The 55,396-nt window shown below is 71.7% G+C and carries 54 protein-coding genes and 1 tRNA gene (2 of these 55 running past the window's edge); 25 read left to right on the plus strand and 30 right to left on the minus strand.

What is annotated here, in order from left to right; genetic code table 11:
• Together ACIRR8_RS00750 and ACIRR8_RS00755 are read left to right on the plus strand one after the other, a co-directional pair.
• A protein-coding gene (locus tag ACIRR8_RS00750; RefSeq protein ID WP_404057492.1) for an ABC transporter ATP-binding protein crosses the window boundary here: on the plus strand, positions 1-489 show its final stretch. It extends 1,215 nt beyond the left edge of the window; the window shows 489 of its 1,704 coding nt (coding positions 1,216-1,704); the start codon falls outside the window, past its left edge; the stop codon is at positions 487-489.
• Complete coding sequence (locus tag ACIRR8_RS00755) at positions 489-1,319, plus strand: ECF transporter S component (RefSeq protein WP_404057494.1); 831 nt, start codon at positions 489-491, stop codon at positions 1,317-1,319. The genes ACIRR8_RS00750 and ACIRR8_RS00755 overlap by 1 nt, the downstream gene beginning before the upstream one ends.
• Before the next feature lie 39 nt (positions 1,320-1,358).
• Here the strand turns inward: ACIRR8_RS00755 and ACIRR8_RS00760 are convergent, their stop codons facing one another.
• Positions 1,359-2,537 carry a steroid 3-ketoacyl-CoA thiolase gene (locus tag ACIRR8_RS00760; RefSeq protein WP_404057496.1) on the minus strand — a complete coding sequence of 393 codons (1,179 nt, stop codon included), beginning with the start codon at positions 2,535-2,537 and terminating at the stop codon, positions 1,359-1,361.
• A gap of 316 nt (positions 2,538-2,853) precedes the next feature.
• Between ACIRR8_RS00760 and ACIRR8_RS00765 the strand changes: the two genes are divergently transcribed.
• Entirely contained in the window at positions 2,854-4,113 is a 1,260-nt protein-coding gene (locus tag ACIRR8_RS00765; RefSeq protein WP_404057498.1) for a cytochrome P450, read from the plus strand.
• On the opposite strand, the gene ACIRR8_RS00770 is transcribed toward ACIRR8_RS00765, so the two are convergent.
• Positions 4,083-6,173, minus strand: coding sequence for a bifunctional glycosyltransferase 87/phosphatase PAP2 family protein (locus ACIRR8_RS00770; RefSeq protein WP_404057500.1), 2,091 nt, complete (start codon positions 6,171-6,173; stop codon positions 4,083-4,085). The genes ACIRR8_RS00765 and ACIRR8_RS00770 overlap by 31 nt on opposite strands.
• 131 nt (positions 6,174-6,304) lie before the next feature.
• Positions 6,305-7,444: a serpin family protein gene (locus tag ACIRR8_RS00775; RefSeq protein ID WP_404057502.1), complete on the minus strand. Its 1,140-nt coding sequence runs from the start codon at positions 7,442-7,444 to the stop codon at positions 6,305-6,307.
• A 61-nt stretch (positions 7,445-7,505) separates the two neighbouring features.
• Between ACIRR8_RS00775 and ACIRR8_RS00780 the strand changes: the two genes are divergently transcribed.
• Complete coding sequence (locus ACIRR8_RS00780; RefSeq protein WP_404057504.1) at positions 7,506-7,994, plus strand: GNAT family N-acetyltransferase; 489 nt, start codon at positions 7,506-7,508, stop codon at positions 7,992-7,994.
• 59 nt (positions 7,995-8,053) lie between these two features.
• On the opposite strand, the gene ACIRR8_RS00785 is transcribed toward ACIRR8_RS00780, so the two are convergent.
• Positions 8,054-10,144, minus strand: coding sequence for a DHA2 family efflux MFS transporter permease subunit (locus tag ACIRR8_RS00785; RefSeq protein WP_404057506.1), 2,091 nt, complete (start codon positions 10,142-10,144; stop codon positions 8,054-8,056).
• Positions 10,145-10,328: 184 nt separating this feature from the next.
• Between ACIRR8_RS00785 and ACIRR8_RS00790 the strand changes: the two genes are divergently transcribed.
• Positions 10,329-11,453 (plus strand): peptidoglycan-binding domain-containing protein, encoded by a 1,125-nt coding sequence (locus tag ACIRR8_RS00790; RefSeq protein ID WP_404057508.1) that lies wholly within the window; start codon positions 10,329-10,331, stop codon positions 11,451-11,453.
• A gap of 166 nt (positions 11,454-11,619) precedes the next feature.
• Positions 11,620-12,282 (plus strand): HAD-IA family hydrolase, encoded by a 663-nt coding sequence (locus ACIRR8_RS00795; protein WP_404057510.1) that lies wholly within the window; start codon positions 11,620-11,622, stop codon positions 12,280-12,282.
• A 20-nt stretch (positions 12,283-12,302) separates the two neighbouring features.
• Here ACIRR8_RS00795 and ACIRR8_RS00800 read toward each other — a convergent pair whose 3' ends face one another.
• Complete coding sequence (locus ACIRR8_RS00800; RefSeq protein WP_404057512.1) at positions 12,303-13,037, minus strand: ABC transporter permease; 735 nt, start codon at positions 13,035-13,037, stop codon at positions 12,303-12,305.
• A 301-nt stretch (positions 13,038-13,338) separates the two neighbouring features.
• Here ACIRR8_RS00800 and ACIRR8_RS00805 point away from each other — a divergent pair, with 301 nt between their 5' ends.
• The 3 genes from ACIRR8_RS00805 (at position 13,339) to ACIRR8_RS00815 (ending at position 16,351) form a co-directional block, all read left to right on the plus strand.
• The gene (locus ACIRR8_RS00805) at positions 13,339-13,983 is read left to right on the plus strand and encodes an HNH endonuclease family protein (RefSeq protein WP_404057514.1); all 645 of its coding nucleotides are present in this window, start codon (positions 13,339-13,341) and stop codon (positions 13,981-13,983) included.
• Positions 13,984-14,110: 127 nt separating this feature from the next.
• Positions 14,111-15,790, plus strand: coding sequence for an alkaline phosphatase D family protein (locus tag ACIRR8_RS00810; RefSeq protein WP_404057516.1), 1,680 nt, complete (start codon positions 14,111-14,113; stop codon positions 15,788-15,790).
• A 114-nt stretch (positions 15,791-15,904) separates the two neighbouring features.
• Positions 15,905-16,351, plus strand: a complete 447-nt coding sequence (locus ACIRR8_RS00815) for a DoxX family protein (protein ID WP_404057518.1) — start codon at positions 15,905-15,907, stop codon at positions 16,349-16,351.
• A 304-nt stretch (positions 16,352-16,655) separates the two neighbouring features.
• On the opposite strand, the gene ACIRR8_RS00820 is transcribed toward ACIRR8_RS00815, so the two are convergent.
• Positions 16,656-17,255: a superoxide dismutase family protein gene (locus tag ACIRR8_RS00820; RefSeq protein ID WP_404058665.1), complete on the minus strand. Its 600-nt coding sequence runs from the start codon at positions 17,253-17,255 to the stop codon at positions 16,656-16,658.
• Between the two features lie 327 nt (positions 17,256-17,582).
• Here ACIRR8_RS00820 and ACIRR8_RS00825 point away from each other — a divergent pair, with 327 nt between their 5' ends.
• Entirely contained in the window at positions 17,583-18,362 is a 780-nt protein-coding gene (locus ACIRR8_RS00825) for a DedA family protein (protein ID WP_404057520.1), read from the plus strand.
• 16 nt (positions 18,363-18,378) lie between these two features.
• Here the strand turns inward: ACIRR8_RS00825 and ACIRR8_RS00830 are convergent, their stop codons facing one another.
• From ACIRR8_RS00830 to ACIRR8_RS00845, 4 genes are all read right to left on the minus strand, one after another.
• Entirely contained in the window at positions 18,379-18,618 is a 240-nt protein-coding gene (locus ACIRR8_RS00830) for a DUF2277 domain-containing protein (RefSeq protein WP_404057522.1), read from the minus strand.
• A 51-nt stretch (positions 18,619-18,669) separates the two neighbouring features.
• Positions 18,670-20,034, minus strand: coding sequence for a DUF1254 domain-containing protein (locus tag ACIRR8_RS00835; RefSeq protein ID WP_404057524.1), 1,365 nt, complete (start codon positions 20,032-20,034; stop codon positions 18,670-18,672).
• A gap of 1 nt (position 20,035) precedes the next feature.
• Positions 20,036-20,485 (minus strand): hypothetical protein, encoded by a 450-nt coding sequence (locus ACIRR8_RS00840; protein WP_404057526.1) that lies wholly within the window; start codon positions 20,483-20,485, stop codon positions 20,036-20,038.
• Between the two features lie 206 nt (positions 20,486-20,691).
• Positions 20,692-20,925, minus strand: a complete 234-nt coding sequence (locus ACIRR8_RS00845) for a hypothetical protein (RefSeq protein ID WP_404057528.1) — start codon at positions 20,923-20,925, stop codon at positions 20,692-20,694.
• Positions 20,926-21,048: 123 nt separating this feature from the next.
• Between ACIRR8_RS00845 and ACIRR8_RS00850 the strand changes: the two genes are divergently transcribed.
• Positions 21,049-21,630 (plus strand): SMI1/KNR4 family protein, encoded by a 582-nt coding sequence (locus tag ACIRR8_RS00850; protein WP_404057530.1) that lies wholly within the window; start codon positions 21,049-21,051, stop codon positions 21,628-21,630.
• A gap of 34 nt (positions 21,631-21,664) precedes the next feature.
• Here the strand turns inward: ACIRR8_RS00850 and ACIRR8_RS00855 are convergent, their stop codons facing one another.
• The 3 genes from ACIRR8_RS00855 to ACIRR8_RS00865 all read right to left on the minus strand — a co-directional run bounded on the left by ACIRR8_RS00855 (position 21,665) and on the right by ACIRR8_RS00865 (position 23,044).
• Positions 21,665-22,306 carry a GNAT family N-acetyltransferase gene (locus ACIRR8_RS00855; protein WP_404057532.1) on the minus strand — a complete coding sequence of 214 codons (642 nt, stop codon included), beginning with the start codon at positions 22,304-22,306 and terminating at the stop codon, positions 21,665-21,667.
• Between the two features lie 102 nt (positions 22,307-22,408).
• Positions 22,409-22,807, minus strand: a complete 399-nt coding sequence (locus ACIRR8_RS00860) for a TraR/DksA family transcriptional regulator (RefSeq protein ID WP_404057534.1) — start codon at positions 22,805-22,807, stop codon at positions 22,409-22,411.
• A 165-nt stretch (positions 22,808-22,972) separates the two neighbouring features.
• Positions 22,973-23,044, minus strand: a tRNA-Val gene (locus ACIRR8_RS00865).
• Positions 23,045-23,276: 232 nt separating this feature from the next.
• On the opposite strand from ACIRR8_RS00865, the gene ACIRR8_RS00870 reads away from it, so the two are divergent.
• The 3 genes from ACIRR8_RS00870 to ACIRR8_RS00880 all read left to right on the plus strand — a co-directional run bounded on the left by ACIRR8_RS00870 (position 23,277) and on the right by ACIRR8_RS00880 (position 25,984).
• A complete protein-coding gene (locus tag ACIRR8_RS00870; RefSeq protein ID WP_404057536.1) occupies positions 23,277-24,077 on the plus strand; it encodes a DUF4097 family beta strand repeat-containing protein in 801 nt (266 codons plus the stop codon).
• Between the two features lie 84 nt (positions 24,078-24,161).
• Positions 24,162-25,658 carry a hypothetical protein gene (locus ACIRR8_RS00875; RefSeq protein WP_404057538.1) on the plus strand — a complete coding sequence of 499 codons (1,497 nt, stop codon included), beginning with the start codon at positions 24,162-24,164 and terminating at the stop codon, positions 25,656-25,658.
• A 107-nt stretch (positions 25,659-25,765) separates the two neighbouring features.
• Positions 25,766-25,984 carry a zinc ribbon domain-containing protein gene (locus ACIRR8_RS00880; protein WP_029394866.1) on the plus strand — a complete coding sequence of 73 codons (219 nt, stop codon included), beginning with the start codon at positions 25,766-25,768 and terminating at the stop codon, positions 25,982-25,984.
• 63 nt (positions 25,985-26,047) lie between these two features.
• On the opposite strand, the gene ACIRR8_RS00885 is transcribed toward ACIRR8_RS00880, so the two are convergent.
• Genes ACIRR8_RS00885 through ACIRR8_RS00900 form a run of 4 tightly spaced genes read right to left on the minus strand, consistent with a single transcriptional unit; the run spans position 26,048 to position 31,304 of the window.
• Complete coding sequence (locus ACIRR8_RS00885; RefSeq protein ID WP_404057541.1) at positions 26,048-26,707, minus strand: O-methyltransferase; 660 nt, start codon at positions 26,705-26,707, stop codon at positions 26,048-26,050.
• 55 nt (positions 26,708-26,762) lie between these two features.
• Entirely contained in the window at positions 26,763-27,596 is an 834-nt protein-coding gene (locus tag ACIRR8_RS00890; RefSeq protein ID WP_404057543.1) for an HAD family hydrolase, read from the minus strand.
• Positions 27,593-30,109 carry a phosphoribosyltransferase gene (locus ACIRR8_RS00895; protein WP_404057545.1) on the minus strand — a complete coding sequence of 839 codons (2,517 nt, stop codon included), beginning with the start codon at positions 30,107-30,109 and terminating at the stop codon, positions 27,593-27,595. The genes ACIRR8_RS00890 and ACIRR8_RS00895 overlap by 4 nt, the downstream gene beginning before the upstream one ends.
• A 22-nt stretch (positions 30,110-30,131) precedes the next feature.
• Positions 30,132-31,304 carry an HpcH/HpaI aldolase/citrate lyase family protein gene (locus ACIRR8_RS00900; RefSeq protein ID WP_404057548.1) on the minus strand — a complete coding sequence of 391 codons (1,173 nt, stop codon included), beginning with the start codon at positions 31,302-31,304 and terminating at the stop codon, positions 30,132-30,134.
• Positions 31,305-31,550: 246 nt separating this feature from the next.
• On the opposite strand from ACIRR8_RS00900, the gene ACIRR8_RS00905 reads away from it, so the two are divergent.
• On the plus strand, positions 31,551-32,465 hold the full coding sequence (locus tag ACIRR8_RS00905; RefSeq protein WP_404057550.1) for a TerD family protein: 915 nt from the start codon (positions 31,551-31,553) through the stop codon (positions 32,463-32,465).
• Between the two features lie 68 nt (positions 32,466-32,533).
• On the opposite strand, the gene ACIRR8_RS00910 is transcribed toward ACIRR8_RS00905, so the two are convergent.
• The 6 genes from ACIRR8_RS00910 to ACIRR8_RS00935 form a co-directional block, all read right to left on the minus strand.
• Positions 32,534-33,268 (minus strand): Tellurium resistance, encoded by a 735-nt coding sequence (locus ACIRR8_RS00910; RefSeq protein ID WP_404057552.1) that lies wholly within the window; start codon positions 33,266-33,268, stop codon positions 32,534-32,536.
• Between the two features lie 168 nt (positions 33,269-33,436).
• On the minus strand, positions 33,437-34,597 hold the full coding sequence (locus ACIRR8_RS00915) for a DUF475 domain-containing protein (RefSeq protein ID WP_404057554.1): 1,161 nt from the start codon (positions 34,595-34,597) through the stop codon (positions 33,437-33,439).
• A gap of 70 nt (positions 34,598-34,667) precedes the next feature.
• Positions 34,668-35,243: a TerD family protein gene (locus ACIRR8_RS00920; RefSeq protein WP_404057556.1), complete on the minus strand. Its 576-nt coding sequence runs from the start codon at positions 35,241-35,243 to the stop codon at positions 34,668-34,670.
• 167 nt (positions 35,244-35,410) lie between these two features.
• Positions 35,411-35,986 carry a TerD family protein gene (locus ACIRR8_RS00925; protein ID WP_018511706.1) on the minus strand — a complete coding sequence of 192 codons (576 nt, stop codon included), beginning with the start codon at positions 35,984-35,986 and terminating at the stop codon, positions 35,411-35,413.
• A gap of 138 nt (positions 35,987-36,124) precedes the next feature.
• Positions 36,125-36,583 carry a peroxiredoxin gene (locus ACIRR8_RS00930; protein WP_404057558.1) on the minus strand — a complete coding sequence of 153 codons (459 nt, stop codon included), beginning with the start codon at positions 36,581-36,583 and terminating at the stop codon, positions 36,125-36,127.
• A gap of 181 nt (positions 36,584-36,764) precedes the next feature.
• A complete protein-coding gene (locus ACIRR8_RS00935; RefSeq protein WP_404057560.1) occupies positions 36,765-37,202 on the minus strand; it encodes a DUF3052 domain-containing protein in 438 nt (145 codons plus the stop codon).
• Positions 37,203-37,708: 506 nt separating this feature from the next.
• On the opposite strand from ACIRR8_RS00935, the gene aceE reads away from it, so the two are divergent.
• Positions 37,709-40,441, plus strand: a complete 2,733-nt coding sequence (aceE, locus tag ACIRR8_RS00940; RefSeq protein ID WP_404057562.1) for a pyruvate dehydrogenase (acetyl-transferring), homodimeric type — start codon at positions 37,709-37,711, stop codon at positions 40,439-40,441.
• Positions 40,442-40,516: 75 nt separating this feature from the next.
• Here aceE and ACIRR8_RS00945 read toward each other — a convergent pair whose 3' ends face one another.
• Both ACIRR8_RS00945 and ACIRR8_RS00950 read right to left on the minus strand, forming a co-directional pair.
• Positions 40,517-40,936, minus strand: a complete 420-nt coding sequence (locus tag ACIRR8_RS00945) for a peptidase inhibitor family I36 protein (protein WP_404057564.1) — start codon at positions 40,934-40,936, stop codon at positions 40,517-40,519.
• A 183-nt stretch (positions 40,937-41,119) separates the two neighbouring features.
• On the minus strand, positions 41,120-42,739 hold the full coding sequence (locus tag ACIRR8_RS00950; RefSeq protein WP_404057566.1) for an MFS transporter: 1,620 nt from the start codon (positions 42,737-42,739) through the stop codon (positions 41,120-41,122).
• A gap of 115 nt (positions 42,740-42,854) precedes the next feature.
• Between ACIRR8_RS00950 and ACIRR8_RS00955 the strand changes: the two genes are divergently transcribed.
• From ACIRR8_RS00955 to ACIRR8_RS00985, 7 genes are all read left to right on the plus strand, one after another.
• On the plus strand, positions 42,855-43,511 hold the full coding sequence (locus ACIRR8_RS00955) for a TetR family transcriptional regulator (protein ID WP_404057568.1): 657 nt from the start codon (positions 42,855-42,857) through the stop codon (positions 43,509-43,511).
• 161 nt (positions 43,512-43,672) lie between these two features.
• Positions 43,673-44,890, plus strand: coding sequence for an alpha/beta hydrolase (locus tag ACIRR8_RS00960; RefSeq protein WP_404057570.1), 1,218 nt, complete (start codon positions 43,673-43,675; stop codon positions 44,888-44,890).
• Between the two features lie 77 nt (positions 44,891-44,967).
• Positions 44,968-45,936 carry a DUF4429 domain-containing protein gene (locus ACIRR8_RS00965; protein ID WP_404057572.1) on the plus strand — a complete coding sequence of 323 codons (969 nt, stop codon included), beginning with the start codon at positions 44,968-44,970 and terminating at the stop codon, positions 45,934-45,936.
• A gap of 92 nt (positions 45,937-46,028) precedes the next feature.
• A complete protein-coding gene (locus ACIRR8_RS00970; protein ID WP_404057574.1) occupies positions 46,029-47,423 on the plus strand; it encodes a sensor histidine kinase in 1,395 nt (464 codons plus the stop codon).
• A complete protein-coding gene (locus ACIRR8_RS00975; RefSeq protein ID WP_404057576.1) occupies positions 47,420-48,109 on the plus strand; it encodes a response regulator in 690 nt (229 codons plus the stop codon). Before ACIRR8_RS00970 ends, ACIRR8_RS00975 begins: the two co-directional genes overlap by 4 nt.
• Before the next feature lie 135 nt (positions 48,110-48,244).
• Positions 48,245-49,306, plus strand: a complete 1,062-nt coding sequence (locus ACIRR8_RS00980) for an alpha/beta hydrolase (protein ID WP_404057578.1) — start codon at positions 48,245-48,247, stop codon at positions 49,304-49,306.
• The gene (locus tag ACIRR8_RS00985; RefSeq protein WP_404057580.1) at positions 49,303-50,535 is read left to right on the plus strand and encodes an acyltransferase; all 1,233 of its coding nucleotides are present in this window, start codon (positions 49,303-49,305) and stop codon (positions 50,533-50,535) included. Before ACIRR8_RS00980 ends, ACIRR8_RS00985 begins: the two co-directional genes overlap by 4 nt.
• 127 nt (positions 50,536-50,662) lie before the next feature.
• On the opposite strand, the gene ACIRR8_RS00990 is transcribed toward ACIRR8_RS00985, so the two are convergent.
• From ACIRR8_RS00990 to ACIRR8_RS01000, 3 genes are read right to left on the minus strand one after another with little or no spacing between them, the layout of a single operon-like run.
• A complete protein-coding gene (locus tag ACIRR8_RS00990) occupies positions 50,663-51,688 on the minus strand; it encodes an aldo/keto reductase (RefSeq protein WP_404057582.1) in 1,026 nt (341 codons plus the stop codon).
• A complete protein-coding gene (locus ACIRR8_RS00995) occupies positions 51,688-52,197 on the minus strand; it encodes a MerR family transcriptional regulator (RefSeq protein WP_404057584.1) in 510 nt (169 codons plus the stop codon). The genes ACIRR8_RS00990 and ACIRR8_RS00995 overlap by 1 nt, the downstream gene beginning before the upstream one ends.
• A 51-nt stretch (positions 52,198-52,248) precedes the next feature.
• Complete coding sequence (locus tag ACIRR8_RS01000; RefSeq protein WP_404058667.1) at positions 52,249-52,794, minus strand: hypothetical protein; 546 nt, start codon at positions 52,792-52,794, stop codon at positions 52,249-52,251.
• A gap of 147 nt (positions 52,795-52,941) precedes the next feature.
• Here ACIRR8_RS01000 and ACIRR8_RS01005 point away from each other — a divergent pair, with 147 nt between their 5' ends.
• The gene (locus ACIRR8_RS01005) at positions 52,942-53,757 is read left to right on the plus strand and encodes a serine hydrolase domain-containing protein (protein ID WP_404057586.1); all 816 of its coding nucleotides are present in this window, start codon (positions 52,942-52,944) and stop codon (positions 53,755-53,757) included.
• 144 nt (positions 53,758-53,901) lie between these two features.
• On the opposite strand, the gene ACIRR8_RS01010 is transcribed toward ACIRR8_RS01005, so the two are convergent.
• Together ACIRR8_RS01010 and ACIRR8_RS01015 are read right to left on the minus strand one after the other, a co-directional pair.
• Complete coding sequence (locus ACIRR8_RS01010) at positions 53,902-54,120, minus strand: GlyGly-CTERM sorting domain-containing protein (protein ID WP_404057588.1); 219 nt, start codon at positions 54,118-54,120, stop codon at positions 53,902-53,904.
• An 84-nt stretch (positions 54,121-54,204) separates the two neighbouring features.
• Positions 54,205-54,861 carry a pirin family protein gene (locus tag ACIRR8_RS01015; RefSeq protein ID WP_404057591.1) on the minus strand — a complete coding sequence of 219 codons (657 nt, stop codon included), beginning with the start codon at positions 54,859-54,861 and terminating at the stop codon, positions 54,205-54,207.
• Between the two features lie 119 nt (positions 54,862-54,980).
• Between ACIRR8_RS01015 and ACIRR8_RS01020 the strand changes: the two genes are divergently transcribed.
• Positions 54,981-55,396, plus strand: partial view of a helix-turn-helix domain-containing protein gene (locus ACIRR8_RS01020; protein WP_356169500.1) — the 5' portion only. 784 nt of this gene lie beyond the right edge of the window; only the first 416 of its 1,200 coding nucleotides appear in the window; it begins with the start codon at positions 54,981-54,983; its stop codon lies off the right edge, out of view.

A 55,396-nucleotide genomic window follows, 5' to 3' on the forward strand; every position in this document is an offset into this window, starting at 1 on the left:
GCGGACACGGTGGCCGCCGAGTGCGCCGCCGCCGACCGGGACGCGGGCGCGGGCGCGGGCACCTGCCGGGCGCTGGTCACCGAACTGCTCCCGGGCGTCGAGGACGGCACACACCCCCGTGACCTCTCCGAGGGCCAGCGGCTCGCGCTGGCCCTCGCCCTGGTGCTGACGGCCCGGCCGCCGCTGTTGCTGCTGGACGAGCCGACCCGGGGCCTGGACTACGCGGCGAAGGGCCGGCTCGTCGGCGTCCTGCGGTCGCTGGCGGCCGAGGGCCACGCGATCGTCCTGGCCACGCACGATGTGGAGCTGGCGGCGGAGCTGGCCCACCGGGTGGTGATCCTCGCCGACGGAGAGGTCGTCGCGGACGGCCCGACCGGGCGCGTGGTCGTCTCCTCCCCCGCCTTCGCCCCGCAGACCGCGAAGATCCTCGCTCCGCAGGAGTGGCTGACCGTCTCGCAGGTGCGCCACGCGCTGGAGGCGGGCGCGTGATGAGTGTTGCGGAGGAGGTACGGGTGCGGGCTCCCCGGCCCGTGCGGCTCGGGCCGAAGTCGGTCGCCGCGTTGGTGCTGGTGAGCGCGGTCGGCGTGGTCGCCTTCGGGTGGCCGCTGCTCGCCGGTGCCGGGTCCGGACTGGCGCACGCGCAGGACGCGCCGTGGCTGTTCGCCGCGCTGCTGCCGCTGCTGGTCGCGGTGGTGGTGGCGACGATCTCGGAGTCCGGCATGGACGCCAAGGCCGTCGCGATGCTCGGCGTGCTGGCGGCGGTCGGGGCCGCGCTGCGCCCGCTCGGAGCGGGCACTGCGGGCCTGGAGCCGATGTTCTTCCTGATGGTGCTGAGCGGACGGGTGCTGGGTCCGGGCTTCGGGTTCGTGCTCGGCTCGGTGACCATGTTCGCGTCCGCCCTGCTCACGGGTGGGGTGGGGCCGTGGATGCCGTTCCAGATGCTGTCGATGGGCTGGTTCACGATGGGCGCGGGGCTGCTGCCCGGGGCGGACCGGCTGCGTGGGCGGGCCGAGCTGGCGATGCTCGCGGTCTACGGGTCCGTGGCGGCGTTCGCGTACGGCACGATCATGAATCTGTACGGGTGGACGATCATCCCGGGACTCGGCTCGGGCATCTCGTTCGTCGCGGGCGACCCGCTCCACGAGAACCTGGTGCGCTTCCTCGCCTACTGCGCGGCGACCTCGCTGGGGTGGGACCTGGGGCGCGCGGTGCTCACCGTGGTCCTGACGCTGACCATCGGCCCGACGCTGCTGAAGGCGCTGCGGCGGGCGACCCGGCGGGCGGCGTTCGACGCGCGGGTGGGGTTCGAGAAGCCGTAGGGGTGGACGGCCCCCTGGGCTTCAGGTCGCGCTCCGCAGCTACAGCCGCTGGATGATCGTCCCCGTGGCCAGCGCGCCGCCCGCGCACATCGTGATCAGCGCGAACTCCTTGTCGCGCCGTTCCAGTTCGTGCAGGGCCGTGGCGATCAGGCGGGCGCCGGTCGCGCCGACCGGGTGGCCGAGCGCGATGGCGCCGCCGTTGACGTTGACCTTCTCCAGGCCGTCGAGATCCGCCTCGAACTCCTGGGCCCAGCTCAGCACCACCGACGCGAACGCCTCGTTGATCTCGACGAGGTCGATGTCCTTGAGCGACATGCCCGCCTTGCCGAGCACCGCCCGGGTGGCGTCGATCGGACCGTCCAGGTGGAAGTGCGGGTCGGAGCCGACGAGCGCCTGCGCCACGATCCGGGCCCGGGGCTTGAGCTTCAGGGCCCGGGCCATCCGCTTGGAGGACCAGAGGATGGCTGCGGCCCCGTCGGATATCTGCGAGGAGTTGCCGGCGGTGTGGATCGCGCTCGGCATGACCGTCTTCAGGCCGGCGAGCGCGTCCATCGAGGTGTCGCGCAGCCCCTCGTCCCGGTCGACGAGCCGCCACATGCCCTGGCCGGCCGCCTGCTCCTCCTCGGTGGTCGGGACCTGGACGGCGTACGTCTCGCGCTTGAAGCGCTCCTCGGCCCACGCCTCGGCCGCGCGCTGCTGCGAGCGGAGGCCGAGCGCGTCGACCCGCGCACGGGTGAGGCCGCGTTTGCGGGCGATGCGCTCGGCGGCCTCGAACTGGTTGGGCAGGTCGACGTTCCACTCGTCGGGCCAGGGCTTGCCCGGACCGTGTTTGGAGCCGCTGCCCAGCGGCACTCGCGACATCGCCTCCACGCCGCAGCTGATACCGACGTCGATGACCCCGGCGGCCACCATGTTGGCGACCATGTGCGCCGCCTGCTGCGAGGAGCCGCACTGGCAGTCCACGGTGGTCGCGGCGGTCTCGTACGGCAGTCCCACGGCCAGCCAGGCGTTGCGGGCCGGGTTCATGGACTGCTCACCAGCGTGGGTGACGGTGCCGCCGACGATCTGTTCGACGCAGTCGGCCTGGATGCCGGTGCGGCCGAGAAGTTCACGGTAGGTCTCGCCCAGCAGGTAGGCGGGGTGCAGATTGGCGAGCGCGCCTCCACGCTTGCCGATCGGGGTGCGTACGGCTTCGACGATGACGGGTTCCGCGGCCATGAGCTCGTCCTCTCCTCGCGCTTCCGTCGGGGGCGTCCCGGCGCCCACGGAAGGAACTAGTACGCGTTCTAGTTCTGCAAGCAGTCTCGTGACGGCGGCCTGGCTGCGCAAGGGGCGCGCACCGGCCGCGTACCCCCCTTTCGCGCGCCCCCGCACCAGGCCGGCGACTGCGGACGGCGGCCGCGGGGAACGGATCCGGCCAGGACCCTTGCGACTTGTAGAACTCGTTACTACCTTGCGGGCAGATTCTGATGGAGCGTCAGACTGCGCTGATCGTCCGACGGTTCACCGCCGGATCCGGAGTGGAGAGGTGCCCATGCGCTGCCCCCATCTGCCCGAAGGGTTCGACTTCACCGATCCCGACCTCCTCCAATCCCGCGTCCCGCACCCGGAGTTCGCGCTGATGCGGCAGACCGCGCCGGTCTGGTGGTGCACGCAGCCGGCCAACATCTCCGGCTTCGGCGACGAGGGGTACTGGGTCGTCACCCGGCACGCGGACGTCAAGTACGTTTCCACGCATCCCGAGTTGTTCTCCTCGAACACCAACACCGCGGTCATCCGCTTCAACGAGACCATCAGCCGCGACCAGATCGAGGTCCAGAAACTCATCATGCTCAACATGGACCCGCCGGAACACACCCGGGTCCGCCAGATCGTCCAGCGCGGCTTCACCCCGCGAGCCGTGCGCTCGCTGGAGCAGGCGCTGCGCGCACGCGCCCGGTCGATCGTGGAGACCGCCCACGCGGCGGCGGCCGGAGCCGACGGGTCGTTCGACTTCGTCACGAACATCGCGGTGGAGCTGCCGCTCCAGGCGATCGCCGAACTCATCGGCGTACCGCAGGAGGACCGGTCCAAGATCTTCGACTGGTCCAACAAGATGGCCGCGTACGACGATCCGGAGTACGCGATCACCGAGGAGGTCGGCGCCGAGGCCGCGATGGAGATCGTGGCGTACTCGATGAACCTGGCGGCGGCCCGCAAGGAGTGCCCGGCGCAGGACATCGTGAGCCAGCTGGTCGCGGCGGAGGGCGAAGGGAACCTGTCCTCCGACGAGTTCGGGTTCTTCGTGATCCTGCTCGCGGTGGCCGGCAACGAGACCACCCGCAACGCGATCAGCCACGGCATGCACGCCTTCCTCACCCACCCCGAGCAGTGGGAGCTGTACAAGAGGGAGCGCCCGAAGACGACCGCCGAGGAGATCGTGCGCTGGGCGACGCCGGTGGTCTCCTTCCAGCGGACCGCCACGCAGGATCTGGAGCTCGGCGGCCAACGCATCCGGGAGGGCGAGCGGGTCGGGCTGTTCTACTCCTCGGCCAACAACGACCCCGAGGTCTTCGACTCCCCGGAAACGTTCGACATCACCCGCGACCCCAACCCGCACCTGGGCTTCGGTGGCGGTGGCCCGCACTTCTGCCTCGGCAAGTCGCTGGCCGTGATGGAGATCGACCTGATCTTCAACGCCATCGCGGACGTGCTGCCCGATCTGCGGCTGCTGGAGGATCCGCGGCGGCTGCGGTCGGCCTGGCTCAACGGGATCAAGCAGCTTCAGGTGCGTACGTCCACCGCCGGTTCCTGACTCCGGCCGCCGGCCTCGGCGCTCCCGGTTCCGGGAGCGGGCTCCGTCGTCGGCGGCTCCTCCTCGGTCGCCAACTTCCGTGGGCCCGCCAGCAGATACGTCAGCCCGAAACCCGCGAAGACGACCAGCGCCCCGCCGGCCGCGTCCAGCACCCAGTGGTTGGCGGTCGCCACGATCGCGGCGATGGTGAAGAGCGGGTGGAGCAGACCGAGCGCCTTCATCCACACCTTCGGGGCCAGAATCGCGATGACCACGCCGCACCACAGCGACCAGCCGAAGTGCAGCGACGGCATCGCCGCGTACTGGTTGGTGAGGGTGGTCAGCGTGCCGTAGTCGGGCTTCGCGAAGTCCTGGACGCCGTGGATGGTGTCGATGAAGCCGAGGCCCGGCATGAGGCGCGGCGGGGCCAGCGGGTAGAGCCAGAAGCCGACGAGCGCCAGCAGCGTGGCGAAGCCGATGGAGGAGCGGGCCCAGCGGTAGTCGGTGGGGCGGCGCGCGTACAGCACGCCGAGGATGGCCAGCGGGATGATGAAGTGGAAGGTCGAGTAGTAGTAGTCGAAGAACTCCCGCAGCCAGGTGATCTCCACGACCGTGTGGTTGACCCAGAGCTCGATGTCGATGTGCAGCCACTGCTCGATGGCGTGGATCTGCCGGCCGTGCTCCTCGGCGACCGGACGGCCGGCGGTGGCGGCGAGGCGGACCTGTGCGTACGCGGAGTAGACGACGCGGATGAGCAGGAGCTCCAGCAGCAGGTTCGGGCGGTGGAGCGCCCGGCGCCAGAACGGCAGGAGCGGAACGCGTCTCCACCGCGCGGCGACCGGCTTCGCGTGGTCGGTGGGGACGGGCCGCTGCCAGTACGGCGAGGTGCGCGGCAGGAACGGCGCGGCGCAGGCCGCGGCGAGCGCCACCAGGAGCAGGCCGTTGTCCCGTACGAAGGTGAGCGGGCCGACGTTCGGGAGGAGCATCTTGCCGGGGAGCGTGAGGACGAGCACCACGACGGCGGGCCAGACCAGCCGGTCGGAGGCACGCTTGCCGACCCGGCCGACGACGGCGAGGAGCACCCAGAGGAGCTGGTGCTGCCAGGCGGTCGGCGAGACGGCCACGACCACGCATCCGGTCACGGCGACGGCGAGGAGCAGTTGGCCGTCCTGCGCGTAGCGGACCGCGCGGCGCACGCCGACGACGGTGACCGCGGCCGCGAGCACGAGGAACAGCGCGATCTCGGCCGGTCCCTCGAAGCCGAGCCGGAGCAGCACGCCGTGCAGCGACTGGTTGGCCAGGCTGTCCGGCCACTCACCGAGGCCGGTGCCCGCGACGTGGTGCACCCAGTACGTCCACGAGTCCTCCGGCACCGCGGCCCAGGCGGCGGCCGTGCAGAAGGCGAAGGTGGCGAGCGAGACGGCAGCGGCCCGCCGCTTCCCGGTCAGCCAGAGGAGGGCGGCGAAGAGGAGGAGCGTCGGCTGCAGGGCGGCGGCGAGGCCGACGAGGACGCCTCGCAGCCGGTGGTCCCGGACGGCGAAACAGGCCAGCAGGACCAGGAGGACCGGCAGGATGCTGGTCTGGCCGAGGTGGAGGGTGTTGCGGACCGGCAGCGACAGCATGAGCAGGGTGATCGCGACGGGCACGGCGAGCAGCGCGGTACGCCGGCCGACCGGTGCGGGCAGAGCACGCGCGGCGACGACGCCGAGGGCGGCCACCAGGAGCAGGGTGCCGAAGGTCCAGGCGATGCCGAGGGCCGCCTCGGCCGACGCGGTGAGCGGCTTCAGCACCAGACCGGCGAACGGCGTGCCGGTGAACCGGCCGCTGTCGTACAGCGAGCCCGTCACCCGCAGGACACCGTTCTCGCCGATCCAGGTCTCCAGATCGGTGAGCCGTTCGCCGGGGGGCTGCCGCAGCACCACCGCCATCTGCCGTACCGCCAGCACGGCGACGACCAGCCAGAGCACGGCCCGGGTCAGCCCGGTCCTCGTCCCCGTACTCGTCACCGCGTCCGCCGCCGCGCCACCGCGCACACTGTGTTCCGCGTTCGCCACGCTGCGCCGCCCCTCCCGCCGTTCCATGCCCCGCCCCTTCGACTCGGGGCAGCGCCGGATGAAGCCTCGCATTGCCCTACGAGGTAGACACAATCAACCCCCTCTTTGCCTGACTGTCATCATCCTTCGGTCCGGAGAATCTCTGTGCGGAAAGACGATCAGGTGTGCGCCGGGCCGGACGGTGTGTCCGCCTGCCAGGCGGCGAAGAGCGGCACGTCGGTACCGGCGGGCAGCACGACGATGCCGAACGGGCGGTCGAAGGCGAGGCGCAGGAGCCGCTGCGGCGGCGGGGCCGCGCTGCCGGCCCGCATCGCGACCACGGTCACCGCCGCGGCCTCCACACCTTCCTCTGCGACCTTCAGCACGGCCTCCTGGACCACGTCGGAGAGGGTGAGCGGCTGAGGCGAGAGACCGGAGAAGTCGGCCGCGTCGGAGGTGGCCAGCCGGACGCCGAGCGCGGGCAGCTGTGCGGTGACGGCGATGCGGGTACGGAGGGTGAGGCGCGGCAACGCGATGGCCACCAGGTCCGCCTCCGGCCGGACCCCGGTGCTCCGGTCCGCCCAGCCGGCCGGCAGCACCTGGCCGGCGCCCGCGCCCGGCTCGCCGAGGACGAACCTGACCCGGGCTCCACCGCCGGAAGCGTCCGAGGTGCAGCGCAGTTCGACGACGTACGTGCCGTCCACCGTCCACACGTCGGCGAGCGGCACGCCCTTCGTCATGGTCGGCACCGGGCGGGTCCTGCCGGACGCGTCGGTGAACGGCAGGTCCCGGGTCAGCCGGCCCTCGAACGGCTTCTCCCAGCGGGCCTTCAGCGCCAGGACGTTGACCAGGGCGAGCAGGGTCTCGTCGGTGATCTGCAGGGGCAGCCGCTCGATCAGCTCGCCGGTGGCCTCCCGTACCCAGGCGTCGGCGGCGGCCGGGTCCATCGCGTCGTCGAACCGGACGTCCGGCAGCGCCTCGCGGTACGCCTCCCGTACCGGCACCCGGCTCCACACCCGGGTCGCCACCTCCAGCGCACCGGTCAGCGCCAGCTCGCGGGCCGCCGCCGTCACGGCGGGTGCCGCCTCCCGGTCCGCCGTACCGAGCAGCGCCCGCAGCTCCCGGGCGGTCTCTCCGCGCGCTCCGGCGGCCACGGCGGCGAGCGCCAGCCACAGCCCGGCGGGCGAGCAGACGAAGCTGTCACCGTTCGCCGGCTTCCCGGTGGCGAGCGCGTCCCGTATCCAGCGGTCGGCGAGATGGCGGACGGCCCGGGCCCGCGTCGTGGCGTCGGCGTCGGCGTCGGCGGTCGGTCGGTTCACTGGTGCCCCCTGCACATAAATCACGTCGTCCTTCGGCCGTGCGGGAGCAAGAATGCCCCACATGACCTGGACCGTGACCGCCGAACGCTTCGACTCCGCCGACGCCACCGCGCTGCGCCGCGACTACTACGACGAGGTGGCGAGCCGCTACTGGCAGCGGCCCGCCACCGACGCGGAGATGGCCGAGGGACTGGCCGACGACGGCGCGGACCTGCTGCTGCCGCCGACCGGTCAGTTCGTCGTGGGGCGCCACGAGGGCGAGGCGGCGAGCTGCGCGGGGCTGGTGCTGACGGAGGAGGCCGTGCCGGGTTCAGCGGAGCTGACGCGGGTGTACGTACGCCCGTCGTTCCGGTCGACGGGTGGCGGCGGGCTGCTGCTGGCCGCGATCGAGGAGGAGGCGCGGGCGCTCGGCGTACGGCTGCTCCGGCTGGACACCCGTCTCGACCTGGTCGAGGCGCGCGGCCTGTACGCGAAGCACGGCTACGCGGAGGTGCCGGCCTTCCACCGGCGCAACCCGTACGCGGAGGTCTGGTTCGCCAAGGAGCTGTGAGGTCCGCAGGAGCGGTGAGGGCCCTGTCCTCGCGGGCGCCGGCACGGGCCGGTGGCCGGTCAGGGCCCGTGGTCGTCCCGGCGGTCCCGGTGGTCGATGTCGTGGTGCCGGTCCGCCGCGTGGTCGCGCGGCGGTGCCGGCATGTGCGGGCGCTCCTTGCTCGATCCGCTGACCTCCGCCGTCAGCTCGGCCACCAGCTTGACCAGGTCGGTGGGCCGGTCCGGCCCCCACCAGTCGCCCAGCAGCTCCGCGAGGGACTCCTCCCGGGCCTGCGAGAGCCGCACCACGGCCTCGGCACCCGCGTCGGTGAGGATCATCTGGAGCCCCTCACGGCGGGCCAGTCCACGCCCCTCCACCTGCCGGGCCGCCTCGGTGATCACCCGGAGCGGTACGGGCGCCACCTCCGCGAGCCGCGCGGGCTCGACCGTGCCGTGCCGCTTGATCCGCAGCAGCAGCCAGCTGGCGGCGGGCAGCAGGTCGTACCCGGCGCGCGCGGTGATCTTCTCGTAGATCTCCCGGCGCCCCTCCCGGGTCGCGAGCACCGAGAGTGCGCGGGCGCACTCGTCGTACGAGGAGCGCTCCACCGGGTTGGAGGCGAGGGTCTGGCTGGTGTCGGGAGCGGTCACCGAGCCCCGGAGCTTGTCCTCCCGCAGGAACCAGGCCAGCACGAAGGCGATGAGGACGACGGGTGCCGCGTACAGGAAGACGTCCGTGATGGACGTGGAGTACGCCTCCAGGATCGTGGGGCGCAGGTCGGCCGGGAGCATCTGGATGGCCCGGGGGTCGGCCGCCAGCCGTTCGGCGTCGGCGCCCGGCGGCACGGACCGGCCCGCGAGGGCGCTGTCGAGCTGGCCGGTGAGCCGGTTGGTGAAGAGGGTGCCGAAGATGGCCACGCCGAACGAGGCGCCGATGGAGCGGAAGAAGGTCGCGCCGGAGGTGGCGACGCCGAGGTCCTGGTAGGAGACGGCGTTCTGCACGACGAGGACGAGCACCTGCATGACCAGGCCCAGCCCGGCGCCGAAGACGAAGAAGCAGAGGCTCATGTCCCAGGTCGAGCTGTCCGGGGTGAGGCGGTGCAGGAGCAGGAGGCCGGCGGCGGTGAGGGCGGTGCCCGCGAGCGGGAACACCTTCCAGCGGCCGGTACGGCTGACGATCTGGCCGGAGGCGGTCGAGGTGAGCAGCAGGCCGAGGACCATCGGCAGCATGTGCACACCGGACATGGTCGGCGTGATGCCGTGGACCACCTGGAGGAAGGTGGGCAGGTAGGTCATCGCGCCGAACATCGCGAAACCGATGACGAAGCTGATGACGGCGACGAGGCTGAAGGTCCTGATCCGGAAGAGCTTCAGCGGCAGCACCGGTTCCGCCGCCCGTCGCTCCACGGCGACGAACGCGATCAGCAGTACCACGGCGAGCACGGCCAGCACGATGATCTGGGCCGATGCCCAGGCCCAGGTGGTGCCGCCGAGGGACGCCACGAGGATCAGGCAGGTGGCGACGGAGGCGATGAGGAAGGTGCCGAGGTAGTCGATAGTGTGCTTCTCGCGGCGGACCGGGATGTGCAGCACGGCCGCGATGACGAGCAGCGCGACCACGCCGATCGGCAGGTTGACGTAGAAGACCCAGCGCCAGCTGAGGTGCTGGGTGAAGAACCCGCCGAGCAGCGGTCCGAGCACGCTCGTCGCCCCGAAGACGGCACCGAAGAGGCCCTGGTACTTGCCGCGTTCGCGCGGGGTGACGAGGTCTCCGACGATCGCCATCGAGAGCACCATGAGCCCGCCGCCGCCGAGCCCTTGGAGGGCGCGGAAGCCGATGAGCTGGGGCATGTTCTGGGCCATGCCGCAGAGGGCGGAGCCGATCAGGAAGATGACGATCGCGGTCTGGAAGAGCTTCTTGCGGCCGTACTGGTCGCCGAGCTTGCCCCAGAGCGGGGTCGCGGCGGTCGCCGCCAGCAGATAGGCGGTGACCACCCAGGAGAGGTGGTCCAGGCCGCCGAGTTCGCTGACGATCGTGGGCAGCGCGGTGGAGACGATGGTCTGATCGAGTGCCGCGAGCAGCATGCCGAGGAGCAGCGCACCGATCGCCACCAGCACGGTCCGGCGGGACTGTCCCTCGCCGGGGACCACGGGCGGGCTCAGCTGCTGGGCCATGGGCGTCTCCTCGATCCGCTGCGATCCACTGCACTCCGCTGATCCACTACACCCCCATCCTGGCCGTTCCGCCCTGTTATGGCCTGTCGGGCACCGCCCGTGGCCCGTCGTGGGCCGGTGGGGCATTGGGGTTCGCCGGGGCGGGCTGCATAATCGCAGGCAGTTCAAGGGGAGGGGACCCACGATGACCGGACACGCGTGCCCGGAGTGCGGCAGACGGACGGCAGGCGAGCCCGGCACGGAGCACCGGGTGCCCTGCCGGTGCGGTACGGACACGGGCGCGCCACCGCTCACCGGGGAAGAGCTGCGCGCCGCCCGTTCGGCGGAGATGGCGGCGGCGGAGGACTTCGACCCGCTGCGGATCAGGCCGTACGTGACGCTGGGAGAGGGCACGGGGCCGGAGGGCGGGGACGCCTCGGCGGGGCTGGCGCGGGTCGCTTCGGGTGATGCCGCGACGACCATGCCGCTGCATCTGGGCGGCGGGGTGGATTCCCGTACGAGGGCGGGTGCGGGACCGGGAGCCGGCCCGGACTTCCGTACGGGGGTGGGTGCGGGCTCCGCCTTCGGTACGGGCTCCGGTGCCGGACCGGCCTTCGGTACGGGACCCGCCTTCGGCACGACCTCGGGCGTCCGCACCACCGCACCCCTGGAAACCCCCGACCCTGTGCAGCCGCGCCGCGGGCGCCCCTTCGCGGCCCTCGCCGTAGGCGCGGCCGTGGCGGCGGTGGTAGGAACGGCGGCCTTCGCCGGCGGGCTCTTCGACCGGGACGAGGGCCGGAGCGAAGCGCTGCCGGAGGCGACCACGAGCGCCCCGGACACCGCGGACGAACCCGCCGCCTCCGTCGCCCCGGCCCCGTCCCCTTCCGCCTCGGCCGCTCCGTCCCGTACGGCATCGCCCTCGGCCACCCCGTCGGCCTCCGCCTCCGCGTCCCCCTCCGCCTCGCCCGCCGCCTCGGAGAGCGCCGAGCCGAGCGCGACCGCCTCCGCTCCGGCGACGCCCTCGCCCGACGCGCCGTCCACCTCTGCGACCCGTGAGGTGGCTCCGCCGACCGACGCGCCGCCGGCCGAGGTGGCCCCTTCCTCGCTGCGGCGCGGCGACCAGGGCCCCCAGGTGGCCGTGTTGCAGAACCGGCTCCAGGAGGTGTGGCTCTACCACGGCGACGCGGACGGGAACTTCAACGACCGGGTGGAGCACGCCGTACTGATCTACCAGTCGTACAAGGCGATCGCAGGCGATCCGGCCGGTGTGTACGGGCCGAACACCCGGAGCGCGCTGGAGGCGGAGACGAGCGGGCGCGGGCGCGGCTGAGCGGCGACGCGGGGTTTGCCGGGCCTGGCGGACCGGCGGGATTGGCTTTCCGGCCCAGGTTTTTGTATGTTCGTGGAACAAAGTAGCTCCCGCCCGCACTCCCTGACCGGCGGGCGGGGCTGCTCTTGTACCGCACGACCAACCCCCCGCGCTCTGGAGCCAGCCGATGTCGGCCACCGTCCTCACCGCAAGCGCCCTCCTGCTGGACATGGACGGCACCCTCGTGAACTCCGACGCGGTCGTCGAGCGCTGCTGGCGCCGGTGGGCGGTCAAGCACGGACTGGACCCCGAGGCCGCCCTCAAGGTGGTCCACGGCCGCCAGGGGTACGCCACGATGGCCGTCCTGCTCCCGGACCGCCCGGTCGAGGAGAACTACGCGGACAACCGCGTGATGCTCGCCGAGGAGACCGCCGATGTCGACGGCGTGGTCCCGATCGGTGGCGCCGCCGCGTTCATGGCCGCGATCGCCGGCCTCCCGCACGCCCTGGTGACCTCGGCCGACAGCGCGCTCGCGACGGCCCGGATGGGCGCGGCCGCACTGCCGATGCCCGCCGTCCGGGTCACCGCCGAGCAGGTCGGCGCCAGCAAGCCGGACCCGGAGGGCTTCCTCAAGGGCGCGGCGGAGCTGGGGTTCGGCGCGGCGGACTGCATCGTGTTCGAGGACTCCGAGGCGGGCATCGCGGCGGGCCGCGCGGCCGGCATGCGGGTCGTGGGCGTCGGCCCGCGCGCCGCGGCCCTGGCGCCGGACGCGCACGTCGAGGATCTGACGCAGATCCGGGTGGAGGCGGCCGGCGACGGCACGATCCGCCTGCACATCAGCGCCGCCTGAGCACCGACGGGCACCGGCGCTCACCCCCGGTGCAGCCACCCGCGCGCGACCAGCTCCAGCACCACCGCGACGGCCACCACCTGCACCGCCATCAACGCCACCAGGACGAAGAGCTGCACGGCGCCCGCGTCCACCGGTGAGGCGCCGCCCAGCAGCATGCCCACGAACGCCCCCGGCAACGTGACGAGCCCCACCGTCCGCGTCTGGTCGAGACCCGGCAGCAGCGCGTCCGACGCGGCGGGCCGGACGATCTCCAGCCGCGCGTCCCGGTCGAGCAGCCCGAGCGCCAGGCCCGCCTCCACCTCCCCGTGGCGGGTGGTGAGTTCGTCCAGCGCACGCCGCCCGCCGAGCACGGTCGCGGTGAGCGCCCCTCCGATGAGGATGCCCGCCACCGGGATGAGCGCCAGGCCCCGGACCGGCACCAGCCCCGTGGCCAGCAGCAGCCCGACCACCGGCAGCGCCCCCGCCCCGATCGGCACGGCCGCCCACCACCAGGTGCGGTTGCGGGTGATGCGGCGCCCCGCCGTCCAGGCGGCCACGGCGAACATCAGCACCAGGAACCCGAGCAGCGGTCCCAGCCGCTGGGCCACCCAGCCGATCAGCAGGGAGACCACGGCGAGTTGGGCCGCGGCCCGCACTCCGGCCACCAGGATCTCGCGCGACCGCCCCAGCCGGGCCCACGCGGAGGCAGCGGCGGCGAGCACCAACAGGACGACGAGGACGACCCCGAGGGCCGGCGTGACCGGTAGCAGCACGAGCCAACGATAGAACCGCCGGGCGCTCCTCCCGCCGTCCACGGAACGGCCCCGCCCCGCACAGCACCTCCCCACACGGCCCCGCACCGCTCCGCACCCAGGAACACCTCCGGCCGCGCAACTCCCTTCACGCACCGGTCGGTCGGTTCACTCCCACACGCCCCGTCACACCTCTTGATGTGACGTGCACATGTCGTCACCCTGTTACCTGACGCCCACCCCCAGGAAACCTGGCGCCGCCACGCTGGCCGGGCTCCACATGCCGCCCGCCCCAGCACCCCCCGCCCCAAAGGGAGTTCGCATGTTCGGTATCTACGCGCGTCGCTCGGCCGTCGCCGCCGCCACCGCCACCCTCGCCGCCACCTCCGTCCTGCTCACCGCCCCGACCGCTCAGGCCGCCCTCCCCACCCCGGTCAGCGCGGCGACCGCGCGCACCTACCTCGGCCAGCTCACCGTCAGCGCCGAGGGCTCCTCCAGCGGCTACAGCCGCGACAAGTTCCCGCACTGGATCACCCAGTCGGGCGCCTGCAACACCCGCGAGGTCGTCCTCAAGCGCGACGGCACCAACGTCCAGCAGGACGCCTCCTGTGCCGCCGTCAGCGGCAGTTGGTACTCGCAGTACGACGGCGCCACCTGGAGCGCCGCCTCCGACGTGGACATCGACCACATGGTCCCGCTCGCCGAGGCCTGGCGCTCCGGCGCGAGCAGCTGGTCCAACGCCCAGCGCCAGTCCTTCGCCAACGACCTGACGCGCCCGCAGCTCATCGCGGTCACCGACAACGTCAACCAGGCCAAGGGCGACAAGGACCCGGCCAAGTGGATGCCGCCGCGCGCCGCGTACAAGTGCACCTACGTCCGCGCGTGGGTCCACGTCAAGAAGCACTACAACCTGAGCGTGGACTCCGCCGAGAAGTCGGCCCTGCAGACGGCCCTGAACGGCTGCTGATCCCAGGCCACCCCCGGCCATCCTCCGACCGCCCCCAGGCCACCCCGGCCCCCGAACCCGTGCGCCCTCCTCCGTCGTTCTGTACGTTACGGAGCCCATCGGGACGCGGGCGCGAGGAGGGCACGACATGGCCGGACTACGGCTGGGGCCGCTGCTGCGGTACGTCGACTGGGAGTCCGGTTCCACCGCGACCGTCTGGGCCGAGGCGAGCCGTCCGTGCACAGTGGAGGTCCGGTGCGCGGACGGCGCCTCGGGGTCGTCCCCGACCTTCGCGGTGGCCGGACACCACTACGCGCTGGTGGTCGTGGAGGGGCTGACGCCCGGCACGACGACGGCGTACGAGGTGCTGATCGACGACCGGCGCGTGTGGCCGCCCGAGGACGCACGCCTGCCACCGAGCACCATCACCACACCACCGGTGGGCGCGGGCGCGCCCCGAGGACCCGGTGTACGGATCTCGTTCGGCTCGTGCCGCTGGGCCGCGGCCCCGGGCGGCGGAGACGATCCGGTGGGCCCGGACGCGCTGGTCACCCTGGCCGCCCGTCTCGCCGCGGACCCCGCCGCGGAGCGGCCCGACGTCCTGCTCCTGCTCGGCGACCAGGTGTACGCGGACGAGACGTCGGCGGCGACGCGGCGGCGGCTGGCGACGCGCCGCGACCTGCGCGAGCCGCCGGGCACGGAGGTCGCGGACTACGAGGAGTACACCTGCCTGTACGACGAATCATGGCGCGACCCCGAGGTGCGCTGGCTGCTCTCCACGGTGCCGAGCTGCATGATGTTCGACGATCACGACGTCATCGACGACTGGAACACCAGCGCCGCCTGGCAGCAGGACATGCGCGCCACGCCCTGGTGGCACGAGCGGATCGTGAGCGGGCTGATGTCGTACTGGGTCTACCAGCACCTCGGCAACCTCTCCCCCGCCGAACTGGCGGCCGATCCGGTGTACGCCACCGTGACGGCCCTGCCCGACGGCACCGAGACGCTCCGGCGCTTCGCGGCGGAGACCGACGCCGATCCGGCCCGGACCCGCTGGAGCTACCGACGCATTTTCGGCCGAGTACACCTGCTGATGGTGGACACCCGGGCGGCCCGCGTCCTGGACGAGGGGCACCGGGCGATGCTGGACGAGGGTGAGGCCCACTGGCTGCGCGAGCGCGTGCTGGAGGACCCCTCCGCGTACGACCATCTCCTGATCGGCAGTTCGCTGCCGTGGCTGCTGCCGCCGCTCGTCCACGACGTGGAGACCTGGGACGCGGCCCTGTGCGCGGGTGCTCGCGGTGGCCGCTGGGCGCGGTTCGGCGAGAAGCTGCGCCGGGCGGCCGATCTGGAGCACTGGGCCGCGTTCCCCGAATCCTTCGGCCGGTTCACGGAGTTGCTGCGCCGCGCCGGGAGCGGTCCGGACGCGCCGGCGACGGTATGTGTGCTGTCCGGGGACGTGCACCACGCCTACGTCGCCGAACCGCACTGGCCCGCCACCACGCCCGGCGGCGCCCCGGAATCCCGCGTTCTCCAGCTGACGTGCTCACCCGTGCACAACTCGGTCCCCCGGTCGATCCGGCTGGGCTTCCGCTTCGGCTGGAGCGGGGTGGGCCGGCGCATCGGCCGCCTGCTGACCCGCCACGCGCGTACGGAACCGTCGCCGGTCACCTGGAGCAGGGCGGGCGGCCCGTGGTTCGGCAACCAGCTGATGACGTTGACCCTGAATGGCCGGAACTCTGCGCTGACATTGGTCCAGGCCAAGTCGAGCGGCGGCGACAACCAGCTCGTGAGTGTTCTTGAGCGTTCACTCACCCAGGAGACCTAGTCGATTTTCAGCCACCCGACAGAATGTTGAACTTGCAAGTACTGGTGAGGTTTCCCTAACCTGAGGCGCTCAGTCGGTTCACGCCCCCACCCAGACCGAGGAGCCCATCCCCCCATGACCCTTCATCTGAACAGGGCCCAGCCTTACGCGCTCGGCCTCTTCCGCTTCGTCGTCGGCCTGATCTTCGCCCTCCACGGCGCCTCCAGCCTCTTCGGCGTGCTCGGCGGCCGCGACGTGACGGCCGGCACCTGGCCGGGCTGGTACGCCGCCCTGATCCAGCTGGTCTGCGGCACGCTGGTCGCGCTCGGCCTCGGCACCCGTATCGCCGCCTTCATCGCCTCCGGCTCGATGGCCTACGCGTACTTCACGGTCCACCAGCCCGAGGCGCTCGCCCCGGTGGGCAACGGCGGTGAGGCGTCGGCCCTCTTCTGCTGGGCGTTCCTGCTGCTGGTCTTCACCGGCCCGGGCGCCCTCGCCCTGGACCGCCTCTTCGGCTCGCGCGCCGAGCACGCCCCGGCCGAGGACTCCCGCCGCGAGCCCGCCACGCCGGTCTCGGTCTGAGGCCCGCAGACCCGGCCGCGGACGGTACGGTGCCCCGCTCCCCGCGACGCGACGGTCGCGTGGGGGCAGGGCACAGCCCTACAGCAGTGGCCTAGGGTCTGTCGTCAAACTGCCGCCTGCCGCGCGACGCCTGGCACGCACGCTCGCGGCGTTGCCGAAATGGCCAAGTAGCTCCTTCCCCAAGCTCTCAACCGCGTTCGAGCAGGGGAGACCCCATCCGAGACCATTCCGGCGCCTTGCGATCGCACGCACCATACGCCGCGCGGCCGCCCTTCGGGCGACGACGGCAGTTTGACGACAGACCCTAGGACGAGAACGGCACCGTGAAGCAGGCCACCCGCTTGCCCGCGCCGCCCTGCGCGTCGTGCACGATCACCGACCGCGCCCCGCCGTCCCGGAACCCCCACTCGTGCCGGGCCTCCGCCTCCCCGACGCCGTTCCGGTCGGTGCGGAAGTCCAGCCATACCTCGTTGACCGGGTCCGCGGTGGCGGAGGCGCGGTGCTGGTAGTGCGGCCCCGCCGAGGCGGGATCGGCCGCACAGGGCGAGGTGTGGACGTGCATCCCGTACGCACGGTTCGGGACGAGGCCGCGCAGCCGGGTGCCGACGCGGTGGCTGGTCCGGTCGGCGTACTGCGTGATCTCGATCCGCGCGGCAGCCGGTACGAGGGCGGTGTCGTACGTCAGCGCGTCGGACGGGACGAAGGAGCCGGGCGGCGAGAACACCCCGTCGGCCCGCATCCAGAACACGCCGCTCCGCGAGGCACCGCCGACCGGTCCCGCCTCCTCGGCACCACCGGTGGCGGCGGTGGTGTGGGCCGCGTGGCCTCCGCCGTCCGGCCCGTCCGCCGCGCCGTGGGCGATGGAGACGCCGCCGCCGAGCATCACCAGGGCCGCCGCGCCCACCAGGAGCCTCCGCCGGACAGTCCCGGGCGGCCGCACCGACGACACCTCTCCCGCCCCTGCCACGTCTACCGTTCCCGCCGTCGCCGTCGTCCCCGCTGCCCCTGCTGTCCTGTCCACCTGTGGCTCCTCGCTCGTGCCGGTCGCTTCGGCCTGCCTAACGCCGGTACCACCGGCGAGGTGTACACGACCCGCACAACATCACCCGACCCTGAGCCATCTGCGCGGAACCTCCACGCGTACGCTGTACAGCTGAACCTGCCGCCCATGCCGCTCCCCTGCGACGTCGCGGCGTTGACACGATCGGGGAGTCGACGGGTGCTAGAGAGTGTGGCCGCACTGACCAGCAGCCCATGGATCTACGTGGTGGTCGCGGCCTCGGTGCTCCTGGACGTCTTCCTCCCTCTGCTGCCCAGCGGTGTCATCGTGATCACCGTCGCCACCGCGGCCGCCGCGGGCTCGACCGGCGTCAACGGATCGGGCGACGCCACCGGTGAGGTGCCCTCGCTCGTCGTCCTCATCCTCTGCGCGGCCACCGCCTCGGTCCTCGGCGACCTCGTCGCGTACCGCCTCGCCTGGCGCGGCGGCGACCGGCTGGACCGGGCGATCGCACGCTCGCGCCGCCTCACCAAGGCGCAGGAACGTCTCGGCGCGGCACTGAGCCGGGGCGGCGGGGCGCTGGTGATCATCGCCCGGTTCGCCCCCGCGGGCCGCTCGGTGGTCTCGCTCGGGGCGGGCGCGGCCCACCGCCGGAAGCGGGACTTCCTCCCCTGGTCCGCCGTGGCGGGCCTGGTCTGGGCGGGCTACAGCGTGGGCCTCGGCTACTTCGGGGGCCGGTGGCTCGGCTCGACCTGGTTCGGGACGGCTGTCTCGGTGCTGGCCCTGTTCATGGCGGGCGCCCTGGCGGCGTTCGTGGTGAAGCGCCCGAAGGCGGCGCGGGAGGCGGGGGCGGCTTCGGCGGGGGCTCTCCAGGCATCCTCCGTACCGGCGGACGCATCCGGATCCGGCACCTCGGTCACCACCTCCCAGGCCACCCCGGCCCCCGGCACCATTCCCGGCCCGCCGAACGGACCCGCCCCGGTCACGTCACCGGCGCCGGTCTCGCCCTGAGCCGTCGGTCAGGGCCTCAGCTCTCGGCGGTGCCGCGGGCGGCGGCCGAGCCCCGTATCTCCAGGCCGTCCAGCAGCTTCATCGTGGCCTCGGTGATCTCGTCGACGGCACGGTCGAACACCTCCCGGTTGTGCGCGGCGGGCGCGCGGAAGCCGGACACCTTGCGTACGTACTGAAGGGCGGCGGCCCGCATGTCCTCCTCGGTGGCCTCTTCGGGGAGGGCGGGCGGGCGAAGGGTCTTGATGCTGCGGCACATGACTCCAGTGTGGACCGCACCACTGACAACGGCTCGCGTCGCTGCCGGCTCCTACCCTTCGACCCGCTCGATGACGGGGATCGCGTACGTCCCGTCGAGGACTTCGGCACCCGGTGTGTACAGCCGCAGCATGGGCCGGAAGTCTCCGGCGGGCGCGGGGAGCCAGTTCGCCGCGTGGGCGGGGTCGGCGGGCCGGTCGTGGGAGAGGTGGAGGGTGAGCGAGCCGTCGCCGGCGTGGACGAGGCCGGGCGTACGGTCCCCGATCGAGTAGCGGCGGGCCGGGTTGTCGACAAGGCGGTAATCCGGCGTGCTGTACATCGTCACCGACCAGAACGACTCGACGGGCGGCGGCTCCGGGAAGCGCAGGAGGTAGGAGTACGCCCCGTTCAGCTGCCGGCCCTCGCTGTCCTGGAAGGTCTGGGCGTACACCGCCTCGTACCCGTGGTTCCCCCACAGCCCGATCCGGGCGGCGACCGCGCGGGCCAGGTAGGAGGCCTCGCGGTCGGCGATCCGCCACTGCGGCGAGTCGACCGTGCCGACGCCGAAGTGGTCCAGGTTGTAGTCGAAGAGGTGCGGGTCCAGCTCCCAGCTCCCCGGCCTCCGGCCCGCGCCGCCGCCCGTCCCGGCGCGGCTGACCCCCTCGACCCGGGCTCGCCCCCGCTCCAGCCCCCTGGCCAGCGCGTCGACGAGGTCCGGGGCGGCGGCGACGTACGGCGAAGGTCCCTCCTCCAGCAGCCCGAGCGGCTGGAAGCGGTCCTGGTACGCCTGGTCGGCCGCGGACGGCGGGAAGTCGGCCATCCACACCCGCAGCTCCTCCAGGAACCGCAGCTCCTCCGGTACGCCGGGCTCCGGCACGGGCAGGCCGGTGCGGTGGGGCCTGCCGTCGAGCGGGGTGAGGGTGAGCCGCTCCTGGAGCGCTCGGACGCGCGGCAGGTCGCCGGGTCTGTCGCAGGCGTAGCGTCCGACGACGGTCACCACGGAGGTGGGCGCGTCGATGACCCCGCGCAGGCCGGCGGGGACGCTGCCGGCCCAGCCGGGCGGCACGGTCAGCCACTCGCCCTCGCCGGTACCGGTGGCACGCCGGCCGACGTACGCGAAGGGGTTCGTCCAGGCATCGACGAACTGGAGCACGTAGTACGCGCCGCCGGTGCCGGGGACGTGGAGGCGCAGCGGCCCGCCGGAGAGGTCGAGCTGGGCGATGGAGTAGACGGTGTCGTTGTTGACGGAGACGAACTCCGTACGGTGGTCGGCGAGGTGCTCGGAGTGGGCGAACCGGTTGAAGGGTTCGGCCGCCATCCCGCCGAACCCTTCACGGAGCGATCTCCCGACCATGGAGAGGTCGTACACCAGGGGGTATCCGTAGACGTACGCCTCGGCGGCGAGGTCCACGAGCTCCGTCCCGGTGCGGTCGGCCACGTCAGTACACCGGCTTGGAGCGGTCGGTGCACAGGGCCCAGATGATGAAGACGTCGATGGCGATGGTGACGACGGCCCAGACCGGCGTGTACGGGAGCCACATGAAGTTGGCGATCAGGTTCAGCGAGACGAGCACGATGCCCACGACCCGGGCCCAGGACGCGCCTTTGAGGATGCCCCAGCCGACGAAGATCAGGAGCACGCCGAGAATCAGGTGGATCCAGCCCCACGCGGTGACGTTGAACTTGAAGACGTAGTCGTTGACGACCGTGTACACGTCGTTGGTGGCGATCCCCGCGATGCCCTTGATCACTCCGAGGACACCGTCGACGAGGAGCAGGAACCCGGCGAACAGCGTTCCGCCGCCCGCCCACGGGTTGCCGGAGCCGTCGCCGGGTGCGGTGGAGCGGGAGGTGCTGCTGCCGGGCGTCGGTGCGCTGGGCTGGGACATGAGAACTCCTCGGCCTGGGCAGGCACGCCGGGCGCCTGCGGTCTTGACCTGCGCTGATGGTGCGTGCAGATCAGCTCCGACGTTCCCTGCGCCCGCCCCGGCAAGCCACTTGGACGCACCCGTTCGAGTGAAAGCCCTCTCGCGCTCACCGGGTGCGCAGGCCCTCTCGCGCTCAACGGGTGGGACGGCCACTCGCACTCAACGGGTTACGAGTTCGTGGCCGGGCTCCAGGTGTCGAGGTCGCCGCCGCGCCATTCGATCAGCCCCGGCCGGTCCAGCTCGACGGCCTCGTCCGGCCCCGGCGCGAACCCGGCGGCCCGCAGCAACGCGGCCACCTCACCCCGCCCGTGCGCCAGCCCCACGATCTGCCCGTGCACGGTGACCCGCCGCGCTCCGGTCGCGGAGGGCGGGTAGACGATCACAGGCGGGTGCGCGGCCATGTCTCCACGGTGCCTTGGCGCTCGCGGGAACGCATCCCGGGAGGAGACGGCGGCGGCGGACGAGGGCTGCGCCCCGCTCCGAAAATCATCCGGCCGCGCGCCCTGAACGCGAGAGGATGAGCCATGGACCCGCGCATTCCCCGCCTGCGCCACAAGCTGGACACCATCCCGCTCCAGCCACTGCGCAGCCGCTCCTTCGGGGAGGAACACCACATGTTCCGCCCGGGCCCGAAGCTGCCGGGAGGGCGCGTCACCGCGATCGAGGCCGAGCGCGGCATCGTCCTCCCCGATGCGTTCCGGCAGTTCGTCATGCATGTAAGCGGCTCGGGCGCGGCACCCTTCTACGGCCTCTTCCCGCTCGAACGGTGTCGCCTTCTGGTCATGGAACCGATCGGGGAGCCCGGAACGCCCTGCGGATTCGAACAGGCGGACCGGCCGCCGGGCCAGGGTGATCTCTTCCTGCACATCATCGAAATGGGCTGCGCCGACGTCTGCGTCCTCGCCCTGACCGGCCCGCTGACCGGCCGTGTCCTCACCGGCAACAGCGACGGGCACTGGGGCCCCGACGTCTCCCCCGCCACCGACTTCCTCGACTGGTACGAGAGCTGGCTCGACATCATGAGCGCCGGACGCACCGACAGAACACTCGAACTCACCGCGCCCGGCTCCGCCACCGTCCCTGGCGCTCAGGGAGAGGACCGGTAGCCCACCGAACCCGTCAGCCGCCCGCAGCCCGCCCTCACCGGCCGAGCAGCAACGCCTCCGACCCCACCGGCCGGAACCCGGCGGCCTGGAACGCCCTGATGCTGCGCGCGTTGCCCGCGGCCTGCTGCGACCAGAGCGGTTCGCCCTTGGGCACGAGGTGACGGGCGGCGGTGGCCAGGGCCCGCCCGAGACCCCGGTGCCGGGCCTCCTCGTCCAGCTCGACGGCCACTTCCCAGCGCCCCGCCACCCCGCGCCCGAGGACCAGCACCCCACCGTCGACCGCCCACATCCGCACGCCGTCACGCCGCCTGCGGGCGCTCACCACCCGGGGGTGAACGGGATCGGTGATCTCCCGCAGGTCCAGCGGAGGATCGCCGGGGAGAGCGGGCGCGACCGTGAGGAGGTCGATCGTGTCGGTGGTCCGGCCCGTCCGCTCCAGGAACGCGCACAGGAAGCGCGGATGCATCGTGGCGGCCAGCGCATCGCAGTCCAGGGACGCCAGGGTCGCGCGGACCCATGCGGGATCCTCGTCGGTGAAGACCACCGAGTGCGCGGTGAAGGCGATCACGCCGCTGTCCCGCCCATTCGGCGCCTCCACCACGGTGGTCCCCCCGTCAGCCGCCGGAAACCGACCGCGCGCGGCCCCGTCCAGGATCTCCGCGAGTGTCTGCCCCATGCCTGTTCCTCTCCCCGTTCCGCCCCCGTACGACCGCGCCCACGGGGCGGCCACCCATCATGGAGCACCCGGCGGATGGGCCGTAGGACCCCGCCGGCACGCTCAGCGGCGACGCTCCGCACTCCCACCCGCACAACCGACACAGGTCGTGGCCGCAGGCCGCACCTCCAGCCGGGCGGCCGGAATCCGCTCACCGCACACCTCGCAGCGCCCGTAGTCGCCGCTCGCCAGCCGTTCCACGGCCAGGTCCAGCTCAGCCAGGTGCTCCCGCGCCTGCGCCAGCAGAGCGGCGACGTGGGCCCGCTCGAAGGCGGTGCTCGAACCCTCGGGGTCATGCTCGTCGTCGACGGCCACCAGGGCGTTCGCCTCGACGATGGCCTCGAAGTCACGGCTCAGCGCCGCCATCCGCTCGCTCGTATCGGCGTGTTCGGCCAGGAGTCGCTGCCGTACGACTTCGCGCTCGGGCGGGACGGACGGGCCATCACGCGTGTCCTCGGTCATCCCCTCCACAACGCCGGACGGGGAGCGCCCATTCCCCCGCTGACCGGCGGCTTCCGGGCACCTGAGACCCGCGGGACCGGGACGGGCATACGGAGGGTTTGCGGACGGCTGGCGAACGGCCAGGGCCCCGACCGTGACGGTCGGGGCCCTGGCCGTTCGCAACGGTGGGCGCGGACGGTTTCGAACCGCCGACATCTGCTTTGTAAGAGCAGCGCTCTACCCCTGAGCTACGCACCCGTGGATGAGGCAACAGCGTACATGGACCGGACCTCCTGCTCATAAACCGGATCGGGAACCGATCGGGGCGGCCCGAACCCCGAGCGCCGGCCCCGAACGGGGGTTAACCCCACCTCGGAGACGGTAGCCGTCCGGATGCCCCTGACCCCGCCCCGGTACATACGGTTTGCAGTACACCGGCGGCGACGACCGGTGGCACCGTCCGGCCGTATCTCCTGGGGGACCGATCATCGTGGACATCCGTACCAGCTCACCGACCCGCACGCGCCGCAGGGCCCCCGGCCGGCTGCTCGCCGTGGGGAGCGGGGCCGCTCTGCTCGCGCTCGGTCTCACCGGGTGCGGGAGCACCGACATCGATGACGCACCCGTGGAGCGCACGTCGTTCGCATTGCAGGGGAAGACGCTGACCATCGACGCCGAGGACTCGACCGTGACCCTGGTGCCGGCCGATGTGGACGAGGTCGAGGTCGAGCGGCAGGTCGACGGGTGGGTCGTGCTGGGGAGTGGGCCCGATCCCGTCTGGAAGATGGAGAACGACACCCTGACGCTCCGGGTGAAGTGCGACGCCATGATCAACAACTGTGCCGCGCGCCACGAGGTGAAGGTGCCCCGTGGGGTGACGGTGAAGGCCGACGCGGACAACGGCCGTATCACCGCGGCCGGGTTCGACGCCCCGTTGCGGCTCTCCGCCGACAACGGCGACATCGTCGTCCGGGACTCCGGCGGGCCGCTCGACCTCAAGAGCGACAACGGGTCGGTCCTCGCCGAGCGGATAGGCACCAAGTCCGTGGTCGCCCGCGCGGACAACGGCGAGATCCGGCTGGGCTTCAGCAGCGTGCCCGACCTGGTGGACACCGTCAGCGACAACGGGAGCATCGTCATCGATCTGCCGCGGGGCGGACAGAAGTACGCCGTGGACGCGAACGCCGACAACGGTGAGGTCAGCGTCAAGGTGCCGCGCAGCGAGAGCAGCGCCCATGTGGTGAAGGCCCGCAGCGCCAACGGGGAGGTGAAGGTTCGAACGGCGGACTAGAACCGCGAACTATCGGGCCCGTGTGTTCGTCCTTACCTGGTGGGAGAATGTATCGGCAGGGGCGGAACAGCACGGGAGAGGGATGTGACGGCGACACACACGCGGCCAGAGGCAGGAGCGGGTGGGAGTTCCGCCGTCGAGAGCGTCCCCGGTGCCCGGAACGGAGCCGGGAGCGGAGCCGGTGCCCGGAACGGAGCCGGATCCCAGGGCGAGGTCCATGCGCGGCGGGCGCCGGGAAGGCGGGCAGGCTCGGCACTCCAGGGGCTCCGGGATGTTCTGGTCCTCGCGCTGCTGCCTGTGCCCGTGCTCGTCGCCACGCTGCCCGCCGCCTTCGCCGGGGGCGGCACCCGGCGGTGGTTCGGCGGGCGCGGGGAGAGCCAGCGTGCCGAGGCCCAGGCGGCACGGGACGCGGCGGCCGAGGCCTTCTACGAGCTGGACACCGCCCAGCGTGACCTCAAGATCTCCATCGAGACGATCAACGCCGTCGACAACTCCCCACGCGGCCGTAAGGCGGCGGAGGACTTCGCCGCGCTGGGACGGCGCATCGACGACGTCAGCCACGCCTACATCACCGCCGTCGACGCCCACGACCTGGACCGGGACGATCTGGAGCCCTCCGCCGCCGCCAGCGCCCGTACCGAGCTGACCCGGGCCAAGGACGATCTCGTACGGGTCAAGGGCGAGCTGGACCGGTTCGGGCAGGGGCTCGGGACGCTGCTGGGCAGTGCGGAGACCCAGCTCGCCCGGCTCGCCCCCGCCGTGGAGCGGGCCCGGCAGGCGCTGCTCGGGGCGAGCAATGCGCTCGATGCCGTACGGGCGGCGGGGCTGCGCGCCGATGAGCTCGCGGCCCGGCTCGCCGCCCTCGCCCCGGAGCTGACCAAGCTGAACCAGGGAGCGGGGAAGCACGGGGTCGCCGAGACGCTCCAGCGGGCCGATGTGGTGCTGCGCGACGCGGAGGCGCTGCGGGTGGAGGCGGAGCGGCTGCCGGAACGGGCCGCCGAGATCGACCGGCGGCTGGTGTCACTGCGGACCCGCGCCCAGGCCCTGACGACGCGGGCGGGCTCGGTGGAGCCGGTCCTGAGCGAGCTGCGGCGGCGGTTCTCGGCCGCCTGCTGGCAGGATCTCCAGCCGGTGCCGGAACAGGCCGCCGTGAACGTGCGGCAGGCCGAGGAGAAGCTCGCGGAGGCGGCGAAGGCGCGGGACGAGCAGCGCTGGGCGGATGCCACGTCCCGGCTCTCCACGGTCCGCGCCCTGCTCAACGCGGTCGACGAGGCGGTCTCCGCGGCCGGGGACCGGCTGCGGCGGCTGGACGCCGTGGCGAAGGACCCGCAGCAGGAGATCGAGCGGACCCGTTTCGCCGTCCGGGACGCGCAACGCCTCGCCATGGCCGGCCGGCACACCCCCGATCCCCGGCACGCGCGGCCGCTCGACGACTCGGTGGCACGGCTGGACCGGGCCATCGCCGCTCTTGAGGGCCGCCACCCCGACTACTGGCACTTCCTGACCGAGACCGAGGCCGTGCGCCAGACCGCGGCCCGGGTCGTCTCCGACATCCGCGAGGAGCGCGGCGGCGGGGCCTGAGCCCGCGCTGTTCCAGGTGGCCGGAGCTGCGTGGTTCCAGGTGGCCGGAGCCGCATGGGTTCCAGGTGGCCGTAGCCGTCCGGCGGCGATGGCTCTAGCCTGAGGCCATGCCTCGCTATGAATTCCGCTGCCGCACCTGCGGAGACACGTTCGAACTCAGCCGTCCCATGGCGCAGTCCTCGGACCCGGCCTCCTGCCCGGCCGGCCACGACGACACCGTCAAGCTGCTCTCCGCCGTGGCCGTGGGCGGCGCCGCCGCGTCCGCGCCCGCGCCGTCCAACGGCGGCGGGGGCGGAGGCTGCTGCGGCGGGGGTTGCTGCGGCTGAGCCCGGCCGCGTAACGGAGCAAGCAGAAGCCGCTCGACAGAGCAGGCGGAATGAGACCGCGCGCTACTTCTTGCGCGCGAGCGTCAGGCCGTCCGCGACCGTGAGCAGCACGCTGTCCATCCGGGTGTCGGCGGCCGCGTGGTCGTTGAACTCCTTGATCGCCGCTGTCGATCCGGTGGCGTGCGGGTCCGTGACACCGCCGTGGAAGAGCACGTTGTCCACGGCGATCACGCCGCCCTGCCGCATCCTGGGCACCAGCTCCTCCCAGTACGCGATGTAGCCGCCCTTGTCCGCGTCCAGGTAGGCGAAGTCGATGTGCGGCTCGGCGGGCATGGCGCGCAGGGTGTCCAGGGCCGGGGCGATGCGCAGGTCGATGCGGTCCGCGACGCCCGCCTTCTCCCAGGCCTCGCGCCCGTACGCCGTCCACTCCTCCGAGACGTCGCAGGCGATGAGCGTGCCGTCGGCGGGCAGCGCCTGGGCCATCGCCAGCGCGCTGAACCCGGTGAACGTGCCGACCTCCACCACGTGCCGGGCGCCCACCAACCGGACGAGGAAGGCGAGCAGCGGGGCCTGCTCCTCGGCCGACACCATGCCAGCGTGGTCGGGGAAGCGGGCGTACGTGGTGTCCACCAGCTGCCGCTGGACCGGGTCCAGCGGCGGGTTGTGGGCCAGCATGTACGCGTACAGCTCGGGAGTGATCGTGGTCTCGTTGCCCTTGGTCATGGCTCCAGCCTTCCCCAACCCACGCAGTCGCGCAGCCGAACGCGCGGAGCCGGACCTACGCGGCCGAAGCCGCCAGGAACCGGCGCAGGATCTCCTCCCCCGCCGCCCCGCCCCGCTCCTTGAGCGCCACGACGTGCGGGGCCCGCCAGTCGTGGTCGGCCAGTTCGCCGTGGCCGGGACGCCAGCCGAGGTCGGCGGCGAGCAGCAGGTCCGCGTCGAGAAGGGAGTCCCCGGCGGCCAGCGTGCGGGTGGCTCCGGAGCGGCGGGCGACCTCGTTCATGGCGGCGCTCTTGGTGAGCGGCACCGGGACCGCGTAGATCTTGCGGCCCTGGAGCGAGACCGTCCAGCCGCGCTCTTCCGCCCACACCGCCAGCTCCTTCACCCACTCCTCGGGCAGCAGCGAGCGCTCGACGACCAGGTACGCGAAGAGGTTCTCGGCCACCCGCTCCTTGAGGAGCCAGGCCGGGTCGGCGGTGGTGGCGAGGTGGGCGCGGATCTCGGTGAGGGGGGCGCACTCTTCGGCGATGCGCGCCTCCACCTGCTGCCGCCAGTCCCGGTCGGAGACGCCGTCGACCAGGATGTGGCCGCCGTTGGCGCAGATCGCGTACCGCGGGGCGGGGCCGGGGAGGTGGATGCGGTGGTACTGCTCGCGGGTGCGGGTGGTGGTGGGGACGAAGACCGTGGAGCCGGCCACCTCGGTGAGGAGCGCGGCGGCCGTCTCCGTCATGTACGAGAGGGGCTTGTGGCCGTACACCTCGACGCAGAGCAGCCGGGGAGCCTCCGCGTCGGGCATCGTCAGGTCGAGCGAGGCCGCCGAGTAGATCAGCGTACGGTCGAGGTCGCTCGCCACCAGCGTGGCGGAGCCGTTCCCGGCAACAGGAGTGCTCATGCGCCCTGCACCGCCTTGCCGTCCGCGCCCGTCGCGCCGCGCGTGAACCGGGGGTGGATCAGACCGACACAGCTGTACGGGAGGTCGTCGACCTCCTCGACCGGGACGCCGCGCTGTTCGGCCAGCAGCCGGATGTGGGTCAGGTCCGCGCCCGCGCCGCGCTTGGCGAGGATCTTCCACGGGACCCGGCGCAGCAGGACCCGGGTGGTCTCGCCGACGCCCGGCTTGACCAGGTTGACGTCGTGGATGCCGTACTCCTCGCTGATCCGCTCGACGGCCGCCCAGCCCTCCCAGGTCGGGGCCCGGTCGGCGGCGAGCAGTTCCTTGGTCTCCGCCTCCACCTGGTCCGCCACCTCGTCGAAGCGCGCGGTCACCGCCGCCAGGAAGTCGCCGGACACGTCCGACTCCGCCAGCTCGCGGTAGAACTTCCCGCCGTGGAAGTCGTTCGGCCCGACCAGGTCGGCGCGGAGCACCGTACGGGAGATGAGGCCGGAGACCGTGGAGTTGAGGCAGGCCGAGGGGATCAGGAAGTCCTCGCGGGTGCCGTACGTACGGACGCAGCCGCCGGGGTCGGCGAGCACCGCGATCTCCGGGTCGAAGCCGGCGATCCCGGTCGACTCCTCGAACGCGCTGATCGCCGCCGCCAGTTCGCGGGTGATCGCGCCCTTCCCCGTCCAGCCGTCGACGAACACCACGTCGGCCGGGTCGTGATGGGCGGCGAGCCAGCGCAGCGCGGTGGCGTCGATGCCCCGGCCCCGGACGATGGAGATGGCGTAGTGCGGCAGGTCCAGGCCGTGCCGGTGGCGGGCCCAGTGACGCATCAGGACCCCGACGGGCGTTCCGGCGCGGGCGAGCGAGACGAGGACCGGGCGCGGGCCGCGTTCGGCGAGGACCGTCTCGGTGACGGTGCCGACCGCACGGGCGATGCGCGCGGCGGAGGCGTCCAGGGCGGCCGTGAACAGGGACTGGTACTCGGCGCTCGGCTGGTACTCGACGGGCAGCGACTCCGCGTAGTGCGCGCCGCCGCTCTGGATCGCCTCCTCGCGCTCCTCGGTCGGCGCCTCCAGCTCGGTGTCCGAGAGGTCCTGGAGCAGCCAGCCGACGTCCTCGGGCGCGTAACTGGAGAAGTCGGGACCTCGGAGGGGCTCGGGCAGCACGGCGGACTCCTGAACAGGTGTGGGGGTGTACGAGGGGACCACCGCGAGGAGGACCTGGCCGGCGTGGGCCGCCAGGCGGGCCAGCAGGCCGTCGGGGGCGTGGAGCCCGGGAGTGTCGGCGGTGGAGTCGACGACGGCGACCACCGCGTCGAACCCCGCTCCCGCCACGTTGTACGCGAACCGGTCGCCGGGGCCGTCCGCCGGACCGTCGTGGGCCGGGAAGACGAGGCGGGTGCGTATCGCGTAACCCGGGTCGTCGACGGCGAGGACGGGCGAGCGGGTGGTCGTGGAGTACCGGACGTCCGCGTCGGGCCCCAGCGCCTCTTCCAGCGCGGTGCCCAGGCGCAGTGGCGCGTACATCAGCTCCTCGAAGCCGAGGACGAGGACGCGGCCGTGGCGGGCGCCGCCGTCCAGCGCGTCCGCGATCCGCTCCGCCATCCCCGGGAGCACCGTTTCGAGCGCCGCCCGGTGCGCCGGGGTGAATCCGTGCCGGCCGCCGTCGGGAACGCCTGCGGGCCAGTCCAGGGCGACGCGGGTGACCGGGGCGGCGTGCTCGTGGGCCTCATTGGCCCGGCCCGTCTGCTCCGCCTCCTGGGCAGCGACCAGGGCCTGGCCGCGTTCCAGTACGCCTTCGGGGAGCGTGACCGTGCCGGAGGAGCGGGTCACCAGGTCGACGCGGGCGCCGACCTCGGCGGCGAAGGCCGTCAGCCGGTCGCGGTCGCCCGCCGAGCGCATGTCGACCAGGGCGACGATGACGTACCGGTCGCGCGGATGCAGCTCGTGGAGCGCGCGGATGGTGTTGAGCACGGTGTTGCCGGTGGAGAACTCGTCGTCGACCAGCACCAGAGTGGACGCCTCCGCCTTTCCGGCCAGCAGCTCGGGGTCCTCCGGCAGCAGCAGGTGCGAGGTGGCGTGCGAGTGGGCCTCCTCGAAGCCGCCGGCCTGCGCGACGCCCGGGACGGGCCGCCGGGTGGAATGGAGGTACGGGGCGTCCCGCAGGCCGTCCGCGACGGCGTGGCCGAGGCCGGTGGCCGTCTCCGCGTACCCGAGGACCACCGCGTGGCGGGCCTCGTCGGCGCCGAGGAGCGCCCGTACGCGCTCACCGAGCCCGTACCCGGCCCCGTACACGACCGAAGGCTTCTGCGGCACGTGCTTGCCCAGCACGTTGGAGACGAGCAGGTGGGCCCGCTTGGGGTTGCGCCGCAGGGCGAGGCCCAGCAGCTCCTGGAGCTCCCCGTCGCCCTCCAGGGCCACTCCCAGCCGCTCGGCCACCCAGTCGCCCGACCACACCACGTCCACGGCCTCTTCTCTCCTCGCGCGCCCGCTCGTCGGTACGCGCTCACTACGCTCGGTCATCGGTACGCGCCGCCACGCGCGCTCACTTCGTCAGGCCGGCGGCCAGCAGGTCCACGAAGCCGACGTCCTCGCTCGCCACACCGAAGGCCTCGGCCCGCCGGAGCGTGCGCTCGGCCCAGGCCCGGTGGGGCTTCACTTCGTTCATCTTGTTCGTATACGCCGAGCGCAGCACCCCGCCGCCTCCGCGCTCGGGCCGCAGGATGTCCTGCGCGTCGGTGAACTCCTCGTGGCTGACCACGGAGAGTGCGTGGACGGGTGCCACGTGCGAGGGGTGGATGCAGGTCTTGCCGAGCAGGCCGTTGGCCCGGTCCAGCTCGATCTCCCGCAGAAGTCCGTCGAGGTCGTGCTCGATCAGCGCCGTACGCAGCTCCTCGGCGCTGCCCTCCAGGAAGGGGCTGCGGCGCAGCTGGGGCTTGAACATGCGCTCCTGGCGGCGGAAGTACTCCCAGACCGGGCCGGTGATCGTGAAGCCGGTGCCGTCGGCCCGGCCCAGCACGTTGACCACGTCGGCGATGACGGAGCCGACGATCTGGACGTCGTACGCCGTCATGTCGGGGGCGCGGCGCAGTCCGTAGGCCGAGCAGAAGTCGGTGACGCCGAGCCGCAGGGCGAGCACGCGGTCCCGGTATTTGTCGACGGAGCGCGCGATGCCCTGGAGGACCTCGCCGCGGGTCTCCAGGTGGAGCAGCTCGGGCGATTCGAGGACGGGCATGGCGAACAGCCGTTGTCCGCAGGCGGCTTCGGCTTCTTCCAGGGCCTCCAGGAAGAGTGTTCCGCGCTTCTCGGTGAATTTGGGAAGTACAAAACCGGACAATGTCCGGACGGCCGTGCCGAGCCGGTCGACCAGGTCGGTGATCTGGCCCGGTTCGCGGACCCGGACGAAGAGGAGCGGCAGTCCGGCGCCCGTGGCGTCCCGCTCCGCGAGCGCGGTGAACTGCCTCACCAGGTTGGCCTCCGCGTCGACCACCTCGGCGTCGTCGATCGAATCCTCCAGGCAGAGCACCATGGAGACGACGCCGCGCCCGGCCTGCTTCGTCACGTCGTCGGCCAGGGTGGGCCGGGTGGCCGGGGAGTAGAGCGTGGCGCCCAGCGCGACGGAGAGCAGGCTCGCGGGCGAGGCGGCGGTGAACTCGCACGGCTCGCGGAAGAACAGGCCCTCCCGGGCAGCGGGCGGTATGTGCCCGAAGTGACGCATGAGTTTCCCCCGAACTGCCTGACCGGCCGGACAACGTATGGCCGGTAATAGTACGTACGGACGAGTGTCAACAGTTCCCGATGTACATGAATTTCCGGTTACCCGCCCTTCACCCGGCCTCTCCTGGCGGTATCGTCCGGCCCTCCTCCTTCCCTCTCTCCGGCTCGCTACCACCGCAACAGGACCGCAACAGGACCGGGGCTTTGCCGCCCCCCGCGTTGCCCGCACGTGCCGCCGGCAGGCAGGATGACGCCCATGACGCACACGATGCTGAAGGGCTCGAACGTCCCGGTCGACGCCGTGGCCGTACGGGCCGTGCTGCGGTGGACCCCGGGGACCGGCGTTCCCGATGTGGACGCCTCCGCTCTGCTGCTCGGGGCCTCCGGCCGTGTGCGGTCCGACGAGGACTTCGTCTTCTACAACCAGCCCCGCCATCCCTCCGGTCTGGTCCGGCGGCTGCCGAAGCGCAGCGTCCCCGAGGGACTCACGGACACGATCGAGGCGGATCTCGGCGCGCTCGACCCGTCGGTGGACCAGGTGGTCATCGCCGCCTCGTCCGACGGCGACGCCTTTCAGCAGGTGCCGGACCTGCGGATACTCCTCTTCGACGCCGCCTTCGCCGACGGCGAGCCGCTGGCCGTCTTCGACGTGCGGCCGGAGACCGGGAAGGAGACCGCGATCATCTGCGGCGAGCTCTACCGGCGCGGCGAGGGGTGGAAGTTCCGGGCGGTCGGCCAGGGCTATCCGACCGGGCTGATCGGTCTCGCCACCGCCTTCGGGATCTCGGTCGACGACTCGGAAGCCGGGAACGGGTCGGAGGAGGAACCGGCCGGTGCCGCTCAGGCTCCCGCGCACGCCGTCCCCGATCCCGCCGCGCCCCCGCACGCCGCCTCCGCGCCGGGCGCCGACTCCCAGGCCACCGTCCTGCACCGGCAGCCCGCCTACGGCTACCCGCCGCCCGTCGCGCCTCCGGCCGTGCCTCCGGTGCCCGCCATGCCCGCGCCGCAGCCCGCCGCGAACGCCCAGCGGGCATACGGCTACCCGCAGGCGGCCGGTGCGCCGCCCGCCTACGGCTATCCGCAGCCCGCCGCGGCCGCCGCCCACGCGCCCGACCCGCACTTCGTCCTGCCGCCGCAAGGGCCGCAGTTCATCCGGTCCTGAACCCATCCGGGGCCGGACTCATCCGGACCTGACCTCATCCGGACCTGAACTCATCCGGCCCTGAGGGCTCAGGTCCGGGACTTGTAGCCGCGTCCCCACTGCATGCCGTAGCCGTAGAGCCGGTCCAGCTCGGACTGGAATCCGTAGACGAACTTCACCTCGCGCCGCACGATCAGCTCGCCCTTGACGTTCTCCACGGTGAACACCGCGCAGGAGCGGGCCTGCGGCGCGCGCTCGTCGAGCTCGATCTCGATCCGTGGGCCGTTGCCCGGGTAGAGCGTGATCTTGGCGTGCGTCCGGTCGAACGCGGGCGTCCGGTCGTAGATGTAGACGAAGAAGAGCAGTCGCTTGAACTGGTCGCGCTGGTCGAGGTTGACGTAGACCGTCTCGCCCGAGGGCGCGCCGAAGCGGTCGTCCCCGCTGAGCCGGATGTAGGGCGGGCTGTTCAGATCGCCGATCAGGTTGCCCAGCGGCTGCACGACCCCCTTGGTGCCGTCCGCCAGCTCGTACATGCAGCCGAGGTCCAGGTCGACGTTGACGACGCCCTGGGTGTGCGCCTGCACCACCTCGGGCTGGAAGAGCTTGAGCGGGCGCCGCAGCCGGCCGCTCTGGCGTGAGCGGCCCTCGATGTCCGACGTACGCATCCGCCAGGACAGGTTGACCCTCAGGTTGCCCGAGAGGGCGCCCTGTTTGCTGAGCGAGACCGTGGCATTGCGTTTCGAGAGCACGATGGCGCTCGACGTGCCGTTGCCCGAGTCGAACTGTGCCGCGCGCGCCGGCCACAGGCCGTCGAAGAACCCCATCCCAACCCCCACCTGTCCGACCTGTTCGCCGTGTCGGCCTGTCGCCTTGCCCGTCCGCGGGCCCGGCACACCACTGCGGGGCGGCCACCGGGCCGGGTCCGGGAGAGTCCCGGAGAGCCGTCGCCGTGTGGGCCGCCCCGCAGAGAGCGTTCCTCAATCCCTACCGGGTCACACCCCGGAGTTGACGTGAGCCTTGGAACCGGGACTTCCACCGATGTCCCCGCCGCCTCCGCCCGAAGCGGCGATGGCCTTGTTGCGGCGGAGCGAGGACCAGAAGGAGAGGCCGATGAGGACGACGCCGATCAGGCCGGTGATGATCTCGTTGATCTCGTACTGGATGGTGACCAGCAGGATGACCGAGAGCGCGCCGATCGCGTAGTGCGCGCCGTGCTCCAGGTAGACGTAGTCGTCCAGCGTGCCCTGGCGGACCAGGTAGACGGTGAGCGAACGGACGTACATCGCACCGATACCGAGGCCGAGGGCCATCAGCACGATCTCGTTGGTGATGGCGAAGGCGCCGATGACGCCGTCGAACGAGAAGGAGGCGTCCAGGACTTCCAGGTAGAGGAAGAGGAAGAACGCGGCCTTTCCGGCGAGGGCGACCCCGGTGACGGGCTTGCCCTTCTTCCTGGCCTCTTCCTCGGCCTCGTGCTCGCGCTCCTCCTCCTCTTCGAGCTTGCCCTCGAAGAATCCGGAGAGCCCGCCGACGATGAGGTAGGTGATCAGACCGGCGATACCCGAGAGCATGACGGTCGACGCCTTGTCCACGTGCCCGCCACCGTGCTGGTGGGCCTGGGTCGCGAAGGTCATGGCAGTGATCATCAGCACGATCAGCGCGACGCAGACCGACAGCATGTCGACCTTGCCGAGCTTGGCGAGCGGGCGCTCGATCCAGCGGAGCCACTGGATGTCACGGTCCTCGAAGATGAAGTCGAGGAAGATCATCAACAGGAACATGCCACCGAAGGCGGCGATCGACGGATGGGCGTCCGTCACCAGTTCCTTGTAGCGCTCGGGGTCGTTGAAGGAGAGGTCGATGGCCTCGATCGGTCCGAGCTGGGCGCTCACGGCCACGATCACGACGGGGAAGACCAGCCGCATGCCGAAGACGGCGATCAGGATGCCGACGGTGAGGAAGATCTTCTGCCAGAAGGCATTCATCTTCTTCAGGATTCCGGCGTTGATCACCGCGTTGTCGAAGGACAGCGAGATCTCCAGGATCGTCAGGATCGCGACGATGCCGAATGCTTGCCACCCCCCGTAGAAGAAGGCTGCGACCAGGCCGAGCGCGGTCACCGCGAACGACCAGCCGAAGGTTTTCAGAACCACTGCTACCCCATCGTGTCCATGTAAGGGTCTCCCCCGGTGTGTACGGGGCTCCCCCGCGCCGTGCGCGGCGTTACGAAACGTTGACGCCGAAGTCTAGAGCGATGCCGCGCAGCCCCGACGCGTACCCCTGACCGACTGCACGGAATTTCCACTCACCCTGATAGCGGTAGAGCTCACCGAAGATCATCGCGGTCTCGGAGGAGGCGTCCTCGCTCAGGTCGTAGCGCGCCAGCTCCTGTCCGTCGGCCTGGTTGACCACGCGGATGAAGGCGTTGCTGACCTGGCCGAAGGCCTGGCCCCGGTTGTCCGCGTCGTGGATGGAGACCGGGAAGACGATCTTGTCGCAGTGGGCGGGGACCTGGTCGAGGCGGACGATGACCGACTCGTCGTCGCCGTCGCCCTCACCTGTCAGGTTGTCACCGGTGTGCTCGACGGAGCCGTCGGGGCTGGTGAGGTTGTTGTAGAAGACGAACCACTCGTCACCGAGCACCCGGCCCGACCGGCACAGCAGCGCGCTGGCGTCGAGGTCGAAATCGGCTCCGGTGGTGGAGCGTGCGTCCCAGCCGAGCCCGACCAGCACCTGTGTGAGGTTGGGTGCGACCTTGGAGAGGGAGACATTGCCTCCCTTGGCGAGTGTGACGCCCATGTATGTCCTCCCCGAGTCGTGGAAACGCTGACGGGCGCTTTCGGCACCCGCGGTCGGGCGTCGAAAGCGCCCGGTTGAGCGCGTCCGGCGCCGCACGGGGCGGCGCCGGACGGGGTGGTGCGTGGGCGCGGCACTGCGCGCCCGGTCCTGCTGGGGCGTGCGTGTGCTCAGACGTTGACGCCGAAGTCCTGCGCGATACCGCGCAGGCCCGAGGCGTAGCCCTGGCCGATGGCGCGGAACTTCCACTCGGCGCCGTTGCGGTAGAGCTCGCCGAAGACCATCGCGGTCTCCGTCGAGGCGTCCTCGCTCAGGTCGTATCGGGCGAGCTCGCTGTTGTCGGCCTGGTTCACCACGCGGATGTACGCGTTGCGGACCTGGCCGAAGCTCTGCTGACGGCTCTCGGCCTCGTAGATCGAGACCGGGAAGACGATCTTGTCGACGTCGGCCGGGACACCGGCGAGGTTCACCTTGATGACCTCGTCGTCGCCCTCGCCCTCACCGGTGAGGTTGTCACCGGTGTGCTCGACGGAGCCGTCGGGGCTCTTCAGGTTGTTGAAGAAGACGAAATTGCCGTCCGCCGCGACCTTGCCCTCGGCATTCGCCAGCAGCGCGCTGGCGTCGAGGTCGAAGTCGCCGCCGGTGGTGGTGCGGGCGTCCCAGCCCAGACCGACGATGACCGCGGTCAGGTTGGGCGCGGCCTTGGTCAGCGAGACGTTGCCGCCCTTGCTGAGGCTGACTCCCACGAGTCCTCCAGTAGTTTTCTCAGGGGCCGGCAGACACCAGCGTCCCCGTCGTTCGTTGGCATCGGATCAACGATTGGATCCTAGTGACCGGTTCCCGGCCAAAACAGGCTTTTGGCCGGGCGGCGCCAGGAGATCGCCTCAGAGCGCTTCGAGCGCCTTGATGTAGTCGTTCAGGTCACGTGCGTCCGGCAGGCCGTTGACGACGCTCCAGCGGACGGTGCCCGCCTTGTCGATGATGAAGGTGCCGCGCACCGCGCAGCCCTTGTCCTCGTCGAAGACGCCGTACGCCCGTGAGGTCTCGCCGTGCGGCCAGAAGTCGGAGAGCAGCGGGTATTCCAGGCCCTCCTGCTCGGCGAAGACGCGCAGGGTGTGGATGGAGTCGTTGGAGACGGCGAGCAGCTGGGTGTCGTCGTTCTCGAAGCGGGGCAGCTCGTCGCGGAGCGCGCACAGCTCACCGGTGCAGACGCCCGTGAAGGCGAACGGGTAGAAGAGCAGCACCACGTTCTTCCCGCCCCGGAAGTCCGCGAGCCGCACGGTCCGGCCGTGGTTGTCCTTCAGTTCGAAATCCGGAGCCTCGGTGCCGACCTCGATCGCCATGAACAGGTATCCCTTCCGCCGCTTCCCACTTCTCGCTTCCCGGTCCGGCCGGTGCGAATCCGTACGCACGCGTCCGGCCGTCCGGGTGACTCCCACCCTACGCACGGCCGGCGGAGCACGTACGAAGGCCCCCGGCGGCACGTAAGCGCCGCCGGGGGCCCCGGGTGGTCCTGCGAGTGGTTCAGCGCTTGGCCTTGGCCCCCTTGGGGGTGGCCAGACGGCTTCCCGTCCAGTCCTTGCCCGCGCTGATGCTCTTGGTCTGGGCGAGACCGGCCGTCTGGGCAGCCTCATTGATGTCGCTCGGCTCGACGTATCCGTCACGGCCGGTCTTCGGCGTCATCAGCCAGACCGTACCGCCGTCCTCGAGCAGACCGATGGCATCCACCAGCGCGTCCGTAAGGTCGCCGTCCTCGTCGCGGAACCAGAGCAGGACGACGTCCGCGACATCGTCGTACTCCTCGTCGACGAGTTCCTGGCCGGTAGTGGCCTCAATACCCTCACGGAGCTCCAGCTCGACGTCTTCGTCGTAGCCGATCTCCTGGACCACCTGTCCGGGCTCGAACCCCAGGCGTGCTGCCGGGTTGGTCCGCTCCTCCGCGTGGTCCGCGGTCGCGCTCACGGGATGCCTCCTGATCATGTCTTCGGAAAATGCTGCAGCCACGCGCGTGCGCGGGGCGTAGGCCGTAGTCCACACGGGCCCGGCGAATCGCGCAAGTACCCGGCGTGCGAGACCGCCTGAACGGTGACGTTCCCTGCCACGTCACCGCAGGCTCCGGCAAGTCTCTCCGGGGCCTGGGCCTGTCCCTCCGGGGCTCCGCGAGGTCGCCCCATCTGTTTACGTCCTTCCTCAGCTTATGCCGTTTCGCTCCGGCAATCGGAGTCGAACAGCCTTTGGGAACGCTTGGACGGCTTGGGCGTAAGGTTGCGGTTTGCCCGTACCCCACCGCGTACTGCCCATACTCGTGCCCCGCCGGAGAAATTTCGGAACCTCGGGGTTACCCCTCGGTAGAGATGACGTTCGGGCCCTCGCGGTAGCACGATGGAGGCGGCGCGCACACAGTTGTCCCGGGGGTACGTTCCCCGTAACAGACCCCGCAGAGCACCACCGAACAGCGAAGGAACAGTGTGGCTTCCGGATCCGATCGCAACCCGATCATCATTGGCGGCCTTCCGAGCCAGGTCCCGGATTTTGATCCGGAGGAGACCCAGGAATGGCTCGACTCCCTCGACGCCGCCGTCGACGAGCGAGGCCGTGAGCGGGCCCGCTACCTGATGCTCCGGCTCATCGAGCGCGCGCGGGAGAAGCGCGTCGCCGTGCCGGAGATGCGCAGCACGGACTACGTGAACACCATCGCCACGAAGGACGAGCCGTTCTTCCCCGGCGACGAGGAGATCGAGCGCAAGGTCCTCAACGCGACCCGCTGGAACGCGGCCGTGATGGTCTCGCGGGCGCAGCGCCCCGGGATCGGTGTCGGCGGCCACATCGCGACCTTCGCCTCCTCCGCCTCGCTCTACGACGTGGGCTTCAACCACTTCTTCCGCGGCAAGGACCAGGGCGACGGCGGCGACCAGATCTTCTTCCAGGGGCACGCGTCCCCGGGGATCTACGCCCGCGCGTTCCTGCTGGACCGGCTGAGCGAGGCCCAGCTCGACGCCTTCCGCCAGGAGAAGTCGAAGGCGCCGAACGGCCTCTCCAGCTACCCGCACCCGCGGCTGATGCCGGACTTCTGGGAGTTCCCGACCGTCTCGATGGGCCTCGGCCCGCTCGGCGCGATCTACCAGGCGCGGATGAACCGCTACATGGAGGCGCGCGGCATCGCCGACACCTCCAAGTCGCACGTGTGGGCCTATCTGGGCGACGGCGAGATGGACGAGCCGGAGTCGCTGGGCCAGCTGTCCATCGCCGCCCGTGAGGGCCTGGACAACCTGACCTTCGTCGTCAACTGCAACCTGCAGCGGCTCGACGGGCCGGTGCGCGGCAACGGCAAGATCATCCAGGAGCTGGAGTCGCAGTTCCGGGGCGCCGGCTGGAACGTCATCAAGCTGGTCTGGGACCGCTCCTGGGACCCGCTGCTGGCGCAGGACCGCACGGGCATCCTGGTCAACAAGCTGAACACCACGCCGGACGGCCAGTTCCAGACGTACGCCACCGAGACCGGCTCGTACATCCGCGAGCACTTCTTCGGTGACGACCCGCGGCTGCGCGACATGGTCAAGGACATGACCGACCACCAGATCCTGCACCTGGGGCGCGGCGGGCACGACCACAGGAAGGTCTACGCGGCCTACGCGGCGGCCAAGGCGCACAAGGGCCAGCCGACCGTGATCCTGGCGCAGACGGTCAAGGGCTGGACGCTGGGGCCGAACTTCGAGGGCCGCAACGCGACCCACCAGATGAAGAAGCTCACGGTCGAGGACCTCAAGCGGTTCCGCGACCGGCTGCACATCCCGATCACCGACAAGCAGCTGGACGAGGGCTACCCGCCCTACTACCACCCGGGCCGCGACTCGGAGGAGATCCAGTACATGCACGACCGCCGCAACAGTCTGGGCGGCTATGTGCCGACCCGGGTGGTGCGTGCGAAGCCCCTGCCGCAGCCCGAGGAGAAGACGTACGCGGCTGCGAAGAAGGGTTCGGGTTCGCAGTCGATCGCCACCACCATGGCATTCGTCCGCATCCTGAAGGACCTCATGCGGGACAAGGAGATCGGCAAGCGGTTCGTGCTGATCGCGCCCGATGAGTACCGCACGTTCGGCATGGACGCGTTCTTCCCGAGTGCGAAGATCTACAACCCGCTGGGCCAGCAGTACGAGGCGGTCGACCGCGATCTGCTGCTCGCGTACAAGGAGTCGCCGACGGGCCAGATGCTGCACGACGGCATCTCGGAGGCGGGCTGTACGGCCTCGCTGATCGCCGCCGGTTCGGCGTACGCGACGCACGGCGAGCCGCTGATCCCGGTGTACGTCTTCTACTCGATGTTCGGGTTCCAGCGCACCGGTGACCAGTTCTGGCAGATGGCCGACCAGCTCTCGCGCGGTTTCGTGCTGGGGGCGACCGCCGGGCGTACGACGCTGACCGGTGAGGGCCTCCAGCACGCGGACGGCCACTCGCAGCTGCTCGCCTCGACCAACCCGGGCTGTGTCGCCTACGACCCGGCCTTCGGGTACGAGATCGCGCACATCATGCAGGACGGGCTGCGCCGGATGTACGGCGAGGCGAACGAGGACGTCTTCTACTACCTCACCGTCTACAACGAGCCGATCCAGCACCCGGCCGAGCCGGAGAACGTCGACGTGGACGGCATCCTCAAGGGTGTCTACCGCTTCAAGCAGGGCGAGGCGGGCGAGGTCCCGGCGCAGATCCTGGCGTCCGGTGTGGCGGTCCCGTGGGCCGTCGAGGCGCAGAAGATCCTCGCCGAGGAGTGGAACGTCAAGGCGGACGTCTGGTCGGCCACCTCCTGGAACGAGCTGCGGCGCGAGGCCGTGGACGTGGAGCGGTACAACCTGCTCCACCCGGAGGAGGAGCAGCGCGTCCCGTACGTGACGAAGAAGCTGGAAGGGGCCGAAGGCCCGTTCGTGGCGGTCTCGGACTGGATGCGTTCGGTGCCGGACCAGATCGCGCGCTGGGTGCCCGGCACCTACCAGTCACTGGGCGCTGACGGCTTCGGCTTCGCCGACACCCGTGGTGCGGCGCGCCGGTTCTTCCACATCGACGCGCAGTCGATCGTCCTCGCGGTGCTCACCGAGCTCGCGAAGGAGGGCAAGATCGACCGGTCGGCCCTGAAGAAGGCGCTGGACCGTTACGACCTCCTGGATGTGGCCGCGGCCGATCCGGGCGCGGCGGGCGGCGACGCGTAGCCGTAGAGCTGCTGTACGGATCCGAGGGGCGGTGACGCGGGTGCGTCGCCGCCCCTCGGCGTACGGCGGCTCCTTCTAGTTCTCCCAGATCTTGAACGCCCTCACCTGGTACGGGGAGCGGGGCAGCCAGGTCCCGCCGCCCGGGTACGTCTCGAACTCCGCCGTCTCCTGGCATTCCGCCGACTGGTAGGTGGTGACGGGCCGGCCGGTGCGGTTGGCGAGGGACTGCGCGTCGCCGCCCTTGGGGAGCGGGGTGCAGCTCTCGATGTCGACGGTGGAGAGTTCGTACGTCTGCCGGGCGCCGGTGAAGTCGGGCTTCTTCCAGAGGCAGAGCCGGCCTGCCTCGCAGGTGCCGAGCCGGACGTCCGATGCCGGGTGCGCGCTCGCCCGGGATCGGTCCTCGGCGAGCGCCTGCGGGATGAGCACGGTGAGCGCCGTGACGGCCAGGCCCGCGGCGAGAACGGTCCTGCGGTTCGTGCGCGTGGTCGTACGCATGGTGGATCAACCCCCGTGGTCGTGCGCCGCCCCGGTCGTGGTGCGGCGCTGTCCTGACCAGCCTGACCAGCGTGGCGGTGCCGGCGGAAGAGGGAGACGGCCCGCACCACCCTGATAGGCGACAGCCCCGCCGAAAGGATTCGGCGGGGCTGTGGTGTGCGCTGTGTTGACGCCGCAGAGGGTCTAGATGTGACCGACTCCGGCACCCGCCTCGGCGTTCGCGCCGCGCTTGGTGAGGGTGGCGACACCGGCCGCGATGACAGCGACGACACCCGCGACGGTGAAGGCGAGGCCCATGCCGGACATGAACGTGTCGTGGATGACGCCGCCGATGGTGTCGATGACGTCCGGCGTCATACCGGGAGCCTTGGAGAGGGCGTCGACCGGGACCATGCCGAACTCGGCGGCCTCCTCCAGCTTCGGGTCGGGCGTGCCGGGCAGGCCGGCGTCCGTCCAGTTGGTGGCGAAGTCGGAGCTGACCTTGGAGGACATGACCGCACCGAGGACGGCGGTGCCGAGCGCGCCGCCGACCTGCATGGCGGCCTGCTGGAGGCCGCCGGCCACGCCGGAGAGCTCCAGGGGCGCGTTGCCGACGATGACCTCGGTGGCGCCGACCATGACCGGGGCCAGACCGCAGCCGAGCAGGGCGAACCAGAGGGACATGGCGAAGGTGCCGGTGGACTCGCTGAGCGTCGTCATGCCGAACATGGCGGTGGCCGTGCAGACCATGCCGCCGACCAGCGGGACGCGTGGGCCGAACTTGGTGATCAGCAGACCGGCGACCGGCGAGGAGACGATCATCATGGCGGTCAGCGGCAGCAGGTGCAGACCGCTGTCGACCGGGCTGAGGCCGTGGACGCCCTGAAGGAAGAACGTCACGAAGAAGAGGCCGCCCATGAAGGCGAACGCCATCAGCACCATGAGGACGGCGCCGGCCGTCAACGGGATGGAGCGGAACATCGCCAGCGGGACGAGCGGCTCGCGTACCCGCGTCTGCCAGAGGCCGAAGGCGAGGAAGAGGGCGATCGCGAGGGCGAGGAAGAACCAGGTCCAGCCACCGCCCCAGCCCCAGGACTCACCGGCCTTGATGATGCCCCAGATGAGGGAGAACATCGCGCCCGAGAGCAGCACGATGCCCAGGATGTCGAAGGAGCGCGGTGCGTTGGCGGCTCGGTGGTCCTTGAGGATGACGAGGCCGAACACGAGCGCCAGGATGCCGACCGGCACGTTGATGAAGAAGACCGACTGCCAGCTGACGTGCTCGACGAGCAGACCGCCGACGATGGGGCCGCCCGCGGTGGACGCCCCGATGACCATTCCCCAGATGCCGATCGCCATGTTCAGCTTCTCGGCGGGGAAGGTGGCCCGCAGCAGACCGAGCGCGGCCGGCATCAGCAGGGCGCCGAAGAGGCCCTGGAGCACCCGGAAGAGGACGACCAGGCCGATCTCCTTGGAGAAGCCGATCGCGGCGGAGGAGGCCGCGAAGCCCGCGATGCCGATGAGGAAGGTCTGGCGGTGGCCGAAGCGGTCACCGAGCTTGCCCGCGGTGATCAGGGCGACGGCCAGGGCGAGTAGATAGCCGTTGGTGATCCATTGGACGTCGGCGAGTGTGGCGCCGAGGTCCTTCTGGATCGCGGGGTTCGCGATGGCGACGATCGTGCCGTCGAGCGCGACCATCATCACGCCGATGGCGACGGCGAACAGGGTCAGCCAGGGGTGGCCGCGAAGCCCCTTGGCCGCGGCGGGTACGGGGCCGTCTTCCGGTTCCCGCGGCGCCTTCTCGACGGTGGTCTGACTAGTCATACGCGGAGACTAGTGACAGTCGCTGACAGTTGACAAACGCATTCACGAGACCGTAGCTGTCGCGTAGCTCACAGGTAAGCTGACCTGGACAAACGAGGGAAAAGAGGACCGGTACGTGACCCACGGGCAGAGAGCCGCGCCCCGGCCCGGACTGCGCGAGCGCAAGAAACAGCGCACCCGCGACGCCCTGTTGCGCGCCGCCCTGGAACTCTTCACCACTCAGGGGTACGAGCGGACCACCGTCGACGAGATCGTCGAGGCGGTCGACGTCTCCCAGCGCACCTTCTTCCGCTACTTCGCGAGCAAGGAGGACATCACGTTCGCCGTACAGGAGATGGTCGAGTCCCGCTTCATCGCGGAGCTGCGCCGGCGCCCTTCCTGTGAGGCTCCCTTCGAGGCCATGCGGCGGGCGGTGCTCTGCGCCTGGAACAGCATCGGCGAGGCGATCGCGGAGGTCATCACGGTCGACCTCCATATGCGGACTTACCAGATGATCGAGTCGACCCCTTCCTTGCTCGCCGCCCATATGCGGCGCGGAATCGCCCTGGAGAACCAGATCGCCCATCTGATCGCGGAGCGCGAGGGGCTCGACGTGACGCAAGACCCCCGGCCCAGGGTGGCCGTGGCCGCCTTCTCCGGGGTGATGCGGGTGACCGGCCAGCTGTGGGGCCAGGGGCACGATCCGAGCGTGGAGGCACTGCGCGACCTCACGGAGGAGTATCTGGACCAGCTCGTCCCGGCACTGGCGGGCACCTGGCGTCAGGCGGAGTGACCACCGGCCGCGACCCGACGTCGAGACACCGGGGCGGGCGGCGGCAAACAGAGGGCAGACGGTAACCGTCTGTGAAGGAATTTGGTTGAATCCTCTGCAGCCGGGTGATGTACCTCACCTGAATCACGGTCATACGCGCACGTCTCCTAGGGTGTGGCGCAGTGACTTCTTTCGACTCCTCCCCCACCCTGACCGCCTGGCGCGCGCTGCTCGCCGTAGCGGTCGTGTTCGTGATGCTGGCGACCACGGGGTGGTCCGCCGTACGGGATCACCACGCCGAAGGGGAGCGCGAGCTGGCCCTCGCCTCCTGGGCGCGGGACCGGATAGCGGGCCGTTCGCTGCCGGAGGTCGGGGCTCCGGCCTACCGGACGGCCCACTTCTTCGCCACGCTCACCTCGGGGCAGCAGCTCGCGCTCGCCGGCAAGTACCCCTCGGTCGTAGGAAATCTGAACGGGGTTCCGGTCACTCTGCGCTACCACGCCAACCGGCTGGCCCTCAAGCGGGCGGCTGCCGTCGAGAAGCGGCGTACGTACGACGAGGCGCTCTCGCCGGACGGCCGCGGCGAGGCGGCCCGGCGGATGGCCAGGTTCCGGTCGATGCTCGCGAAGGACCGCCAGATCCTGGCGTTCGACCCGTCCGGGCGGGGCCGCGCCGCCGAGGTGTTCGGCGACCTCGAACGGGCCGCGCGGGTCTCCGTGGTCGTCCCCGGCGTCGACACCGGCCTGCTCACGCTGGAGCGGAGCCACCGCGTCAACTCCGCGCCCGTCGGCATGGCGAGGTCACTGTACGCGGCGGAGCGCGCCGCCTCCCCCGGGACCCGTACCGCCGTCGTCGCCTGGGCCGACTACACCGCACCGGCCGGTCTCGGCATGGATGCAGCGCTCGGCGTGCTCGCGGCGGAGGGCGCCCTGCGGCTGAACGCGCTGGTGAAGGCGTTGCCCGGCACGTCCGCGGTCTCGCTCTTCTGCCACAGCTACGGCTCCGTGGTGTGCGGCGTGGCCGCGGACAAGGCGCCTGACCGGGTGGCCGACATCGCGGTCGCCGGATCACCCGGCATGCGGGCCGAGAGCGCCGCGCGGCTCGACACCGATGCCCGGATCTGGGCGATGCGGGACCGGGACGACTGGATCCGGGATGTGCCGCACCTGGAGTTCGGCGGCATCGGCCACGGCGCCGATCCGGTCGACCCGGCGTTCGGCGCGCGGCTGGTCTCGGCGGCCGGAGCGGCGGGCCACAGCGGGTATTTCGAACCCGGAACCGAGAGCCTCGGCAACTTCGCCGCGATCGGCGTCGGCGCCTACGGATCGGTCCGCTGCGCAACCGCCGATGGCGCTTGCCACCGTGGTATTTCCGGCGAACGGGAGAGCCGACGCGCATAGAGCCGTGTGGCAAGCCGATTGGTTGGGACTTACGCCGAGGGGGGACGTGTGCGCCTGTGCCGCATACGATGAGGCACATGGGTGATGTGCTGGCCGGAATTCATGCCACCTGGGAGTTCGACACCGACTCCGTGCTCATCCGCTTCGAACGGGGTATCCGCACGCCGAAGCTCCTGCAGAGCCTGCGGGAGCGCCGCATCCCGCATGCTGCGCTGTCGTCGGTGACGCTGACCCCGGGCAAGCGGGACACGGTGGTGCTGCGTGTCGTGCCGAGACCGGGTGCCGATCCGCTCCTGGAGGCTGCCGCGGGACAGCTGAAAGAGGGGTGCGACCCCTACCGCCTGGTGCTTCCGGCGGAGCGGGAGCTGCTCGCGGAGTATTACGCGGACGAGCTGCGGTCCTGTCTGGGCACCGCGCCCGACGAGCCCGCCGACCGGTTCCTGGTCTCCGCGCCCGAGGCGCCGATGCAGTTCAAGGCGTACGACGGACGAGCCGCCTTCGACGGGGAGCGGGTCTCCTTCCGGTGGTTCTGGACGGGGGCCTCCAGTGCGAAGTGGAAGGCCGGCGACCAGACCTACCGGGTGAGCGAATTGGCCGGAATCGAGTGGCGCTCCCCCGAGGCCCTGGACGGCTGCCTCCGGCTGGTGCCGCGCGCGGCCGTCCCGGCGGACCACCGCACCGGAGGCAGCCTCGGCGACCTGCACGGGCCCCAGACCCCTGGCCTGGAGGCGGCGGGCATCGCGGTGAACGGCGCTTCGGCCACCGTGAGCCGCGTCCCCGCGGACCAGGATCCGGCGGCGGTGCTTTTCGGCCTCGGGTACGGACCGGTGCACGAGTCGCTGCCCTTCGCCGCCGCCGTACTGGAATCCGTACGCCGGACCCAGAGCGCACCGGCCGTTCCGGCCCCGGCACTCGTGAACGCCGGGCGGCGCGACCCCGCGGACATCGCCGAGCGGATACACCACCTCGGTGAACTGCATCAGGCGGGGCTGGTGACGGACGACGAGTACAGCGCGAAGAAGGCCCAGCTGCTCGCGGAGCTGTGAGACCCCGTACCGGAGTATCAGGCGGCGGCGGGGCTGTTCAGCACTCCGGTATGACGCCCGGGAGGCGCTCTGGCTCCTAGGCTGACCCCGTCATGTCGACCACCCCCGCCGGGCCTCCGCCGCCCGCCGACGGCCTGCTGAGCGCCGCCCGCCGCAATCTGCGCGAGCTCGCCCACGGGCTGTCCCACGCGTCCCATCCATCCACGCCGCTGCTGGCCGACGCCCCGAAGCTGTGGCAGCGGCTCCTGCCGTATGCCGTGGTCCTCGCGCTGGCCGCGACCTTCATCCCGGTCACGATCACCGTGCTGACCGGCCGGTACGGCGTGCCCGGCGCGCTGGCCGGGGCGCTCGGCGTGGCCCAGGCGGCGCCGCTGCTGATGCTGGCCCACCGGCCGCTCCAGGCGTGGTGGATCATCTTCCCGGCCGACATCCTGGGCGCGCTGGTGATGCTGGCGCAGCCCGCCGAGCGGTACGACGTCTGGCCGTGGCCCCCGCCGGTGATCGTCGCCTACCTCTTCCTGCTGCTGGCGCTCGGACTGCGCGAGACGCGGCGGACCGTGATAGCCGTCTGGGTGGCGACGGGCGCCGCCGGAGCCGTGCTGCACCTGATCGCACCGGACCGCAGCAGCGGCAGCGCCCTGCTCCTGACGATCCTGGGCGCGGTGGTGCTGTTCGTCGGCGGTGCGGTACGGGAGAGGGGCGTGGCGCAGCGCCGGCTCGCCGAGCAGGAGACGATCAGCGAGGCCGAGCGTGCCCGGCGCACGCTGCTGGAGGAGCGGACCCGGATCGCGCGCGAGCTGCACGATGTGGTCGCTCATCACATGTCGGTGATCACCGTGCAGGCCGACTCCGCCCCCTATCGGATCAGCGGGCTGTCGAAGGCCGCCGAGGAGGAGTTCACGGCCATCGCGGCGGCCGCGCGGGAGTCACTGGGTGAGATGCGGCGGCTGCTGTCGGTGCTGCGCAGCGACGGTACGGACGGCGACCGGGCTCCGCAGCCGGGCCTGGACCGGCTCCAGCAGCTGGTGGAGGCGACGGTAAGGGCGGGGTTGCCGGTGGAGTTGTCGCTCGCCGCCGAGCTCAGCGGAGGCCGGAGCAAGACCCCAGGCTCGAAGCCGGGGCCGGGGCGGGCGGAGGTGCCGCCGGCCGTTGATCTGTCGGCGTACCGGATCGTGCAGGAGGCCCTGGCCAATGTGGTGCGCCACGCGCCGGGGGCCCGCACCCGGGTCCTCGTCGCGCCGGACCACGGCGACCTCGTCGTGCTGGTCGTCAACGGGCCCGCCGCCGAAAGAAGTTCGCCGCTGGAGACCAGCGGGACCGGGCACGGGCTGGTCGGGATGCGTGAGCGCGTACGGTTGACCGGCGGCACGCTGAGCACCGCCCCGCTGCCCGACGGCGGGTTCCGGGTCGCGGCCCGGATGCCGCTGCCCCCGGCCACCGCGCCCGTCGCCGCACCAGCCGACCCCGTGCCTCCGGAGGACCTGTGACCATCCGCGTGATCATCGTCGACGACCAGGCCATGGTGCGGGCGGGGTTCGCGGCGCTGCTGGCGGCGCAGAGCGACATCGACGTGGTGGGCGAGGCGGCGGACGGCCGGAAGGGTGTGGAGGTCAGCCGCCAACAGCATCCGGACGTGGTCCTGATGGACGTCCGGATGCCGGAGATGGACGGGCTGGCCGCCGCCCATGAGCTGTTGAACCCGCCGATCGGGGTGGTGCACCGGCCGAAGGTGCTGATGCTGACCACGTTCGACGTGGACGACTATGTGTACGAGGCGCTCCGCGCCGGGGCCTCCGGGTTCCTGCTGAAGGACGCCCCGCCCGCCGATCTGATCGCGGCGGTACGGGTGGTGGCGGCGGGCGACGCGCTGCTGGCGCCCTCGGTGACGCGGAGGCTGATCGCGGACTTCGCGACGCAGCGGCCCTCCGGAGCGACGCGCGGCAAGCAGGCGCTGCGGCTCAACGGGCTGACTCCGCGCGAGACGGAGGTGCTGGAGCTGATCGCGCGGGGGCTGTCGAACCAGGAGATCGCGGGCCGGCTGGTGCTGGCCGAGCAGACCGTGAAGACGCACATCGGCCGGGTGCTGGCCAAGCTGGACCTCCGGGACCGGGCACAGGCGGTGATCTTCGCGTACGAGTCGGGGCTGGTGACGCCCGGGGACGCAGGGGCGTAGGGCCCCGCCCTCCCCCACCCCCTACCCCGGTAGCACCTCGCAGTTGGCACTCCGGTGTGACGCCTCCTCACCCACCGTCTTCCTACCTTCCTCCCGGTCGCACCGATCGGTGCGACGGCAGAGAGGGAGGGCACGATGCGCCGATACGCGAGGACCGCGGTCGCGTTCGCACTGGCGGCGAGCGTGGTGACGGGGACGGCCGGCTGGGTTTCGGGGGATGCGCAGCAGGCGCTGACCGGGCCGCCGCCGGGCATCACGTCGTGGCGGGCGGACCGGACGCTGGGAGGGGAGCTGCCGGATCCGGAGCGCGTCAGTCCGGTCGAAGTCGCCGCGTTCTTCGACGGGCTGAGCGAGCGGGAGCGTCAACTTCTCCTCGTCCGGCACGCCTCCGTCGTCGGGAACCTCGACGGCGCGCCGCTGGAGCTGCGTTACCGTGCCAACGCCTTGGCGCTCGCCACCGCCGACGACCCCCGCTACCGCTCGCTCGCCGCGCCGGGCCGCCGGATCCTCGCGTTCGACCCGCGCGGGCGCGGCCAGGTCGCCGAGGTCTTCGGGGACCTGCGTACCGCGCGCCGGATCTCGGTGGTGGTGCCCGGTTCCGACAACGACGCCGGGACCTTCGACCGGAAGGTCGCCGCCCACGGCGCCCCGCCCGGCATGGCCAGGACCCTGCATCAGGCGGCCGGTCCGGGCACCGCCGTCATCGCCTGGGCCGGATACACCACCCCGGTCGGTGTCGGCGTCGACGCCGCGACCGGGCGCCTCGCGGAGGCGGGCGCCGAGCGGCTGGAGCGGTTCGCCAAGGGGCTGACTGCCGACGGGCTGCCCGAGCCGGCCGTCTTCTGCCACAGTTACGGCTCCGTCGTCTGCGGCCTCGCCGCCCACCGCCTGTCCGCCACCGACCTGGTGGTCCTCGGCTCCCCCGGCATGCGGGCCGACGACGTGGACGCGCTGCGGACGCGGGCCCGGGTGTGGGCGGCGAAGGCTCCGGCCGACTGGATCGACGACGTGCCGAGCGTGCGGTTCGCCGGGCTCGGCCACGGCACCGACCCCACCGACCCGGCGTTCGGGGCCAGACGCGTCCCGGCCGGCGACGCCAAGGGTCACGCCGGGTACTTCGCCCCGGGCACGGAGTCGCTGCGGGTCTTCGCGGCGATCGCGCGGGGAGCCGCCCCCGGGGAAGGTGCGGCCCGATGAGGACGGCTTCCTCCCGTGCGCGCCGGCTCGCCGCCCGCGTGGACGCCGCCACCCCTGCCCACCGGGACCGGGCCATCGACGGCCTGCGTGCCCTCGCCCTGCTCGCGGTGCCGCTCGGGCACTGGATGCTCGGCGGCTTCCGGCTCGACGCGGACGGTCTGCACAACGCGAGCCCGCTCTCGACGTTCGGGGCCTTCGCCCCGCTCAGCTGGGTGCTCCAGATGCTGGGGATCTTCTTCCTGGTCGGCGGGTACGCCTCGGTCCTCTCCTACCACCGTCGGCCCTCCACCACGGCCGCCTGGCTGCGCGGGCGCCTGGTCCGGCTCGGCAGGCCGGTGCTGGGAGTGGCCGCCGTATGGGCGGTGCTGCTGGCCGCGTCGTCCTGGCTCGGCGTGCCGGGCGACACCTTGCGTACGGCGTCGACGCTGGTGATCCAGCCGCTCTGGTTCGTCGGCGTGTACACGGTCGTCACCGCCCTCACCCCGCTCTGTGTCCGCCTCGCGCGGCGGCTCGGCGGGTGGGCCGCGCTGCCGCTGCTGGGGTCGGTCGCGGTGGTGGACTTCCTGCGGTACGGGCCCTTCGCCGACGGGATGCCGTCCTGGCTGAGCGTGCTGAACATCCTGCCCGGGTGGCTCTTCGCCTATCAGCTCGGTGTCGCGTGGGGCGAGGGGCGGATCGGGAAACGGGGTGCGCGGCTGCTGCTCGTCGGGGGCGGGGTGCTCTTCGCCGTCCTGCTGCTGGCCTTCCACTACCCGGCGTCGATGGTCGGCGTGCCGGGCGAGGCGCGGACCAACTCCCATCCGCCGTCGCTGCTGGTGGTGGCGTTGGCGGCGGCCCAGAGCGGGGCGGCGATCCTGGTACGGGACCGACTGGGGCGGTTGTTGCGCAGGCCGCTGTTGTGGGCGCCGGTCGTGGTGGTCAACATGTCGGCGATGACCATCCTGTGCTGGCACCAGAGCGCGATGCTGGCCGCCGCCATACCGGCCTCGGTGCTCGGCGACGGCACGGCGGCGGTGGCGGGGCTGACGACCGGGCCGGACACGGTGGGCTGGATCCTGGCCCGGACCGTGTGGCTGCCGGTGTTCGGGGGGCTGCTGGTGCTGATCGCGCGGTACACCCGCCGCTTCGACGCCCCCTGGCAGGCGGGCACCCGCGCCGCCCACGCCCGGCGCGCGCTGGCGGGGCTGCTGGCCGCGGGATTCGCGGTCTTCGCCCTGGGGCTGGCGTGAGAGGGGGGCTGGCGTGAGCCGGGGCTGGCGTGAGCGGGCGGGCATGAGGGGGGCCGGGTCCTTGGTTTTGATGAACTTCATGAACCAGGTGATGGCCGCGAGCCCGCCCCCCGGCCCCTCGCCGCGCCTACTCCCGAGCGGCCGACGTATGGCTCATGTCCGGGTAGCGGTCCCCCGCCACCTGGTCCGCGATCGGCTCCAGCAGGGCCAGCTCCTTTGCCGTCAGCGTCAGCCGGGTGGCCGCCACGTTCTCCAGGAGGCGGCTGCGCTTACGGGTGCCGGGGATCGGGACCACGGTGAGGCCGTGTACCTGGGCCCGCTGCTGCACCCAGGCGAGGGCCACCTGGGCGGCCGTCACACCGCGAGCGGCGGCGATCTTGTGGACCGGCTCCAAGAGGGCAGCGTTGGTGCGGGCGTTGTCGCCGGTGAAGCGGGGCTGCTGCTTACGGAAGTCGCCCTCGGACAGGTCCTTGCCCGCGTCGGTGAAGGACCCGGTGAGGAAGCCCCGGCCGAGCGGCGAGTACGGCACGAGCGTGACGCCGAGTTCCACCGCCGCGCCGAGCGCGCTCCTCTCGACGTCCCGGCTGAAGAGGGACCACTCCGACTGGAGCGCGGCGACCGGGTGCACGGCGTGCGCCTCGCGCAGCTCGGGGCCGGTCACCTCGCTCAGCCCGATCTGCTTGATCTTGCCCTGCTGGACCAGCTCCGCCATCGCGCCGATCGATTCGGCGAACGGGACGGCCGGGTCGTGGCGGTGCATGTAGTAGAGGTCGATGACGTCGGTGTCCAGCCGGCGGAGGCTCGCTTCGACGGAGGTGCGGATGTAGGCGGGGTCGTTGCTCACCCCTCGGTACCCGGGGTCGTCGGAGCGCACCAGCGCGTATTTGGTGGCGAGGGTGATCTCGTCGCGGTGGGCGCGCACGAAGGGGGCGAGGAACTCCTCGTTGGCGCCGCGCCCGTAGACGTCGGCGGTGTCGAAGAGCGTGACGCCCGCGTCCAGGGCCGCGTCGAGGGTGTCGCGGGCGGAGCGCTCGTCGGTATCACCGTAGAACTCGCTCATGCCCATGCAGCCGAGCCCTTGGACGCCGATCGCCGGCCCGCCGTCGCCGCCCAGCCGCACGGTGGCGATGGGCGCCGTCTCGTTGTCGGTCATCAGGCACCGTGCCTTTCCGGCGCCGTGCGGGCGCCCGCGTAGTACTCGATCTTGTGGTCGAGGACGGCGAGGGTGTCGTGGAGCTCCGCGATCCGCGTGATCACATCGCGGCGGGTCGACTCCAGCAGCTCCTGCCGCTCCTCGAAGGTGGACTCGCCCTCGCGGAGCAGCTCCGCGTACCGCACCATGTGGGCGACGGGCATCCCGGTCAGCCGGAGCTTGCCGACGAAGACCAGCCAGTCGAGGTCGCGGTTGGAGAAGCGGCGCTGGCCGGTGTGGGAGCGGTCGACGTGCGGCATCAGCCCGATCCGTTCGTACCAGCGCAAGGTGTGCGCGGTGAGCCCGGTGAAGGCGACGACCTCGCTGATGGTGTAGCTGTCCCTGCCGGTGGGCCGGGGATGCGGCCTGGGCAGGGCCGTACAGGCGTTCACGCCGGAAGAAGCCGCGGAAGCCTGCGGCTGTGCGCTGGTCGCGGGGGTGCTCCGGGACGTTCCGTCGATCACCGTCATGCCCTCCACGCTAAATCCTTGGAGTGCACTCGAAGCAAGCGGAACAGGCGCTCAGAGCTCTTCCTCGGCCCGGGTGAGGGCGTCGGTGATCAGGCGGGTGGCGAACTCCCGGTCCTCGGTGATGCGGTTGATGTGCTCCGCGAGCAGGAAGCAGGTGGCCTCCAAAGGGGTCATCTCCGCCTCCGTCCACTGCCCGTACTGCTGACGCCACAGGCTCGGGCTCAGCCCGGTGCCGGCGGCGATGACGAGACCCGCCATGGTGGGGATCGCCTCCGGGCGGATGCTCTGGGTCATGACGCGCATCGAGGCCACGAGCGGAGGGACCACGTACTCGATGACGTCCTTGCCGTGGTCCTCGTGCGCCTGCCGCAGCCAGGTCATGTACATGTAGATGAGGGTGCAGGCGCCGTCCAGCAGGTCATGGACGCTGCGCGGGCCCATCGAGCTGGTGAAGTGCTGCATCAGCTCGCGCTGTTCGGCCTTGCTCTCGCTTCCGCTCGTACCCTCGTAGATGCTCCTGAGCCGGGAGTCGATCATCAGCAGCGCGGCGCCCACATCGCCGGCGGGAGCGTGCTGGGGGCCGCAGGGCGATGACATGGTCGACATGGGAAGCCTCCTCGTCCGGCTGCGGTGCGCAGCGCTTCGCCTCCGCACAGTAGTCGGCCCAGGGGGCGGGAGTTGGCGACTTCGTCACCTTTCGGACGCGGTGCGGGTGCCGCCCGCGCGAACGTTAGGCTCGGGTCCATGGAGAGCTTGCGGATCATCGACACCTGGCCCGTCCCGACCGCGGCGGCCGCCGTCGTACGGGCGGACGGCACCGTCCTCGGTACGCACGGGCCGACCGCCCACCGCTTCCCCCTCGCCTCGGTCACCAAGCCGCTCGCGGCCTACGCGGCGCTGGTGGCGTACGAGGAGGGGGCGGTCGAGCTGGACGAGCCGGCCGGGCCCGAGGGCTCCACGGTCCGCCACCTCCTGGCGCACACCAGCGGCCTCGCCTTCGACGAGCACCGGGTGACGGCCCCGCCCGGCGAGCGGCGCCTCTACTCCAACGCGGGCTTCGAGGTGCTGGGCGACCACATCGCGAAGGCGTCGGGCATTCCGTTCGGCGAGTATCTGCGCCAGGCGGTCCTGGAGCCGCTGGCCATGACGTCCACGACGCTGGACGGCTCGCCCGCCCGCGACGGCGTCTCCACCGTGGACGACCTGGCCCGCTTCGCCGCCGAGGTCCAGGCCCCGCGCCTGCTCGACCCGCGTACGGTGCTCGAAGCCCAGAGCGTGGTCCACCCGGGCCTCAAGGGCGTCCTGCCGGGCTACGGCCACCAGAGCCCGAACGACTGGGGCCTCGGCTTCGAGATCCGCGACTCCAAGTCCCCGCACTGGACGGGCGCTTCCTCCTCCCCGGCGACCTTCGGCCACTTCGGCCAGTCGGGCACGTTCCTGTGGATCGACCCGGTGGCCGGCATCGCCTGCGTGGCGCTGACGGACCGGGCCTTCGGACCGTGGGCGGCGGAGGCGTGGACGCCGTTCACGGACGCGGTCCTGTCGGAGGTCGCGGGCTGAACCGGCCGCGGCCGCCCGCCGCGCACTCGGTGCCGCCGGTGACGGCACTGACCGCAATCAGCCCCCGCCCGCCGTCGGACCCGTCACGCCCGGTCGCGAACAGCACAGCGGCCGTGCGGTGTTCCGCCGTCTCGCGCGCCTACGTCACCCCTGGTCGGCAGCGGCCCGCTCCCGTCGCCGCCTGACCCACCCGACGACCAGGAACACCGCAGCCAGCGCTCCCATCGCCCCGCCGTAGACCCGGGTGTGGACCGCATACCCGGAACTCGCCGCGCCCCAGACGCCGACGATCGCCACCAGCGCGAGGAATGCGGGCGTATCGACGAATCCCCGCCTCCTGGCCGCGCTCGAACCCTCGCTCACCGGCTCCACCCTCCCCGTCGCCCCGCCCCGGCTCCTCGCCTCATCATCGCCGACGGCCCCGGAAGGGGGAACTCCTCCAGGCCCTCAGCGCAGCTCCCAGACCAGCAGCTCCGCCGCCTCCCCGACCGCGGCCGCCTCCAGCCCCTCCGCACCCGTGATCCGGGCCGCGTCCCCCGAGCCCAACTCCTCACCGTGCACGGCGACTCGGCCTCGTACCACATGCACATACAGGCGCACCGCGTCCGGCAGCGCCGTGCGCTCGCCCCCGGTCAGGCGGCGCACGTGCAGCATCGCACCGGCCGCGGGCACGGCGTACGGGGTCGAGTCGGCGATGCCGGGGACGAGCGTGTACGAGGGTTCGCCGCCCGATTCCAGCGGGGCCAGCCACATCTGGAGGAAGGTCAACGGGGCATCGCCGTCGTTGCGTTCGACGTGGCGGACCCCGGCGGCGGCGCTGAGGTGGGCCAGGTCTCCGGCCCGTACGACGGTGGAGTGGCCCGCCGAGTCGCGGTGGGTCAGCTCGCCCTCGACGACCCAGGTGACGATCTCCGTATGGCTGTGCGGGTGCTCGTCGAAGCCCGCACCGGCGGCGAGGCGCTCCTCGTTGCAGGCCAGGACCGGGCCGAAGCGGAGGTTTTCCGGGTCGTAGAAGGAGCCGAAGGAGAGCGCGTGCCGGGTCTCGATGCCGGCGTCCGGCTCGCCGCCCTGGTAGCGGTCCTCGGACCGGTGTACGGAAATCACCCGGCCACGGTAGCCCGGCCCTCCGCGACCCACCGGCCCAGCCGCCCCGTACCCACCGGTAGCCCGCACCCTCGCCCCGCCCCACCGATCCACCGGCCCGATAAGGCAGTCTTGTCCTCGTGCCCCGACCCGATCCTGAGCATTCCGCCGCCCACGACGCCCACCTGCACGCCGCGACCCTGAAACGGCTGGAGCAGTCATCCGGCCGGCTGGCCGCGAACGCGATTGCCCGCATGGACGAATCGCTGCCGTGGTACCGGGCGATGCCCCCGGAGAACCGGTCCTGGATCGGCCTGGTCGCCCAGGCCGGTATCGCGGCGTTCACCGAGTGGTTCCGGCATCCGGAGACCCCGCAGGCCATCTCGACCGATGTGTTCGGCACGGCCCCGCGTGAGCTGACCCGGGCGATCACGCTGCGGCAGACCGTCGAGATGGTGCGGACGACGATCGAGGTGATGGAGGCCGCGATCGAGGAGGTGGCCGCGCCGGGCGACGAGTCGGTTCTGCGGGAGGCGCTGCTCGTCTACGCGCGGGA

Source organism: Streptomyces sp. NPDC101178, from assembly GCF_044767965.1.
Classification (GTDB): Bacteria; Actinomycetota; Actinomycetes; order Streptomycetales; family Streptomycetaceae; genus Streptomyces.

Bases quoted from the DNA above. Each gene is read 5' to 3' on its own strand.
- ACIRR8_RS00755 (WP_404057494.1), top strand. From the start codon at position 489: ATGAGTGTTGCGGAGGAGGTACGGGTGCGGGCTCCCCGGCCCGTGCGG.
- ACIRR8_RS00760 (WP_404057496.1), bottom strand. From the start codon at position 2,537: ATGGCCGCGGAACCCGTCATCGTCGAAGCCGTACGCACCCCGATCGGC.
- ACIRR8_RS00765 (WP_404057498.1), top strand. From the start codon at position 2,854: ATGCGCTGCCCCCATCTGCCCGAAGGGTTCGACTTCACCGATCCCGAC.
- ACIRR8_RS00770 (WP_404057500.1), bottom strand. From the start codon at position 6,173: ATGGAACGGCGGGAGGGGCGGCGCAGCGTGGCGAACGCGGAACACAGT.
- ACIRR8_RS00780 (WP_404057504.1), top strand. From the start codon at position 7,506: ATGACCTGGACCGTGACCGCCGAACGCTTCGACTCCGCCGACGCCACC.
- ACIRR8_RS00785 (WP_404057506.1), bottom strand. From the start codon at position 10,144: ATGGCCCAGCAGCTGAGCCCGCCCGTGGTCCCCGGCGAGGGACAGTCC.
- ACIRR8_RS00790 (WP_404057508.1), top strand. From the start codon at position 10,329: ATGACCGGACACGCGTGCCCGGAGTGCGGCAGACGGACGGCAGGCGAG.
- ACIRR8_RS00795 (WP_404057510.1), top strand. From the start codon at position 11,620: ATGTCGGCCACCGTCCTCACCGCAAGCGCCCTCCTGCTGGACATGGAC.
- ACIRR8_RS00805 (WP_404057514.1), top strand. From the start codon at position 13,339: ATGTTCGGTATCTACGCGCGTCGCTCGGCCGTCGCCGCCGCCACCGCC.
- ACIRR8_RS00810 (WP_404057516.1), top strand. From the start codon at position 14,111: ATGGCCGGACTACGGCTGGGGCCGCTGCTGCGGTACGTCGACTGGGAG.
- ACIRR8_RS00815 (WP_404057518.1), top strand. From the start codon at position 15,905: ATGACCCTTCATCTGAACAGGGCCCAGCCTTACGCGCTCGGCCTCTTC.
- ACIRR8_RS00830 (WP_404057522.1), bottom strand. From the start codon at position 18,618: ATGTGCCGCAGCATCAAGACCCTTCGCCCGCCCGCCCTCCCCGAAGAG.
- ACIRR8_RS00840 (WP_404057526.1), bottom strand. From the start codon at position 20,485: ATGTCCCAGCCCAGCGCACCGACGCCCGGCAGCAGCACCTCCCGCTCC.
- ACIRR8_RS00845 (WP_404057528.1), bottom strand. From the start codon at position 20,925: ATGGCCGCGCACCCGCCTGTGATCGTCTACCCGCCCTCCGCGACCGGA.
- ACIRR8_RS00850 (WP_404057530.1), top strand. From the start codon at position 21,049: ATGGACCCGCGCATTCCCCGCCTGCGCCACAAGCTGGACACCATCCCG.
- ACIRR8_RS00855 (WP_404057532.1), bottom strand. From the start codon at position 22,306: ATGGGGCAGACACTCGCGGAGATCCTGGACGGGGCCGCGCGCGGTCGG.
- ACIRR8_RS00860 (WP_404057534.1), bottom strand. From the start codon at position 22,807: ATGACCGAGGACACGCGTGATGGCCCGTCCGTCCCGCCCGAGCGCGAA.
- ACIRR8_RS00880 (WP_029394866.1), top strand. From the start codon at position 25,766: ATGCCTCGCTATGAATTCCGCTGCCGCACCTGCGGAGACACGTTCGAA.
- ACIRR8_RS00885 (WP_404057541.1), bottom strand. From the start codon at position 26,707: ATGACCAAGGGCAACGAGACCACGATCACTCCCGAGCTGTACGCGTAC.
- ACIRR8_RS00890 (WP_404057543.1), bottom strand. From the start codon at position 27,596: ATGAGCACTCCTGTTGCCGGGAACGGCTCCGCCACGCTGGTGGCGAGC.
- ACIRR8_RS00895 (WP_404057545.1), bottom strand. From the start codon at position 30,109: ATGACCGAGCGTAGTGAGCGCGTACCGACGAGCGGGCGCGCGAGGAGA.
- ACIRR8_RS00900 (WP_404057548.1), bottom strand. From the start codon at position 31,304: ATGCGTCACTTCGGGCACATACCGCCCGCTGCCCGGGAGGGCCTGTTC.
- ACIRR8_RS00905 (WP_404057550.1), top strand. From the start codon at position 31,551: ATGACGCCCATGACGCACACGATGCTGAAGGGCTCGAACGTCCCGGTC.
- ACIRR8_RS00910 (WP_404057552.1), bottom strand. From the start codon at position 33,268: ATGGGGTTCTTCGACGGCCTGTGGCCGGCGCGCGCGGCACAGTTCGAC.
- ACIRR8_RS00920 (WP_404057556.1), bottom strand. From the start codon at position 35,243: ATGGGCGTCACACTCGCCAAGGGAGGCAATGTCTCCCTCTCCAAGGTC.
- ACIRR8_RS00930 (WP_404057558.1), bottom strand. From the start codon at position 36,583: ATGGCGATCGAGGTCGGCACCGAGGCTCCGGATTTCGAACTGAAGGAC.
- ACIRR8_RS00945 (WP_404057564.1), bottom strand. From the start codon at position 40,936: ATGCGTACGACCACGCGCACGAACCGCAGGACCGTTCTCGCCGCGGGC.
- ACIRR8_RS00950 (WP_404057566.1), bottom strand. From the start codon at position 42,739: ATGACTAGTCAGACCACCGTCGAGAAGGCGCCGCGGGAACCGGAAGAC.
- ACIRR8_RS00965 (WP_404057572.1), top strand. From the start codon at position 44,968: ATGGGTGATGTGCTGGCCGGAATTCATGCCACCTGGGAGTTCGACACC.
- ACIRR8_RS00970 (WP_404057574.1), top strand. From the start codon at position 46,029: ATGTCGACCACCCCCGCCGGGCCTCCGCCGCCCGCCGACGGCCTGCTG.
- ACIRR8_RS00980 (WP_404057578.1), top strand. From the start codon at position 48,245: ATGCGCCGATACGCGAGGACCGCGGTCGCGTTCGCACTGGCGGCGAGC.
- ACIRR8_RS00985 (WP_404057580.1), top strand. From the start codon at position 49,303: ATGAGGACGGCTTCCTCCCGTGCGCGCCGGCTCGCCGCCCGCGTGGAC.
- ACIRR8_RS00990 (WP_404057582.1), bottom strand. From the start codon at position 51,688: ATGACCGACAACGAGACGGCGCCCATCGCCACCGTGCGGCTGGGCGGC.
- ACIRR8_RS00995 (WP_404057584.1), bottom strand. From the start codon at position 52,197: ATGACGGTGATCGACGGAACGTCCCGGAGCACCCCCGCGACCAGCGCA.
- ACIRR8_RS01000 (WP_404058667.1), bottom strand. From the start codon at position 52,794: ATGTCATCGCCCTGCGGCCCCCAGCACGCTCCCGCCGGCGATGTGGGC.
- ACIRR8_RS01005 (WP_404057586.1), top strand. From the start codon at position 52,942: ATGGAGAGCTTGCGGATCATCGACACCTGGCCCGTCCCGACCGCGGCG.